Origin of the sequence: Shewanella fodinae (assembly GCF_014651955.1) — a bacterium.
GTDB lineage: Bacteria > Pseudomonadota > Gammaproteobacteria > Enterobacterales > Shewanellaceae > Shewanella > Shewanella fodinae.
On record NZ_BMXW01000026.1, the window covers coordinates 1 to 42,962 of the forward strand.

The following is a 42,962-nucleotide window of genomic DNA, read 5'->3' on the forward strand; positions in this document are numbered from 1 at the left end:
GGCTAGGGTTAGTGCCTCATCAACATTCCACCGGAGGAAAACCCCGATTACTCGGGATAAGTAAGCGAGGCAACAAGCATCTACGCACGTTATTCATTCACGGTGCGCGGGCGATTTTAGCGAGACCCGAGAAGACGGGGCGGTGTTTGGCGAATGGCTGATAAAGCTCAGAGCAACCAAGCCATTCAATGTGGCGTGTGTGGCGTTGGCAAACAAGCTTGCGAGAATCGTGTGGTCAGTGTTGAGAACGAAAGAACAATTTAACGCAGCAAAGCTGCAACCAGCGTTTGCATGAATAGAGTGAAGATGACGAAAACGGTAGTACCACCGGAGTAAAACCTGATAATAAAAACAGCAGTCAAATGCTTTGGGCTTTTTGAGGATATTCCGGCGCGGAACTCATCGTGGAGCGGTAGGCGAGAGCCTCNGAATATACGAATGTAACATGCGCTTGGTGGCGCCCAATCGATATTCCCAATACCTCTGCAATCCAAACTCGGCATTAACGTTTATTTTTGCAACATTGGTGCAAACCAATCATTTTGCCGCCGTTGTGGCAAAAAGCCGCTATTGCTAGCAGATTTAACCTGTGCCATATAAAACTGCTGGCGCTTTTACATGATTAAATGTAACAATACGGATTAGAAAAACTAATTATAAAATTGGAATGGATGCTCATGTCTAAGCGACTTCCTCCGCTCAATGCGGTAAAAGCGTTTGAAGCGGCTGCTCGCCACCTCAGTTTTACCCGAGCCGCAGAAGAGCTGTTTGTGACACAAGCGGCGGTTAGTCATCAGATCAAAGCGCTGGAAGACTTTCTCGGCTTGAAACTTTTTCGGCGTAAGAACCGCTCGTTGCTGCTGACCGAAGAGGGGCAGAGTTATTTTCTTGAAATAAAAGATATTTTTGGACAGCTAGCCGATGCAACTGACCGGCTACTGGCCCGTAGTGCCATCGGTTCACTTACCGTTAGCATGCCTCCTAGTTTCGCTATTCAGTGGCTGGTGCCGCGTTTAGCCAAATTCAGCGAGAAGAATCCTGACATTGATGTGCGTATCAAAGCGGTTGATAGTTCTACCGACTCGCTGTCGGATGATGTTGATGTCGCTATTTATTACGGCCAAGGTAACTGGCCTGGTTTGCGGGCCGATAAGCTGCGTAATGAAGTATTAATTCCTGTGTGTTCACCTCTATTGTTGAAAGGTCCCAAGCCGCTGGAAAAACCGGCTGATCTCAAGTTTCATACCTTGCTGCATGATATGAGCCGTCATGACTGGCAGGCATGGTTTCGCCAATGCGGTGTCACCGATATCAATGTTAATCAGGGGCCGATATTCAGTCATTCCTCGTTAGTGTTGCAAGCGGCGGCTCACGGTCAAGGGGTGGCGCTGGGATATAGCGTACTAGCGCGCCCTGATATTCTCGCTGGACGGCTGGTTTGTCCGTTTCAGGAAGTCCTCGTCAGCAAAGATGCCTATTATCTGGTGTGTCAGCAAAAACATGCGGAGTTAGGCAAGATTGTGGCCTTCCGCGAATGGATGCTGGACATGTTTGCTGAGGAATCCCGTAGTGAGTTGTTACCCGGATAACTGGTGCGTTGATAAAAGCCGCATTGCGAGTAACACCTTGGTGTTGTTTGCCCATGGTGCCGGTGCCAACATGCAGCATGCGTTCATGGCGACCATTGCCCAAGGGATGGCTGTTGGCGGCGTTGATGTTGTGCGTTTTAACTTTCCTTATATGCAACAACGGCAACTGCATGGTACTCGCCGTCCGCCGAATCGCGCGCCAGAATTGCTAGCAGATTTTCAGCAACAACTGCAACTGGCAATCGAACTATTGCAACCTGCTCACATCATACTGATGGGAAAGTCGATGGGCGGCCGCATCGCTACCATGCTGGCTGCAGATATTTTGCCCGAAATCGTCCGTGGTATTGTCTGTCTTGGCTACCCGTTTCTACCCAAAGGAAAGACTGCGCCGCGATTGGCCGCATTACAGGCTTGTCGTTTGCCAGTGATGATTTACCAAGGTGAACGCGACAGCTTTGGTGATCGGCGGCAACTGCAACAGTGGTCTCTCCCGGCATCGGTGCAACTGCAATGGGTTAGCGATGGCGACCACAGTTTTCAGCCAAGGAAAAGTGCTAGCGTGACGCTTGAAGAAAATTTTACTTCAGTGATCAGTAGATCACTGTCATATATCAGGAGTTTGGTATGAAAAAAGGCCTGTTTATGTTAGCCGCTATCAGTGGTTTTCTAGCTGTGGCACTGGGGGCTTTTGCCGCACACGGCTTGAAAGCGGTCACTACCCCAGAATTGATAAAAATTTTTGACGTGGGGGTTGAGTATCAGTTTTACCATACCTTTGCGCTCATTGCCGTAGCGTTGGCCGGGCATTGGGTTAAATCCCCTTTGCTGAACTGGGCGGCGTGGCTGTTTATCGCTGGTATCATTCTGTTCTCCGGTTCGCTTTATTTGTACGCCTTTTCCGGCGTGAAGATGCTGGGGATGATCACGCCGTTTGGTGGTTTCTGTTTCTTACTTGGGTGGGCTCTGTTGGCCTCCTCTATGTGGCGTCATCGTACCGACGATCTGTAACGCCAAGTTCTGGTATACTTGGCGCCTTTGCTGAAAGGCTGGTTACAGGATTATCAATGAACAATCTGTTTTTGTTCTGTCGTGCGGGTTATGAGAAAGAGTGTGCTGCAGAAATTCAGGATCGCGCTGCTGAGGTAGGCGTGGCAGGTTTTGTAAAAGCAGCGGCAAATGATGCCTATGTAGTATTCCAGTGTTTTACCGAAGGTGATGCCGATCGATTGGCGCGTGAACTGCCGCTAGATACCTTGATTTTTGCCCGGCAGATGTTTGTTTGCAGCGAGCTGTTAAGTGATTTACCCGTTGATGATCGGGTTACACCGCTGATTAATGCCTTGTCTTCTCTGGAAAACGGCGGCGAGCTGCGGGTCGAAACCCCCGATACCAATGAAGCCAAGGAATTGCTAACCTTTTGCCGCAAATTTACGGTGCCGTTGCGGGCTGCACTGAAGCAGCATGGGGTGTTACTGGCGAATGAGAATGCGCGGCGTCCTATTGTGCATGTGTGCTTTCTGGGCGGTACTAAAGCCTATGCCGGTTATTCTTACAGTAACAACAACTCACCATTTTTTATGGGCATTCCGCGGCTGAAGTTTCCATCAGCAGCTCCGAGTCGCTCCACCCTTAAGCTGGATGAAGCCTTTAATCACTTTATCGCGCCACACGAACAGGAAACTCGCTTACACAGTGGCATGAATGCGGTAGATCTGGGGGCTTGTCCCGGCGGTTGGACATATCAACTCGTACGCCGTGGCATGTTCGTGGCGGCGGTAGACAATGGCCCAATGGCCGATAGCTTGATGCAAAGCGGACAGGTGACGCATTATCGGGAAGATGGGTTTCGCTTTGAACCTAAGCGCAAAAATATTTACTGGTTGGTGTGCGATATGGTGGAAAAACCATCCCGAGTTGCCGAATTGATAGAGCAATGGGCCATCAATGGCTGGTTTCATGAAGCTATTTTCAACCTGAAATTGCCCATGAAAAGCCGCTATAAAGAAGTGACCACCATTCTTAGGCGGATGGCGGATGTCCTGCAGCAGAATGGTTTGCACCAATTTCAGTTACGTTGTAAACACCTTTACCATGATCGCGATGAAGTGACGGTACATCTGTGTTTACGTCCAGGCAGCCATCTTTGAGATTTCTGCAGCAGGCGGGCTAACGGTAATGCCACTCCTGCTGCAGATACTCTAGCTGGTTGGCCGGTGCTAGATTCTTGAGTACGGCCTGTGGCAACGGATATTGCTGGCAGATCCATTCCAGATTGCAATCGACAAACCCTAGAAATTCGCGGGTGACCATCAACGCATAGACAGCTTCTGTGAGTTGCTGGATATGCCACTCCTCGATATGACGGCGGAATTGACTGGTTTTATCCGCCTCGTAAGCCTCTAACGCTGCTTTTAAACGGCGACCTGCTTTGCCCAGTGCGGTTGATTGCTCCTTGGCAATTTCCTTTTCAAGCACCGTTTGTTTGCTGCCTCTAAGATTGGCAAGACTGGCTTTAAACACGTTGCCCTCCAGCATTGATATCTGCTGTATTTATCTTGAGCGTCTATGCCTGCGAGATCAAGTTGCTGGCGATATTCCATAAAAAAGGGACCTGTGATGGTCCCTTCTTAAATGTTGTTTGAGTCTTACAGGCGATCCAGCACCGCTTGAGTAAAGTCGGTGGTGCCGTGGCTACCGCCTAAATCGTGAGTAGTTCGGTCACCTTCGGCAATCACTGCGGCAACGGCATTGCGGATTTTGGCGGCTTTATCTGACATTCCCAAATATTCTAACATCTGCACCGATGCTAGGATGACTGAGGTTGGGTTTGCCAGATTCTTACCAGCAATATCTGGGGCACTCCCGTGTACCGCTTCAAAAATAGCCGCATTTTTACCAATATTGGCACCAGGAGCCATCCCTAATCCACCCACCAAGCCTGCACACAGGTCCGACAGAATGTCACCAAACAGGTTGGTGGTGACAATGACATCGAAGTTTTCTGGATTCATCACCAGCTTCATGCAGGTGGCATCCACAATCATCTCTTCCGTGATGATATCTGGATAACGCTGGCTGACTTCACGGGCGGTTTTTAAAAACAGGCCAGATGTGGATTTCATGATATTGGCTTTATGCACAATCGTCACTTTTTTGCGGCCTTCTTTACGCGCCAATTCATAAGCAAAAGTGGTGATCTGTTCAGCGCCTTGACGGGTAATAATACTGGTCGCTTCGGCGGTGCTGCCATCTTCAGAGACTTTCTGGCCGTAACCGGAGTACATCCCTTCGGTATTTTCACGCACGGTAATGATATCGATATTCTGATAACGCGCCTTTGTGCCTTTGAATGAAAGGACGGGACGCACATTAGCATAGAGGCTGAATTTCTTACGCAGGGTGACATTGATGGAGGTGAAACCTTCGCCGACAGGTGTGGTTAACGGGCCTTTGAGGGTGATGCGGTTTTTTTCGATAAGATCTAAAGTTCGCTGTGGTAACAACTCACCTTGTTTTTCCAGTGCCGTTAAACCTGCATCGGCAAATTCATATTCAAAATCACATCCCGCTTTATCTAAAATCTGTAGTGCTGATTCAATAATACTTGGACCGATCCCGTCGCCGGGGATCACGGTAATGGTTCTTTTTGACATGGAGAATCCTTCCACGGGTTAGCATTTAGGCGAATAAACAACCGTGTGGTGAACACGGTTAGTGTCAGAAAATTATGTGATATAGATCTCCTTTATTCTAAACACTTTTAAACACTTTTCACAGGAAATTAGTGAGCAAACCTAGGCCTTTTTATGTAGGCTAAACATTACAAAATTTTCACAAGGCGATATCTCATGAGTGGACACCATTGAGACCTGTTGCCATTTCAAGAATGAGGATTACCTTGAAATTTTCGACTTTTGCTTCGTTGCTGCTGGTAGCAATGCTGCCGGGAGCCCTACAGGCGCAACCCCAAAAGACACTTTCGCTGGAAAATATTATGCATTTCCAGTCGATTACTGAACAAGTGCTAGACCCGCAGGGCCAGATTTTGGCCTACAGTACGGCGCCTGATCGTGGTGATAGTCAGGGCTTTGTAAAACGTCTGAGTGACGGGCAGCAGTTTAGCGCTGCTGGTGGCTCAGATCCTATCATCAGTCATGATGGTCGCTTCACCCTGTTTACTGTCAAGCCAGCATTGCTTGCTGTGGAAAAATCCACCGCCAAAGCGCGTAAGAAGCTGAAGTCTGGTGTGTTGCTACTGGATAATCAAACTGGCGCAGTGCAGCACTTTGAGCGGGTAAAAGCGCAGGTGTTTTCTGAGGACGGCAAGTTTCTGGCATTGTGGTTTGATAAAGACGAGGCTCAAGACGATAAGGCCGACCAACATAGTGACGACAATGCGGCGGAAACTGCCAGCACAAAAGTCAGCAAGAAAACGGCGAAGGAAGACGCTGGCAGTCCGTTTACAGTCGTGAATCTGACCACTGGCAAGTCGCAGCATTTTGCAGATATTACCGATTGGACATTCTCATATGACAGTCGTTACCTGACGTTGGCACAGAATGACACTGCCAATGAGTTGCATAAATTAATATTGCTGCGATTGGACAGTTTCAAACAGGCGGAGCTAGTCGACAACAAATCTGAGCAGGTTGGCGCAGTGGCACTTAGCCGTGACGCCTCGCATTTGGCATACACCGCCGGAAATGCGGCGATAGTGGCCGCTGAGCGCCCGTACCGTTTAGCGCTTTATAGTCTGGAAACCGGAAAATTTTCAGCAATTCAGAATGCTGAAAAAAGCGCCGATGGCTGGTGGTTGAATCACTACAGTAAACTGAATTTCTCAGCGGATGGTCAGCGGTTGTTTTTCGGACGAGTGCCGCAGATCAGCCAGCAGTTTCATGTGCCTAAGGTAACTCAGGAAGCGGATCTTTACAGTGAGCAGGTCATTACGGGGCAGCGTGGCTTGAATATATGGCATGGTGATGATCCGCTGATTAAGCCCAATGAAATCAAACAATACGCTAAAGAGCAGCAGCGGACATATCTGGCGGTGTTGCACTTATCATCGGGCAGTGTGGTGCAGTTAGCTGATACTCAGGTGCCGGATGTGCAACTGACGGAGCATAAGCGTTTCTTGCTCGCGAGCTCAGACATTCCCTATCGCAAAATGATTACCTGGGCCGGTTTCTTCCGAGATTTCTATCTGGTGGATATCAATACCGGCCATAAGACCCAGGTACTGGCGCAACAGCCGAGCGACAGTGAGCCGACTTATTCGCCCTCCGGTAAATATCTGGCGTGGTATCAGCGTGGGCAAATTTATCTGTATGACATTGCCGATGGCCGGAAATCACTGTTGAGTGGCAATATTAAAACGCCGTTTGCGAATGAAGATCATGACTATCCTTCGGCGGCCCCCGGTTACGGTTTCGGCCCTTGGTTGGCCGATGACTCGGCGATTTTGGTGTATGACAAATATGATATCTGGCAATTTGATACCACCAGCCACCACGGCTTCATGTTGACGGCCGGGGAGGGGCGCAAGCAGCGACGGAGTTTTCGCATTGAAGCACTGGCACAGCCTGATGCCGCATTCTTACCCACGGTAACAGATGGTGAGTCAGTGTTGTTGCAAGGATACAGTGAGCGGACAAAAGCCGACGCTTTTTACCGGGCAGAAATCGGTAAGGCCGGTGTAAAAGTACTATTGGACGCGCCAGTAAAGCTTGAGGTATTAGCGCGAGCTAATAATACGAATACCTTCGTTTTCAGCCAACAGCGTTATGATTTGTACCCCGATCTTTATACGGCGGAAGTGCTGCATCCCGAGCGTGCTAAACAACAGACCACACTGGATAAGCAACGGCAACAACTGCCTTGGGGTAAGGCGGAACTGGTGCATTGGCGAGATGGTGATGGCCGGGAGATGGACGGCGTGGTGATAAAACCACCCCATTATCAGCCTGGCAAACGCTATCCGGTGCTGGTTTATTACTATCGTTTTATGAGTGACCGACTGTTTGCATTCCCGGATATGAAGATCAATCACCGCCCCAATTTTGCTTGGTATGCGGCAGATGATTACGTGATATTTCTGCCGGATATCCGTTTTGAGGTGGGTTATCCCGGTATTAGCTCGGTAAAAGCATTGACTGCAGGAGTACAAAAGCTGATTGAACTGGGCATTGCTGATCCTGATGCTATCGGTTTACAAGGGCATTCCTGGAGCGGTTACCAGACAGCATTTGATATTACCCAGACCAATATCTTTAAAGCTGCCGTTGCCGGGGCACCGGTGAGCAACATGACCAGTGCTTACAGTGGTATCCGTCTGGGGACTGGGTTGGCGCGTCAGTTCCAGTATGAAACTGGGCAAAGCCGTATCGGCGAGAGTCTGATGCAGGCTCCACAAAAGTATATCGAAAATTCGCCGGTATTTTACGTTGAACGTATTCATACGCCGTTGCTGATCATGTTTGGTGATCGTGACGATGCGGTACCGTGGGAGCAGGGCATTGAACTCTATATGGCGATGCGGCGAGCTGGTAAGGATGTGATTATGTTGCAATATGAGGACGAGCCACATCATCTGAAAAAGTATCCCAATAAGCTGGATTACACGATCAGAATGAAACAGTTCTTTGATCACTACTTAAAAGGCCGTCAAGCACCGCCGTGGATGATCTCTGGAGAAGCTTACCGCGAGCCAGCATCAGAAGATTAAGGTGAGATGAGTAAAGGGGCGCGATTGGCCCCTTTTTGCTGGTTTGGCTATAACGCGTAAGACTAGTGGCTGTCTACTGGCTTAGTCGCCGTTGCGGCAGTATCCCTGACGGGTTGAGGTTCGGTGTCTGTCACTTGCTGCAGATATTGCTGATAGGTGTCATCGCCCCAAGCGATGAGTTGATCATTGCGAAATAGCAGCGGCGTACATTCATCTTTGGTGGTGACGCCATCAGACTTTGTCTGATGAGTGCGATAAAACAAGACGTTTAGCGTTTGTCCCTGGCTGAGCTTGGCTTCACTAAAATCGGGATGACCGAGCATTTCCACTACGCTTTCCCCGCTCTGTCCGAGTTTAAGCTCTGTCAGCTTCCCTTGATTATATGCTTGGCGATCTTCCCAACTCATATCTTCCGGGTTGGGTTTGTAGACTAAGACCACCACTGCCACAAAAGCGATATAAGCCAGAAACAAGGTGCCGATGACCACCGGGATTTTGCTTTTCATTTGCCTTCCTTAAATGCTTTTACATAACAGCTTTATCATCAAACACCGCAAGTTCTCACAAGTAACTCGTCGATTTGTAAGTCATTATTTATCGCAACTGCTATTGTGGCTGCCAGCGATAATCACTGAGATTGATGTGTAAATCCAAATCTGTGCGCAGCTTGGCTAGGCGATAACTGAGCCGTGCCATTTCGTAACCGTTGCGCAGTTTCTCAGCTTGCTTGCTACCCAGTTTATCAAGTGCATTATAGATGTTGGCCAGCGAACGGAAACTTTTCAACAATTCCGCAGCAGATTTCGGCCCGATCCCCGGGATCCCTGGAATACGATTGCCACTGTCACCACTAAGCGCCATAAAATCCAGTAACTGGCGGCGGTTGATCCCAAGTTTTTGCTCTATTGCTGCGATATCCAGCCAGGCATTACTGAAATGATCCCACTGTTGCAACCCTTTAAACTGTAGCTGGCTGAAGCCTTTATCGGTTGAGACAATCACGGCTTCGCCGCCATGCTGACAGACTTTACTGGCAAGCGTGGCTATCACGTCATCGGCTTCCGATGCAGCGTTGACGGATGCCATGCCTTCGGCGGCCAATAGTTGCTTTAATTGTGGCATGTAGTCAGCAAGCAGTTGCGGCATGGGTTTGCGGCCTTTCTTGTAATCTGGATACAACTGTTTACGCCAGGATTCTTGGTCACCATCCCAGACAATGACCAGATGGGTAGGTTGGTGATGCAGGCATAATTTGCGACAGGCACTGATACTGCGTTGTGCCAGCCCGGCCAGATCCTGTTCATCTGGTTGCGCCGCATACAAGCGGCGCACTAGATTCATACCGTCAATGATCAACAATCGATTCATTGACAAACCCGATAACAGGGAACATAGGTACTGCCGGGTAACTTCATTCTGCCTTGCCTTACAAAGGCGTTGAGCAACTTGTCTATCATCGACATCAGCTTAGCATCGCCACTGAGGGAAAACGGGCCATGTTGTTCAATGTTGAGAATGGTGTCCTTTTTGACATTACCGGCCACAATGCCAGAAAAAGCCTTACGCAGGTTGGCCGCCAGCCGGGCTTTATCTTGCTGGAAATGCAGGTCGAGGTTTTCCATCGCTTCATGGGTGGGGACAAAGGGCAGTTGAAAGTCTGCGTCGATTTTCAGACCCCATTGATACTGATAAGCATCACCGGTGAGCTTGCGATGGGCTTTGACCTTCTCCATCCCCAAACGCATTACCCGTGCGGTTTCCTCTGGATCATCAATAATGATGCGGTAACGACTTTGTGCTTCCTGTCCAAGCGAGGCACCGATAAAGGCATCAAGCTCAGCAAAATATTCGGCACTGCCTGCTGGGCCTGTCAGCACCAGTGGAAACGGAATATCCTTGTTTTGCTCATTTAGCAGAATACCCAGCAGATACAGCAGCTCTTCCGCTGTACCCGGGCCTCCTGGGAAGATAACGATGCCGTGCCCCATGCGCACAAAGGCTTCCAGCCGTTTTTCGATATCCGGCATAATCACCAGTTCATTAACAATCTGGTTTGGCGGCTCAGCCGCAATGATCCCAGGTTCAGTGAGCCCAATATAACGCGCATCATGGATACGCTGTTTTGCATGACCGATAGCCGCACCTTTCATTGGCCCTTTCATGGCACCTGGACCACAGCCAGTGCAGATGTCCAGCTTGCGCAGCCCCAACTGATAACCAACTTCTTTGGTGTATTTGTATTCGTATTCACTGATGCTGTGCCCACCCCAACACACCACCACGTTAGGTTCTTGCATGGGCGAAATTACCCGCGCATTGCGCAGAATGTCAAAGACCACATTAGTGATATGGTTGGGATTATTGAAATCCAAATGAGTCACATGGCTGTATTTGTTGCTGACATAAATGATATCGCGCAGTACCGCAAACAGGTGTTCCTGAATGCCGACGATAATCTGGTCATCAACAAACGCGCAGGCGGGGGGGTTATGGAGTTCCAGTTTTACTCCGCGTTCACGGCGGACGACGTTAATGTCAAAATCGTCAAACTGTTTGAAGAGGGCGCGGGCATCGTCGGTTTCTGAGCCTGAGGCCAACACAGCCAAAGAACAGTTGCGATAGAGCTGGTAAAGTTCACTTTGGGCACTTTGCTTGAGAAAATCGACTTCCAGTTGCGACAGTTGATCCATACTGCCCCTGGGATTTACTTTGACAATCATCATGACTCCTGTGCCGGACTGGCCTCATGAAGATTAGTCGATAATGACCCGGTCTCGGCTTTCGTGTTTGGCTTTATAGAGTGCGGCATCAGCACGCTCAAAGGTGTCCAGAATATGCTCGCCATTGAGTACTTGTGCTGCACCGATAGATAATGTAACCGTAATCCGCTGATTTTTAAATTTAAACGGAATATTTTTAATTTTTTCACGGACCCGGTTTAATAATTGGGTGATGTCTTTGGTTGAAACATCCGGGATCAGCAGTACAAACTCTTCACCACCATAACGGGCCACAAATTCAGTATCACGCAAAGAGTTTTTCAGTGCCATGGCAATAACCTGCAGGGTTTTGTCGCCGGTACTGTGACCAAAACTATCGTTGATTGACTTGAAATGGTCGATGTCAGCTATCGCTATCCACAGTGCACTTTCATTGTGTTGAATTCGACGGAACTCCTGTTCCATGCGTTCATCCAGCGCGGCCCGATTGGGGAGTTGAGTCAGGCTATCAAGCTGATTGATTTTTTGCTGCTCAAACAAACGCTCTTTATAAGATAGGGTTTCCGCTGACAACTCCGCCAACTCTTTACGCAGTGTGTTGACAGATTTCTGCAGTAAGGCCACTTCCCGCTGCTCAAGAGCTTCCTTACGGGCAAGGCTGTTCTGAAGTGCACTCATGTGCTCGGTGATTTTTTGCTTAAGCTGTAACAGCTCATCAATTTCGTCAATGCTGCCAAGCACGTTGTCAACTTGGCTATTTATCTCTAGATTCAGCTGTTGTTTTAACTGCTGGCTTTGCTGGGTTTGGCTGAATGATTCGCTGACGATGTCTCTCACCGAGGTGAGTGCGTCATTCAGTGTTTGCAGAAACTCCTGCGATGCGGATTTTTCGCGCGCAATGTTTTCCAACAGCAGCCGGAGGATGGTCTGATAGGTACCCAGCAACTCTTCAACCTGCAGTGTTTCGCTGGAAAGTCTCTCTTTGAGCAGCAGTACCTGTTCACGTTGCGACTTGGGAAATTCAATATCAGAAATTAACTGTGCCAGTTCTTGGGAGAGCTGCCGATGGATGGGCAGGATCTCTAGCGCTTCCCCTTGTTGCCTCTTTAGTAGTACCTGTTCGTAGTAACCAATGAGTTGTTCAACTCTAGGAATGTATTCCCAGATACTGTGAAACGGTTTGCTCAGTTCTTGACGGAAGATACTGATCTCCCGTGAGAGCTTTTCTGGAAGATTATTAACGCGCAGTAATTCCCGACTAAAATTTGTCAGGCCAGTGCGTCCCTGTTCCAGTTTAGTGGTGATTATATGATACTGACTTTTCAACAAGCGCTCGATTTCTGGCAACTCAGGCAGTACTTCATCCAGATGCTCAAAATTGCCTATGTTGACGCGCAGCTTGGCAAGCTTATTGTCTAGTTCGAGATTATGACCCTTGCAGGCTAGGCTCATCTGGGTAATGAACTGCGACAGCGCCATCAGCTTGCTGTTACGGTCTTCGTTTATCTCTTCCAATGCCGTTTTAGTGGCCTGTAATTTCTGCTTCAACAGACCAATTTGTGACACGGTCGAACTGTCATCATTCATTCCTGTTGAGTTCCCCAGGCATTGGAAATACGGCTTGTTCTGCTAGCACTGTGCTACAGCGCTTTGTTCTTTGCTAATGTTATCGCAAACCATTGCGTCTGCAAATGATCTAATATACCTACAGCTTTAGTTTTGACAGGTTGATCAAATAACATCACGATACTCTGATACGATGCTCATTACGGGGATTGGCCATTGGATCTCACTCTTGTTTGCGTTGGTTTCCACCCGAATAAAACCACGTTCGATGCTTTTTTCCAATTGCAGATACAAGGGATTAGTAAAGATCCCAGAAGGCGTGAAATCCAACACTGACAATGCCACGTAATGACTTTCGTCTGAGGTCAGGCTCAAACTGGCGGCCAATGCCAGTTGCAGGGTCTCATATAAAATTTCTGCTGGCAGTTGTACATCGGTATCGGCTAGCAAGGGTTGCGGGATAAAGCCAAAATCGGTCAGTACCGGTTGTTTATCTAACGTCAGTTCACCGAGTCGTTGTTGTAGTTCCTTGGCATTAATCTGTTCATTAAATATCAGTCCATAGAGCCCTGGACGGATACTGTACACTTGTGCTTTTGTTAGGTGGTGTAGCTTATGCTGTAGGATTTGCTGCTGGCGGCTTGTCTGATAATGTCCGCGCATAAGGTCTGCATTCAAGTCATGTCTTACCGCCAGTAATGCCAGGGCGGAGCTATGGTGGTGCATCTTTGAACAGAAATCGCGAAAACCCGGCAATGAGGTCAGTGGGTCAGTGCTATTGAGTTGTTGCGCTATTTCAAGCTGACGTTTTCGCTGGTTTTTAGCGTGCAATAGATACAAGCAATAACTGCCGATAAGCACGGATAACAGCAGTGTCGCCGCGACAAAGTAATCGCGAGTATTGAGCATCTCTTGTTGGCGACGGTTTTGTTGCTGTAACTGTGTCACTTTAAGCGTCAGTTGTTGCACGTTAATTTCACCACTGTTGTGGCCCTGTTGCTGCGTTTGTCGCTGTTCTATTTGGGACTGCTTAAGTGCTAATAGTCTGTCTTGCAAGGCTACCACGGCTTTATCGTCGCCTTTGGCTTTATAGGCGTTAATCTGGTAACCGAGTGCTTCAGCAAGTTCAGCATCAAGTTTCAGTTGCTGTGCCAACGCTTCGGCTTTTTGTGCATGATCCAACACCAACTCCCATGTGTGATTGGCATTTGCTACTTGGGCGATCAGCAGTTCGTTATAAACAAGATAATGATTACTGTGGCGTTCACGAAATATCTTGTTGGCCTGATGCAGATAATCTAAGGCATTCTCGGTGTTACCCAGTTTGAAGTAGGCTTCACCGAGGTTGTGAAAATTCAACCCTTGTGCAGTAAAGTTTTGCTGTCGGGCATCTATTTGCTGGGCGTTGAGGTAATAATCAATGGCCTTATTCCACTGTCCTTGTTTTGCATACACAGTGGCAATCACCGTCATGCTGCTGGACAGATAAGCATCAAAATTCAGCTTTTTAAAGGAATCGATGGCCTGCTGAGTATAGTTCAGGGCGTCGTCCCACTGTTCAAGATCCCGATAGAGCTTGGCCAAATTGAGTTGCAATATTGCCTTCTGATAGGGTTTATTGGTTTTGGATGCCAGTCGATAGGCTTCGGTGTAATGCTGCAAGGCTTGGTTCAGTTTATCCTGCGCGCGAAAAAATTTACCCAGCTTGGTTTCGGCTTCGGCTAACAGGTAATCACTGCGCAGCCGATAAGCCACTTCCCGCAGTTGCGTCAGATTATTGAGCGCGGCCTGGCTTTTCTTGGTCATCAGATTGACGGTCCCCAGATCTTCATAAATCACAAATTTGAGGATTAAGGCGCGCGGGTCATTATTATCCTGCAGCAGCGACAATGCTTGATTATCCAATGCAATCGTGGTGTTGTAGTCCTGTTTAACCCGTCCCTGGTAGCGTCCTTCAAGGTTCAGTAACGCTGCCTTTTCGTAATCGCTTTGTACCACAAGTTGCAACTGGTCAAGTAACTGCCGCGCGGTTGTCTGTTTGTGAGTCTTTTTAACCTGAATGTCCAGGTTCAAGCGCACTAACAACATCATGTTGTCGATGAGTTGTTGTGGATCCAGTCGCAATGCCTTGGCTTGTTGCTGTAATTGCGCCTGTGAACTGAACTGCAAATCTTCCGGATAGTTCGCGATGGTGCGTTCGTAGAGCGCCTGGGGTGTTTCCCGCAGGGCTATCTCTGTTGCATCGGCATCTTCAGCTGATACTGGCGGTATCCAGCTCACCATAAAAAGCAGCAAAGCTGCGGTCCAAAAACGCATGTCACCGGCCTCTAAACGTAAAGGGCATTTTAATTGTTAGCTTTTATGTGGAACTGCTGAGTCAGCCACCATCCCTTGATATACTCGGCAGCTTGGATAGTATCAGTAAATTGGGATGGAATTACGAGTGAAAATCAGCAGTTTGTCAATGCTGTCGTTAACCTCGTTGCTGGCATTGGGAAGCGTGTCTCAGGCCGCAGCAGAGGTGCAGTATCAGATAGATATATCTTCTCCAGAACATCATACGGCCAATGTGCGGGCATTATTTCCGGCGACGGAAGGTAACGTGCTGCAACTGAATTTACCTATCTGGCGTACCGGTCGTTATCAAGTATTACCTCTAGCGGACGGGGTGCGGCATTTTGAAGCGCGAGATGCTGCCGGTAAAGCGCTATCCTGGCAGCGAACTGACGTTGGCGAATGGCAGATAAATCTCGAACAGCCGACCGCTGTCACCATCTCTTATCAGCTGTATGCCAATGAACTTGGGCAGCGCGTGCGACATATCGATGCAACCCATGCATTTTTGGATGCCAGTGGCACCTTGATGTACAGTCCAAATTTGCGTCAAGAATCGGTACAGGTGGCATTGACTGTGCCTGCAGGTTGGCAGAGCTTTTCCGGTATGACGCGTCTGGGACCACAACAGTTTAGCGCTGCAAACTATGATGTGCTGGTGGACTCTCCTATTGAAACCGGCATCAGCCAGCAACGCAGCTTTGACGCTGATGGCAAGCGTTATCAATTGGTGGTATGGGGAACAGGAAACTACAACCTAGAGCAGATAGTGGGTGACTTAAAAAAGGTCACAGCGGCCTCACAGGCGATTTGGGATGGCTATCCTTTCGATAACTACGTGTTTATGGTGCATGCCACCAATGGTGCTCGTGGCGCCACTGAGCATATCAACTCGACGGTTATTCAGTTGCCGCGGTTTAATTTTCGCGAGCGCAACGATTACCTGCGTTTTGTCAGCACGGCGGCACATGAGTTTATTCATACCTGGAATGTTAAAGCTTACCGCCCTGATGCGATGGTGCCCTATCGCTATCAGCAGGAAAACATGACGCCGTTATTGTGGATTGCTGAAGGTTCTACCAGTTATTTCCAGAACCAGTTGTTGCTGCGTGCAGGCGTGATAACACCTAAAGAGTTTTTGGACGATCTGGCAAAACGCATAGATGCCAATCAGCACACACCTGGCCGCGAGGTGCAGTCTGTGGCAGCCGCCAGCCTGAATCAGTGGACCAGTCGTGGTGGTGATTATGCCGTCAATAATAGCGTGAATATCTATTCGGAAGGTTATATGGCGTCGCTGGCGCTGGATTTTTCGCTATTGCATGACACCGAGCTTAAAGCTTCTTATCGGGATGTGCATCGGCGGTTATATCGAGATTATCGCGTACCCAAAGGCTACGATGTTGCAGACGTACAGCAGATCCTGCAGCAACTGACTGGCCGTGACTATCATGATTGGTGGCAGCAGCATATCGACGCACCATTGAGCCTAGATTTTGCCGCATTACTGGCGCAGGCCGGATTGCAACTGAGTTATGGCAATGACAGCAAAATGCAGCCCTATATCGGCGTTACTTTAGGTGACAGCCTAACGCTGAGCCGGGTTGCGCGTAATAGTCCCGCTTGGCAAGCAGGGCTTGATGCGGGTGATGAACTGCTGGCGTTGAACGGGATCAAGCTGACGGCGGAAGGTTTTAGTAAGCGACTAAATGATTTTCAGGCAGGAGAGACAATAACCCTGACGCTGTTCAGCAATGACACGTTGGTAACCCGTCAGGTGGTGCTGGGACAACAAGCGTCAGGAAAGCTGCAATTGCAGCCCGTAAAAGGGGCCTCTGGACGTCAAAAAGCTTTTTTCAAGGCCTGGTTGGGAATCGATTGGCCATTTGATAATAAAGGCAACTTCAAGAACTGATTGCTGATTCGCCGTCCAAGAAAAAGGCGCTCAAGGCGCCTTTTTTGTGGATGACTACTTACAGTGCTGCATCGTCCAAGCCACCGAGGGCATTGACTAACCCTAGCACGAGCGCTAACAGTTCATTACTCATCAGCGCAAAGTCGGCATCGGCTTTAGCGGCGGGATCTTCTCCCGCGACATCATCGGTTTGTGCACGGAACTCTTCCGCAAATTTTAGACGTTTTACGCTGGCATCAGACTGTAATACAAACGCAATTGATTGCTCAAAATGTAGTGCCAGTTTGTGCACCTGTTTCCCGGTTTCGAGGTGCGCCAGCACTTCTTCTTCGGCAAGATCTTGTTGCTTGAATCTGACGATGCCACCTTCATCACTGGCAGACTTCAGCTCTGCTTCATCCTGAATTTCAAAAGGTGCCGGAGCATGACCTTGTTTCAGCCATTCTGTCAGTTGTACTTCAATTGGGGTTTTGACACTCACAGGGACTACTGGCAGTGAGCCTACCGCTTTGCGTAACAGTGCTAGCAACTCTTCTGCTTTATTGGCACTGGAACTGTCTACCAGTAACAATTGCTGTTCCGGCAACAGCAGCGCATGGATCTGGCTGCGGCGCGAGAAGGCTCTGGGCAATAAAGTGCTGGTAATATCTTCTTTTAGCGACTCTTTTTCTTTTTTGGTAATCTTGCGCTGTTCCTGATCTTCTAACTTGGCTACTTGCTCGTCCAGCGCTTCGCGGATCACTTGTGACGGCAGAATCTTTTCTTCTTTGGTGGCGCAGATTAGATAACTGTTATTAGCCGCATGCACCAACGTTTGCCCTAGCTTGCCCAGTGCGTTGCTAAAACCAAATTTGCTAATGTCTTGGCTGGAACATGGCGAAAACGGGTAACCGGCAAGCGCTTGCTCCAATGCTTCGACGGTGATGGCGAACGGTTTGTTGAAACGATACAGGGTGAGATTTTTAAACCACATAACCACGGCTCTAATAAAAATAAAGCCGCAGTGTAAGCCATCCTGACCAGAGGGTAAACCATAGCAGTAGCACAGAGTTCCTCAGGCAAAACAGATTTAACCAAATTGTCATAAAGCTCGGATAATCCTGACAAACCCCGCCGTTAAAGGATTTTTAGGCGCGCCAACTATGTTGCCAAATCGTTGTCACACAGCCGCGAAAAAAATGAAATAAAACTGCAACAAGCTCATTGCACACTTGCGCTCGTTCCAAACCAATAACCAAGACGAGAGAACGTCGAAAGGAAACAATGATGAACGCATTTTGCAAAACCCTACTCGCTTCTGCCATCGCTGCTGCCTCTGTTGCCTCTGCACATGCGGCTGATCCGTTGACCGTTTACGGTAAACTGAACGTGACTGTTCAGAACAACGACGAGAACGGTAAAGACTCTGTGACTTCGGTACAGAGCAACGCCTCTCGCTTTGGCGTTAAAGGTGATTATGACCTCGGTAATTCACTGTCAGCTTTCTACACCGTTGAGTATGAAGTTGCCACAGATAGTAGCAGCAGCAACAACTTTAACGCACGTAATCAGTTTGTCGGTTTGAAAGGCAACTTTGGTGCTATCTCTGTTGGTCGTAACGATACCATGCTGAAGAACTCTCAGGGTGGTGTGGATCAGTTCAACGATTTGTCCGGTGACCTGAAATCCCTGTTCAAGGGTGACAACCGTATGGCACAGACTGTGACTTATCTGAGTCCGTCAATGGGCGATTTCCGCTTTGGCGCGACTTATGCGGCTGATGCTGATAGCGCTCAGGCTGGCGACAATGGCTTCTCTTCTGCTTTGATGTATGGCGATGCCAGCCTCAAGAAAACACCGATATATGCAGCCATTGCTTATGACTCTAAAGTCAAGGGCTATGATGTTTTGCGTGCGTCTGTTCAGGCAAAACTGGGGGATTTCAAACTGGGCGGTATGTACCAGACTCAGGAAAAATCTGAAGGTGACAACGACAGCACCAATGGTTATTTGGTAAGTGCGGCGTACGATATCAAGGAAGTGACCTTAAAAGCACAGTATCAGGATATGGAAGATACTGGCGATTCCTGGTCAGTAGGCGCTGACTACAAGCTGGCTAAACCAACTAAGCTGTTTGCTTTCTACACCAGCCGCTCAATGGATAACGAAGCGGATGATGATAAATACTTCGGCGTTGGTCTGGAACACAAGTTCTAAGATTAACGATCGTGCATGAGCCAGTCATAAGACTGGCTTTTTTTTGCCAATGTTATTGTGACATTTTGACGATATTAATGACGGCTTTTAGCCATGATGTTATGGCATTTTTCACTAAGACCATCTTTATTTCGGTTTTTTATGACACAATAATGGCAAATAACCGGGCTGTGTGACACTGTTTCATAATTTTGTCACAAATCTGACCAATAATAGCAGCGTGTTAATTCACTGACAGAAACGCTTATGACCGCAAGGATTTTGATTGTCGAAGATGAGCTCGCGATCCGCGAGATGCTTACCTTTGTAATGGAACAACATGGCTTTGCTGCCAGCGGCGCCGAGGACTTTGATTCAGCCATGGCACTGTTGAAGGAACCCTATCCAGACCTTATCTTGCTGGACTGGATGTTCCCAGGTGGCAGTGGCATTCAGTTTGCGAAGTCGCTAAAGCAGGATGAATTCACCCGCAAAATTCCTATCATCATGCTGACCGCCAGAGGTGAAGAGGAAGATAAGGTCAAAGGACTGGAAGTCGGTGCCGATGACTACATTACTAAGCCTTTTTCGCCGAAAGAGCTGGTGGCGCGTATCAAGGCTGTATTGCGCCGGGCTGCGCCAACTCGCTTGGAAGACACCATTGAAGTGCAGGGGTTGATATTGGATCCTGTCAGCCATCGGGTCTCTGTGGGAGAGTCGGTGCTGGACATGGGGCCAACAGAGTTCCGCTTGCTACATTTCTTTATGACACATCCTGAACGGGTGTATAGCCGCGAACAGTTACTGGACAATGTCTGGGGCACCAACGTTTATGTGGAAGACCGTACCGTTGATGTACATATTCGTCGCCTGCGCAAAGCCATTGAACCCTCCGGTCACGACGGTTTGATCCAGACTGTGCGTGGTGCAGGTTATCGCTTCTCCACTCGTAGCTGAATATTCCGGGATGGGCACATCGCTGTTTTTGCGCTATCTTGTGCCCCATCTGCCTGAATTCAGGGCCTTCTTTTATGTTTGACGCATACTCCGGCTATCGGCTGTTCTCCAGACTGGTACTGTATCTGTTGAGCTGCCTGTTATTAGGGCTGGTGTTTGGTCACGTGCTGCTGGTGTTGTGTATTGGCGCCTTTCTGATGCTGGCGTGGCATTATCGGCAACTGATGCGGCTTAATTACTGGTTATGGAAAGATCGGCGCCTGACCCCACCACAGGGCAGTGGTAGTTGGGAAGGGGTGTTTAACGGTATTTATCGTCTCCAGGGAAAAAATCGTAAACGTATCAGTCAATTGGCCGGATTGTTAGGCCGTTTCCGTCAAGGTGCAGAAGCGCTGCCAGATGCGGCTGTAGTGCTTGATTCCAGTCTGAATATTCTATGGTGCAATAAGTTAGCGCAACTGATGCTGGGGTTGGTATGGCCTCAAGATAATGGGCAGCGCGTTGACAACCTCATTCGTCATCCGGATTTTTCCGCGTATCTGAAAAAAGGCCGTTTTCAGGAACCGTTAGAGCTGTCCTCGCCGGTGTCAGAAAAACGCTTGCTGGAAGTGCGCTTAATGGCCTACGGCGATCGCCAATTGCTGCTAATTGCTCGCGATATTACCCGCGTAAGGCAGTTGGAAGGGATGCGCAAAGAATTTGTAGCGAACGTTTCCCATGAACTGAAGACGCCACTGACAGTGTTGCAAGGCTATCTGGAAATGATGGAAAGCATGGCCGATGCCAAAGATCCTAACCGCAAAGCATTGCAACTGATGCAACAGCAGACCGGGCGGATGCAGTCAATGGTCGAACAGTTACTGATGTTATCAAGGATTGAGGATTCGGCAGAGATCAATCTAGAGAACGTGGTTGATATGAACAAAATGCTGGCGGTGCTGCGCACTGAGGCAGAAGCCTTGTCGCGCGAGCGTTATCAACTGACGTTCGACTTTGATACCAAACTGCATGTGCATGGTAATGAACTGCAGTTACGCAGCGCTTGTTCCAATCTGATATCCAACGCAATTCGCTATACTGACCCCGGTGGCACCATAGAGATTAGTTGGAAAAAAGTGGCAACTGGTGCCATGTTCAGTGTTCGTGATAGCGGTATTGGTATTCCGCCGCAGCATATTACCCGTCTGACGGAACGATTTTACCGCGTTGATAATGCCCGGTCGCGGCAAACGGGGGGCTCTGGGCTTGGTCTCGCCATTGTGAAGCACGCGTTGAACCATCATCACAGTGAGTTAGTGGTGATGAGTGAACCGGGGAAGGGCAGTACTTTTAGCTTTGTGATCCCGCAACATTTGCTGGCACAGTAGCGACGGTAATGACCTCATAATGGTCATTAGTGTCGGTAAAATTATTTGCTGTTGATTTTATTGATTATTTAGCTTTCATTTAACTCGGTCTATGTCATGTAACTGTCATCAAATGATCATAGAATCTTCACGGTATTGACCAATACTGACGGCAGATAACTATGGCGTCACTTTACTGGAGCAAATCATGAAACTGAAACAGCTTGTAGGCGCGATGACCCTGACCGCCGGTTTATTCTCTGCAACTGCAATGGCTGCAGTCGACCCCGCGTTGCCTGACTACGAAAAAACCAGCGGTGTTTCCGGTAATTTCTCATCGGTTGGCTCCGATACTCTGGCGAACATGATGACGCTGTGGGCCGAAGGGTTCAAGCAGATGTATCCTAACGTCAATGTGCAAATCCAAGCGGCGGGTTCATCTACTGCCCCTCCAGCATTGACCGAAGGGACTTCTCAGTTTGGCCCCATGAGCCGCGCAATGAAGCCCAATGAAGAAGAAGCTTTCGAAAAGCACTATGGCTACAAGCCCACTCGTATCCGTGTCGCTATCGATGCTTTGGCGGTATTTGTTCATAAAGACAATCCGATTAAAGGGTTAAGTCTGGAACAGGTAGATGGTATTTTTTCCTCAACGCACAAATGCGGTTCCGCTGATTTGACTCGCTGGGGAGATGTGGGGTTGCAAGGAAATTGGGCGACCAAGGATATTCAGCTATATGGCCGTAACTCAGTGTCCGGGACCTATGGCTTCTTTAAAGAGCACGCGCTGTGCAAAGGTGATTTTAAGCCCAGTGTCAACGAGCAACCAGGCAGCGCCTCTGTTGTGCAGTCGGTGTCGCAGTCGCTTAACGCCGTGGGGTATTCCGGTATTGGTTACAAAACTGCCGGTGTGAAAGCTGTTGCCATCTCGAAAAAGGGTGAGGAATATATTCCTGCTACTGCCGAAAACGCAGCAACCGGCACCTACCCGTTGTCACGTTATCTGTATGTTTATGTGAATAAACATCCTAATCAGGAACTACCACCAATGCAGCGTGAATTCCTGCGTTATATCCTGTCGAAACAAGGGCAGCAGATAGTGGAAAAAGACGGCTACGTGCCACTGCCAGGGACTGTGATAGCGAAAGATCTCGCCAAGGCCGGTATCAAGTTGTAAATCGCTATCGCTGCTACTGCGATAGCCTGTAAATAAAAACCGTCAGTTACGACGGGTTTTATGTTTTGATACTCAGTCTTTCATCGAAAACAGTTTGTCGGCTCTGGATTGCATAAATTCAATAAATAGTCGGACTTTTAGCGGTTGTTGACTGCGCTGATGATACAACAACGAAATACGCCGCTTTTCACAACGCCATTCTGGCAGCAGAATTTGCAGTTTGCCTTCACGTAACTGCTGTTTTACAAACAGCTCTGGGCCGTAGAGGATCCCTCCGCTAAGTTCCGCCGCGCGAATGGCGCCATTGAGATCGGTCAGCGTCAGATTGGCCGGTCCATCGTAATAAAATGCATCACCATTGGCATGCCGCAGCGTCCAGTTGAAAAAGGGCCAGGCTTTAATGATCTTATGTCGATGTAACTGCTGTGGATGCTGTAATGCCGGAGCATGGCGCAGATAATCTGGTGATGCCACCATCCGATAGTCCAATACTCCCAGAGAGCAGGCGATCCAAGAGGAATCAGGTTGGGTGCCGCCAACAATGGCTACGTCAATGGCTTTATCAACTAGATCAAACTCTTCATTGCTTTGCGCTATATGCAATTGGATATCTGGGTACAGTTCGCAAAACTCCGAGAGACAACCAATAAGCAGATTAGCAATGATGGAAATCGGCGCTGCCAGTCTTAAGGTTCCTTCCGGTCTTTCCGGACTACCGCTGTGGCTGAGCGCATCAAATTGCGCGACCACTTCTTGGTACTTCTGATATAACGCCAGTCCTTCTTCAGTAAGGCGCAGTTTACGGGTGCTGCGCATCAGTAACTGCTGATCAAGTTGTTCTTCCAGTCGTGCAAGTTTGCGGCTGACAGTCGCTATTGGCATCTGCAACTGACGCGCCGCCGCAGAAAAACTTCCGGCATTTACCAGGTGGACAAACAGGTAGATGAGCTGGAGTTCCAGAGATGACTGCATAGTATTAAGGACTCAAACTAGGCGCTAAGACAGAGCCCCATAATAGCGGATTGCTTGAACAGTTTGATAGCGTGATAGTGAGTCGACTGTAATATTCACTGAACTTCCTAGACCAGCATAAATAATGTGCGGCTATTTACTGTATAAAAAATCAGTATATACTGTTCATTAATACAGTGCTTTGGGGATATTTTATGCTTTGCCAACTCAGCATCAACAATTTTGCCATTGTGCGTTTTTTGGAACTGGATTTTCGCGCTGGCATGACCAGCATTACCGGTGAAACTGGTGCCGGTAAATCAATCGCCATCGACGCGTTGGGGCTATGTTTGGGTAACCGGGCTGATGCCAGCAGCGTGCGGCCCGGTGCCGACAAAGCCGAAGTCAGTGCCCGTTTTTCGCTAACCGATGTACCGCAGGCTAAACGCTGGCTGGAAGATAATGATCTGGAGCTGGAAGACGAATGTATCCTGCGCCGGACCATTGGCAATGATGGCCGCTCACGCGCGTATATCAACGGTAATCCTGTCCCCTTGGCTCAGCTTAAGGCCTTGGGGCCATTACTGGTGGGTATTCATGGGCAGCACGCTCACCACGCTTTGCTGAAGAGTGAGCAACAGTTATTGCTGTTGGATAGCTATGCCAATCACCGGTTATTGCTGGATGCCGTCAACAGTGCCTATCAGCGTTTTCGTCATACCGAACAACAACTACAAGAGTTACAACGTTCGCAGCAAGAGCGGATATCTCGCAAACAACTGCTGAGTTATCAAGTGGAGGAACTCAACGAGTTCGGCCTAGGGGAACAGGAATTTGCTGAGCTGGAGCAAGAGCATAAAAAGCTGGCTAATGGTACAGCGTTGATGGAAGCCTGCCAGCAGGGGATTTACCTGCTCAGTGAAGGTGACGAGATGAATATCGAGTCATTGCTGAATAAAGCGGTACATATTGCGGCAGAACTGGAAGGCTTTGATCCGAAGTTAGCATCGGTTGGTCACATGTTGAATGAAGCACTGATCCAAGTGCAAGAGAGTGGCAGTGAGTTGCAGCGTTACCTAGAACGGTTGGAGATGGATCCTGAGGTTTTTGCTCAGATTGAAGCACGATTATCAAAAGCGATGCAATTGAGCCGCAAACACCATGTGCCGCCTGTAGAGTTATACCAGCATCATCAGTCATTGTTGGCGGAATTGAGCACTCTGGATGCCGATGAGTCAAGACTGGAGGAAGTGGAACTGCAGTTAGCCGCGAGTCGAGAAAACTACTTTGTGCAGGCCCAGAAATTAAGCCAAAGTCGGCTGCGTTATGCCAAAGAGTTGGAAAAATTAGTCACTGATTCAGTGCGCGAGCTGAATATGCCAAAAGCCAAGTTTGTGGTGTCCGTGCAATTTAACGAACAACAGATGTCGCTGCATGGCTGTGATGATGTGGAGTTCCGAGTCAGCACCAACCCGGGACAACCCTTGGAGAGCATGGCTAAAGTTGCTTCTGGTGGTGAGCTGTCGCGCATCGGTTTAGGGATCCAGGTGATTACTGCGCGCAAAGTGGCAACACCAACACTGATCTTTGATGAAGTGGATGTAGGGATTTCTGGACCCACCGCCGCGGTTGTGGGCCGCATGCTGCGTTCGTTGGGGGAATCGACTCAGGTTTTATGTGTGACTCACCTGCCCCAGGTCGCTGGTAATGGTCATCAACATATGTATGTCGCCAAACAGAGTAAAGGTGGCATGACTGAGACTTCTATGGTGTCATTAAATCGTGAGCAGAGAGTACAGGAGCTGGCGCGGTTACTGGGTGGTGATATTATTACTGACAATACGCTCGCCAATGCGCGCGAGTTGTTGAATGCCTGAGTTGTTGGGGCCTAAGCGGTGAAAAGGCCGGGAATCCCGGCCTTATTACATTTAGTGTATGGCTAATGGCGTATCGTAGGGAAAAGTCTGCCCCGTCAGTTCAGTGAAATACCAATATTAGATACCCCGTTAGCAACAATCTCTTTACGCAACTCTTTAATAAATACTGCATCTGGCTGCGGTTGTTCTTCAACGATGGTCAATAGCGATTCCTGCAGTTGCCGCTCTTCTTGCATCACCTCATGATCGAACACAAAATCTTCCAGTTGTTGTTCTGTCATCTCGTCAGGCGCAATGGCTTCAATGTAATTGGCGACGGTGGCTGAAGATAGTTTGGAAATATTGATAATGTCATCTTCGACTTTGCTCTCCAATGCGCCGAGTAAAGAGGACAGTGCGACCACTGCGTCCAGTGCTGGATAGACACCATAAACGTCAAAATTCTCCGGCTCTGGGGTATTTTCTTCCAGCTTGGCTAACTGCAATTCAATATTCAGTTTGAGTTTGTTGTCATAAAGCGACTGCCACAACAGTTGCAGTAAGGTTTCCAAAACTGCCGGATTTCCAAAATGACACACTTCAGCAAACAGCTGATAGTTAGGTAGCATGCGTTGACACAGTGCTACGGCAAACAGTTTTTTCTGCGGCAGGCTTAGTGCTTTAAGCCGTTTAAAAAATCCCGCTTTTACATTCATGGGTTCAGTCCGTTACGAATGAGGAGAGTAACTTTTGGGCCGCTGATTCTACCTTAGCCAGTTCATCAAGCAACTCCAGAATTTCCGGCTCGACATCGAGCAGTTGTGCGCCGGTTTTTAAGGCCGATTCTATTATCTGGCATAACTGCTGTAATGTCGGCACCCCAGAGTAGCAGCAAGCACCGTGAAGTTTATGGATAACCGCCAATAATTGCGGTAATTGTTGCTGCTTTAATGCAGTTTCAATGTTTTCCTGGGTTTCTGGAATCGAATTAACCAGCATCTGCAACATCTCCTGCGCCAGCGAGGCTTTGTTGTTGGCTTGTGCTAGACACAGTTCCCAATTGACGATGCGTGGATCGTGCCGTTCAACTTCAATCCCATGATGCCAACGGTTTAATATGGCTTTTAGTGCGATTTCGTCAATGGGCTTAGGCAGATAACCGTCCATACCGCTGTTAAGTATGCGTTCGCGTTCTTCATTAATTGCGTGCGCTGTCACTGCGATGATAGGGGTATTACGATTAAGACTGTCGGCACGAATGGCTGCGGTGGCTTTGATGCCATCCGTACCTGGCATTTGAATATCCATAAAAATCAGATCGAATGCAGTAGCTTTGGCCTGTGTTATTGCCTGTTCGCCATTCGTTGCAGTGTGGACGTCGCTCACCAGTTCACGCAACAAGGTATCAATCAATTTTAGATTTGCCGGATTGTCATCCACCGCCAGTACCGTCATGGTAAGCTTAGGTGCGGTTGGCTGTGCGGGTGGTGCAATAATCACCGGTGCTGGGGCTATCTGCAACTCCAGCATATTCCTCGCAAGTGTGTATTCTCCGACCGGATTGGTCAGCACCAAATCGGTCTGTGGCCGGATAACATTATTCAGCAATTGCTGATCATGACTATCAGTGAGCGCTATCAGTACTTGGGTACAGCGACGCGCTGCATTTAATGTTTTGCTTAATGCGGGAATATCATCATAGTCGTGGCAGGATAACAGCATAAAATCATAAGAAGGGTTTCCCGCTAGCAAGGCATTAAGGGCGGCGGTGCTGCTGACGGTTTCAACCCGCATTTGCCAGTATTGCAGTCGCCTTTGCAATACGGCTGCCGACAGGGATTTTGTTTCAAACAGCAGTGTGCGTTTCCCCGAAAGTTGCTGCAACGGTAGGTGATCCCCCAATGGATAGGGGCTTTGCGCCAAGGGTAGGGTAAACCAGAAGGTCGAGCCTTTCCCTAGCCGCGAAGTGAAGCCTATCTGTCCGCCCATTTGGTTGATCAGGCGTTTGGTAATGATAAGTCCAAGGCCAGTGCCGCCAAAGCGTCTGGAAATAGACGAGTCCGCCTGGCCGAATGCCTGAAATAGCAGTTGTTGCTGTTCTTCTTCGATACCAATACCGGTGTCAGAAACTTCACAATGCAGCTCGACTTGGTCTTCCTGTAGCCCGTTGACATCCACCTTTAGTAACACACTGCCTTTGTCGGTGAATTTGATGGCATTGCCGACAAGATTGGTGATGATCTGGCTGACGCGTATTGCATCGCCGCTGACAGCATCAGGTACATCTGGCATCACATCAACTACCAGTTCCAGTTGTTTATCGTGTGCCTGGGCTGACAATAGCATTACGGTTTCATCAAGGTTTTCACGTAATGAAAATGGCATGTTTTCCAGTACCATTTTGCCCGCTTCCAGTTTAGAAAAATCAAGAATATCGTTGATAATACTGAGCAAATTACTGGCGCTACGTTCGATGGTACGGATGTAATCCAACTGGCTGGCATGCAAAGGGGTTTTTAATAACTGACGAGCGAAACCTATGACACCATTCAATGGGGTGCGCAATTCATGGGACATGTTGGCAAGAAACTCAGACTTAATCCGACTCGCCTCCTGTGCCCGTTTTTTGGCCATGTCGAGTTCAACGTTCTGGATCTCAATCTGTTCCAGTGTCTCTCGTAAGTCAGAGGTGGCTTGATCGATATTCTGCTGCATCTCATCATGGTATTCCGACAATGAACTCGCCATGGCATTGATGCCACGTTTCAGCAAATCGAGTTCGCCGATGAGGTTGCCATTGACACGGGTATCGAGTTTACCTTCACGAATTTTGGCCACTACCCGTACCATTTCGGTGATAGGCTGGGTGACATTTTTCACCAAACGGAAAGTGAACAACAAGTTCAGCTGTACCCCAATTAGCACTATGATGAAAGCCGCTAACGCTGCCCGATGTTGTTCTAACAGCGCCCGTTCTTTATTCAGCAACATCGCTACATAGCCGACAGGTTTGTCGGCTTGGGCTACCCCTGGTACATCATCCAGTGTCAGAAGATTCCCGGTCGCATAGATGGGCGTACGCACAATTAGGCTGTCACCGACCTGTTCAAACTGTGTTTGATTCAGACTGGCGATATCCTGCTGATAACGCATCAGCTCAAAATCTTTATGATAATGGGATGTCACGAACAGCTGGTTATCAGCGTCAAAGATGGCGATGGATTTCACCAATGTGGATTTGTTCAATTGTGCTGCGGCGAGCAATCTTTTTGCGGCTTCGCGGTTATTGCTCATCAGACTTGCTTCACCCGCAATCGCCAACGGCTCAATGATATTGCTACCTTGATCCCGCAGCGTATCTTCCAGTTCATAAAAGCGATTTATGGTAAAATAGGCGCCTAGCAGAATACCCACCAGAATTGTCGGTGCCAACGCCAGCACCAGCACCCATGAGCGCAGGCTGTATTTGGTCATGTAGTTGGTGTTGTTCATCGACAAAGGCTATTCCACAATAGAGTTAAACGATACTAGACTGCCAGAGTTGGCGTCACTTTTACCAGTATTTTTATTGCCCAAGAGAGCTGCATGGCACAATTTTTTAAAGCAAAACCAAAAACATCGGTAATGAATCAGCAAAAGATCCAAGTGACGGCCAATACGTTGGATCACTTGGGTGCTGGGGTTGCACAGTTTAACGGTAAAGTACTATTTGTTCCGGGACTATTACCGGGCGAAACTGCTGACGTAAAACTGACTGAAGATAAGAAACAATATGCTAGGGCGCAACTGCTTAAATTACAGCAAGCATCTACACATAGATGTGAACCCGTATGCGCTTATTATGGCAGTTGCGGTGGCTGTGATTTGCAGCACTTGCAGATAGCGGAGCAGCGTCAATACAAGCAACAGGTGCTACGAGAACTGTTCAGTAAATTCTCCAGTATCGATGAGTTACCGCCGATCGAGGTGTTAAGTGACGCTCCGCTTGCATATCGGCGCAAGGCGCGCTTGGCTACTTGGTATGATAAAGCCAACAAGCGCTTTTTCTTGGGCTTTCGCGCTAAAGAAAGCACTAAAGTGGTTGCGATAACAGAATGTCCGGTGTTGCTGCCAGCATTATCTGCACTGATAAAACCGTTGGCTGCAGCACTGGCGCAGTTGCAGAGTGTTGCCAGCCTAGGCCATGTCGAATTAATCGCTGCCGATAGCGGCGTGCTGGTGGTGTTGCGTATTACCAAAGCCTTGTCAGATAAAGACCGGCAGCGCTTACTAACATTGGCTGAAAATCTTGACTGTCAGCTCGTATTACAAAGTGCTGAAGATGAATATGAGTATCTTCGCGGCACCCAGCCTTTCTATCAATTTACACAGCAAAATTCTTCGCTGACGTTGCACTTTAACCCTGGTAACTTCATTCAGGTCAATGGCGCTGTCAATCGCTTGATGCTAGCTAAAGCCCTGGAATGGCTAGACCCTAAAGCTGACGAACTCATTCTGGATCTGTTTTGTGGTATGGGAAATTTCAGCCTGCCACTGGCAACATCGGGAGCCCGTGTTACTGGCGTTGAGGGCGTACAACAATTAGTGCAGCAAGCCCGCAGTAACGCTGTGGCCGCAGGGATGGACAACTGTGAATTTTTCTGTGCCGATCTCAACGGTGACCTGAGCGGTCAACCATGGTTACAGCAGGTGGATAAGTTGCTGTTGGATCCTAGTCGTGCGGGGGCTTGGGAACTGCTGTCACAACTTCCGTTGTTGGCTCCGCGTTCGTTGGTTTATGTGTCCTGTAATCCGGCCAATTTAGCACGTGATAGTGCAAAGCTGGTGGCTCAAGGGTATCAATTGAGCAAATTGGCACTGTTGGACATGTTCCCGCAGACTCATCACATGGAAGCTATCGCTTTGTTTACGCACAAATAAACAGCAACTTTACAGCGAGTTTGCCCAAAAGCGGCATAAGGGATTTGACTTCCTGGAAGCAATACCCAAGATAGAGAGTCTTGACGCGTCTGTTTGTCAGACCAACAAAAGGAAGCAAAGATGGTATCTGTTCGCGAAGCGCATTTTCAGGATCCGGACTTTACGTTGGACGATTGGGTTAAACGCCATGTCGCTCAGCCCGAGGATGCTCAAAAACTGCTGGTGTTATTCCAGCAGCTAGAGAGTTTACCACTCGGTAAGTGCCGTATTCCGTTAGCCGAGCTGCAGGCCAAGTCGCGGGAGCTAATAGAGATCCTGGCACCGCTGAATATGGATATTGATACCTTGTTGGCATCTGTGCTGTTTGTCTACTTTGAGACTGGTTTACTCGATGACCTCTATTTGCAAGAGCATTGCTCTGCGGCACTGGCAGCGTTGGTTCGCAGTGTAAAAACCATGGATGCCATCGGCTATCTGCAACTTAACCATGACAGCCGGACTGCGGAATCGCAGATCGATAACATCCGCAAAATGCTGCTGGCCATGGTCGAAGACGTACGGGCGGTGGTGATCAAGCTAGCTGAACGCGTGTATTTGCTGCGGCAGGTGAAAGGCGAAGACGAAGAAACGCGGGTGCTGCTGGCGCGAGAGATCGCTGATATCTATGCACCATTGGCGAATCGCTTAGGGATAGGTCAACTGAAATGGGAACTGGAAGATCTATCGTTTCGTTATCTGCATCCCGATACCTACAAAGAGATTGCTCGGCAGCTCGATGGTAAGCGGTTAGACCGCGAAGTCTATATTGATAATTTTGTTGAGCAGTTACAGCAGAAACTGGATGCAGAACAGATCCGCGCCAAAGTCTATGGCCGGCCGAAACATATCTATTCTATCTGGCGCAAAATGCGTGGAAAGCATCTGAAATTTGATGAATTGTTTGATGTGCGTGCCGTACGGGTCGTCACCGAACGATTACAGGACTGTTATGGTGCGCTCGGTGTGGTGCATACCCTGTGGCATCACATTCCACGTGAATTTGACGATTACATTGCCAACCCAAAACCTAACGGTTATCAGTCAATTCACACTGTGGTTGTAGGCCCCGAAGGTAAAACTGTGGAGATCCAGATCCGCACTCAGCAGATGCACGAAGATGCTGAACTGGGGGTGGCCGCTCACTGGAAATATAAAGAAGGCACAGCCGGTAAGCAGACCGGTTACGAGGAAAAAATCAACTGGCTGCGTAAGATCCTGCAGTGGCAGGAAGATGTGGCGGAAAGTGGCAACCTCGTTGAAGAGATCCGTTCTCAGGTATTTGAAGACCGAGTGTACGTGTTTACGCCCACTGGTGAAGTGGTGGATTTGCCCGGTGGTTCAACGGTGCTCGACTTTGCTTATTATATCCACTCGCAAATTGGCCATCGCTGCATTGGTGCCAAAGTCGATGGCCGTATCGTGCCATTTACCTATCAGGTTCAGACGGGTGAACGGGTAGAGATTATCACCTCAAAAACGCCTAATCCTAAACGTGACTGGCTCAATCCCAACCTTGGCTATATCAAGACGTCGCGCGCCAGAAGTAAAATTTTGCACTGGTTGAAGCAACAAGATCGTGATAAAAATCTGGCCGCTGGCCGCGAAATGTTGGAAGCGGAGCTGGCGCGTATTGGACTCGGTCTCAAAGATGCCCATGTCGCCGTTGAGCGTTTTAATCTGGGCAATATGGATGATTTACTGGCGGCGATTGGCGGCGGTGATGTCCGGCTGAATCAGGTCGTAAACTATATTCAGGGGCAGTTCCGGCAAGAGGTGCCCTCGGCCGAGGATGCCATCGAAGATTTGGTCAAAAAAGGCGGCCAGAAAGTTGCTGCTGGCGGTAAAGACCGAATTGAAGTTAATGGCGTCGGTAATCTGATGAGCCATCTGGCGCGTTGCTGCCAACCAGTGCCGGGGGATGAGATTTTTGGTTTCATTACCAAAGGCCGCGGTATCTCGGTGCATCGAGCTGACTGTGAGCAGGTAAAAGAACTGATGCGGGCACACCCTGAGCGAGTGGTCGATGTCGTATGGGGTGAGAATTACTCTGGCGGTTACAAGGTGCGGCTGCGGGTTTTGGCTAATGATCGTACCGGGCTACTGCGTGACCTGACATCAGTGTTGGCCGCTGAAAAGTCCAATGTGCTGGCCATGAATACGTCATCGGATGTGAAAACCCAAACCGCCACCATTGAATTGGAAATGGAACTCTACAATGTCGAAGGATTGTCGCGGGTGATTTCAAAACTCAATCAAGTCGATGGTGTATTGGAAGCGCGTCGTCTGTAAGTGTTAGTAAGATGATGACATAAATTTGAGGTAGTAACAGTTGTGAGTAAGCCTGATATTGAACGCCTGCTAGAAATTATGGCGCAACTGCGCGATCCCGAGCGCGGTTGTCCCTGGGACAAGGCTCAAACCTTTACCTCTATTATTCCGTTCACGTTGGAGGAAGCCTATGAAGTCGCTGATGCCATTGAACGTGAAGATTGGCAGGAACTGCCCAGCGAATTGGGCGACTTGTTGTTCCAGATAGTGTTTTATGCACAATTGGGCAAAGAGCAACAGCAGTTTGATTTCTCGACTGTGGTTGAACGGATCTGCGACAAATTGCTGCAGAGACATCCCCATGTGTTTGCCAATGCGGCGATTGAGGATCTGCACGAAAATTGGGAAAACCTCAAAGCAGGCGAACGGCAAGCGCGGCAGTTGCATTCCATTTTGGATGATATTCCTAATGCACTACCGGCATTAACACGTGCGGCGAAAATCCAAAAGCGAGTTGCGCGAGTGGGCTTTGACTGGGGCGAACTGCCACCTGTTGTTGGTAAAGTACAGGAAGAGTTGGCCGAGGTGTTGGAAGAGGCCCAGTTATCACCGCAAAATCCGGCAAGATTACAAGAAGAAATGGGCGATTTGCTATTTGCAACGGTTAATCTGGCACGCCATCTGGGCGTAAATCCAGAAGAAGCCTTGCGGCAGGCCAACCATAAGTTTGAACGGCGTTTCCGCGGCGTAGAACAATGTGTGCAAGCGTCCGGCAAAGCCTTTGAGGAGCATACTTTGACCTCGTTGGATCAGTTTTGGGAACAGGTGAAACAGCAAGAACGGCACTGAGTCCACTTCAATTAATCTCATAATCAGGCAAATTTCTACCTCTAGCGGTTTGGTAAATCAGGCTGCCTTTGATATACTGTCGCCCCATCCCAGCGCTTAATCCCGAGCGTTGAATTCTTACTCTTTTTCTCAGGTTCAGCAATGACTACAAGGTATATCTTCGTAACCGGTGGTGTGGTTTCATCACTAGGCAAAGGCATTGCGGCAGCATCATTAGCCGCAATATTGGAGGCACGGGGCCTCAATGTGACCATCATGAAGCTGGATCCTTATATCAACGTTGATCCGGGCACTATGAGCCCAATCCAGCATGGCGAAGTGTTTGTCACTGAAGACGGTGCTGAAACTGACCTCGACCTAGGTCATTACGAACGTTTCATTCGTACTAAAATGGGGCGGCGCAACAACTTCACGACTGGCCGTATCTATGAAGAGGTGCTGCGCAAGGAGCGCCGTGGTGATTATCTCGGAGCCACCATTCAGGTGATCCCGCACATCACCAATGCCATCAAGGAAAAAGTGCTAGAAGGCGGTGAAGGCCATGATGTTGCCATCGTTGAAATTGGTGGTACCGTCGGTGATATTGAGTCCCTGCCATTTCTCGAGTCTATTCGTCAGTTAGGGGTTGAACTGGGCCGTGAGCGCAGCATGTTCATGCACCTGACTTTGGTGCCGTTTATCGGCCCCGCGCAGGAAGTGAAAACTAAACCCACCCAACATTCTGTGAAAGAACTGCGCTCTATTGGGATTGCACCAGATATTCTGGTGTGTCGTGGTGACCGGGCAATTCCCGCCACTGAACGGGCGAAAATCTCACTGTTTTGTAACGTCGAAGAAAAAGCCGTTATCTCCTTGCGCGATGTCGATTCCATCTACAAGATTCCGGCGTTACTGCGCTCTCAAGGGCTGGATGAACTCGTTGTTAAACGTTTTGGCTTGCAATGTCCGGAAGCGGATCTGTCTGAATGGGAAAATGTGATTTACCAAGAAGCCAATCCCAATGGTGAAGTCACTATCGGCATGGTCGGTAAATATACCGAACTGCCTGATGCCTACAAATCGGTTAACGAAGCGTTGAAACATGCCGGCATTAAAACGCGTGTTTCAGTGCATATCAAATATATTGACTCTCAGACTGTTGAAGCTAAAGGCGTAGAAGTGCTCGACGGCCTTGACGGTATTCTGGTGCCTGGCGGCTTCGGTTCTCGTGGCATCGAAGGCAAAATTATGGCGGCACAATATGCCCGTGAACATAAATTGCCTTATTTCGGTATTTGTTTGGGACTGCAGGTGGCGCTGATCGAGTTTGCCCGTCATGTGGCGGGCATGGACGGTGCGCACTCTACTGAGTTTAATCCGGAAACCCCTTATCCTGTAGTGGGTTTGATCACTGAATGGATTGATGAAGCGGGGCACGTAGAACACCGTGATGAAGCCTCAGATCTTGGTGGCACCATGCGCTTAGGTGCACAGCTATGCCATTTGTTGCCAGGCACCAAAGCCGCCGCCGCATATGGTCACGAAACCTGTGTTGAACGCCATCGCCATCGTTACGAAGTTAATAACACCTTTGTGCCGAAACTGGAGCAGGCTGGGTTGGTGTTCAGTGGCTTGTCTTCTGACCGCAAGTTGGTCGAGATGATTGAACTGCCGGATCATCCTTGGTTTGTCGCCGGTCAGTTTCACCCGGAATTTACTTCTACACCGCGCGATGGGCATCCACTGTTTGAAGGGTTTGTATCTGCCGCCAGCGCATATCAGAAGAGTAAGTTAGGCTAATACGGCAAGAAGCCGGTGCATTCATTTTTGTACCGGCTTTTTGATTAATGTCGGCAGTGGTTCATCAACGCTTGGATAATGTCGTATGATGGGGCATCGTTGCACTCTCAAGAACCCTGTACCCATGTCATGGGGATGCTATATGGGTACGGGTTTTTCTTTTAATTTTATCTTTGAACTGAGGATATTATGGCTAAGATCGTGAAAGTCTTTGGCCGCGAAATCATGGATTCGCGCGGTAACCCCACTGTAGAAGCTGAAGTGCATCTAGAAGGTGGATTTATCGGTATGGCTGCGGCCCCTTCTGGCGCCTCTACTGGCAGCCGTGAAGCACTGGAACTACGCGATGGTGACAAGAGTCGCTATCTGGGCAAAGGCGTACTGCACGCTGTGGCTAATATCAATGGTCCTATCAGTGCCGCGTTAGTGGGCAAAGATGCTACGGCTCAAGCTGAACTTGATAGCATCATGATTGCACTTGATGGCACTGAAAACAAAGATAAGCTCGGCGCCAATGCCATCTTGGCGGTATCGCTGGCTGCAGCAAAGGCCGCCGCCGCATTTAAAGGAATACCGTTATACGCACATATTGCTGAATTGAACGGTACTCCAGGGCAATACAGTATGCCAGTGCCGATGATGAATATCCTTAACGGTGGTGAACATGCCGATAATAACGTCGATATTCAGGAGTTTATGGTTCAGCCAGTCGGTGCTAAGAATTTCCGCGAAGCGCTGCGTATGGGCGCCGAGATTTTCCATAATCTGAAAAAAGTGTTGAAGGCCAAAGGGCTTAATACGGCAGTAGGTGACGAAGGGGGTTTTGCGCCTAACCTAGCATCTAATGCCGATGCGTTAGCCGTAATCAAAGAAGCCATCGCTGCTGCTGGTTATGCCTTAGGAACCGACGTGACTCTAGCGCTAGATTGTGCAGCATCTGAGTTCTACAAAGACGGCAAATATGATCTTGCGGGTGAAGGTAAAGTATTTACCTCTCATCAGTTCTCCGATTTTCTGAAGTCACTGACGGAACAGTACCCCATTGTGTCTATCGAAGATGGATTGGATGAATCTGACTGGGAAGGCTGGGCTTATCTGACTAAGATCCTCGGTGATAAGATCCAGTTGGTCGGCGACGATCTATTTGTCACCAATACCAAAATTCTGGCGCGTGGTATCGAACAAGGCATCGGTAATTCAATTTTAATTAAATTCAACCAGATTGGTTCGCTGACAGAAACGCTAGCGGCTATCCGTATGGCAAAAGATGCGGGCTATACCGCTGTTATTTCACATCGTAGCGGTGAAACCGAAGATGCCACGATTGCCGATCTAGCGGTTGGTACTGCGGCTGGGCAGATTAAAACCGGTTCGCTATGCCGTTCAGATCGTATTGCTAAATATAACCAGTTGCTACGGATTGAAGAACAGTTGGGTGAAAAGGCCCCTTACCACGGTCTATCGGCAATCAAAGGGCAGGCGTAAGTCTCTTTTTTAGCAAGTTGGATACAATCAGACGTAAAAAGGCCGCCACTTGGTGGCCTTTTTTGTTGTACTATCTGTCGCAGAACATTTTGCCTAAAATGGTGACCCGCTGCCTATGAAACCTTTGCTCTTGTTAGGATGCCTGTTGCTTGGTCTGATGCAGTATCGGTTGTGGTGGGGTGATAATAGCCTCACAGAATATTTCCACCTAGAACATCAGATTGCTGAACAGCAACAAAATAATAATGAACTCGATGCCCGCAACCAGGCATTGAAAGAGGAAATCCTTGATTTGCGTAGCGGTAAGGAAGCGATTGAAGAGCGGGCCCGAAATGAGCTGGGATTCATTAAAAAGGGTGAAACTTTTTATCGGGTTGTGGGCGGTGAGCAGCGTTCGATGACCGTTTCTAATAATTGAGAGCACTTTTCCTTTAATATTTAACGCAGGACACCATGAATCAATCTGAATTATCGGTTGACCGTATGCCGCATGCGTCTCAGACCGTGGTTGCTATTGTCCCCGCCGCTGGTGTTGGCAGTCGTATGGGCGCGGATTGTCCCAAACAGTATCTGCCATTGCTGAATGGCTGTATTCTCGGTTACACACTACAGCTATTACTCAATCATCCTGCGATATCTCAGGTTGTCGTAGCGCTGCATCCACAAGATCGCTATTTCAGCCAGTTACCACAAGCTAGTCATCCTAAAATATTAACCGTTGTTGGCGGTTCTCAACGGGCGGATTCCGTGCTGGCAGCCTTGAAACAACTGTCTCAGCCTGATGTCTGGGCCTTGGTGCATGATGCTGCCAGACCGTGCCTCACCCATGCCGATATCGATAAGTTATTGGCATCAAGGCAACAATTCCCGCAAGGCGCTATTCTGGCGGCACCAGTGCGTGACACCATGAAACGGGCGGCCGTTGATGGCAGTATCAGTGAAACCGTATCCCGTGATGCTTTGTGGCATGCGTTGACCCCGCAATTATTTCCCGCACAGTTGTTGCAACATAACTTGTCACAGGCAATTGCGGCAGGGGTACAGATAACCGATGAAGCGTCGGCAATGGAGTGGGCTGGCGTGCGTCCGGGCTTGGTGGCCGGACGCAGTGATAACATTAAGGTGACACATCCAGAAGATTTGCCGTTGGCCGCTTTATTTCTGCAGCATCAGCAGCGTTCGTAAAGCGGGCAGCACACTTGGAGACATTGATGAAAATACGTATCGGACATGGGTTTGATGTCCATAAATTTGGTGCCGAGCAACCGTTGATCCTCGGGGGCGTTGTTGTGCCTCACGAGATTGGGCTGATTGCGCATTCTGATGGTGATGTGGTGTTACATGCGGTGGCCGATGCCTTACTGGGCGCGATGGCGCTGGGCGATATCGGCAAGCACTTTCCCGACACCGATCCCCTGTTTAAAGGGGCTGATAGCCGGGTATTGTTACGTCACTGTTTTGAGTTGGTGAAACAGCGTGGTTATGCCTTAGGTAATCTGGATGTAACTATCATTGCACAAGCCCCGAAGATGGCACCACATGTCCAGGCAATGCGCGAAGTTTTGGCAAGTGACTTACAGGCCGAGTTAGATGCCGTTAACGTGAAAGCAACGACGACAGAGAAACTTGGATTCGCTGGACGAAAAGAAGGAATAGCGGTCGAAGCAGTGGTGTTACTGCAGGCGTATAGTGAGGAGCAGGTTGCGTGGTAGAACTGCATTATCTTTATGGAAAACCGGCTAGTCGTGGCAATTTGCGTACGGTTAACGAAGACTTTCTGGTACAGGAATTACTGCCATTTACCCCGACAGGCGAAGGTGAACACCATCTGTTACATATCCGCAAGCGTGGTCTTAATACTGTAGCGGTGGCGGAATTGTTGGCAAAATTTGCGGGTGTGCACCCCAAAGAGGTGACGTTCGCCGGACAAAAAGACAAAAACGCTGTTACTGAACAGTGGTTTGGTGTGCGCATCCCCGGGAAGGAAACACCTGATTGGCAACAGTTAAACAGTGATAATCTGCAGATACTCTCCAGTCAGCGGCACAGCAAAAAGTTGCGGATAGGGGCGCTCACAGGTAACCGCTTTACGCTCATTCTGCGAGATGTTACCGATGTTGAAGAGGTGCAGCAGCGATTAGAACAGATCCGAGAGCGGGGCGTCCCCAACTATTTTGGTGAGCAGCGATTTGGCCATCATGGTGGCAATATCGCCAAAGCCCGGGAGATGTTAGCGGGTAAAAAAGTGAAGGATCGCAACAAACGCTCTTTATATCTCTCTGCGTTACGGTCCATGTTATTTAACGCGGTGGTTGCGGCAAGATTACAGCAATATCCGGGAACGCTGTTGCCGGGTGATTGTGTCATGCTGGCGGGTAGCAATAGCTTTTTTGTTGCTGAGCAATGGGACGAAGTGCTTAAAAACCGATTAGCCGCGCAGGATATTCAGTTATCTGCGCCTTTGTGGGGCCGTGGTCGAGCGTTGGCGACCGGCGAGGCGTTGCTCTTTGAGTCCGCCGTATTGGCAGATTATGCGGCCGATCTTGATGCGCTGGAGCATGCCGGATTGTCACAGGAACGGCGGCCACTGATGTTGTGTCCGCAAGCGATGAGCTGGGCGGTAATTCCAGAAGGTTTGCGGTTGAGTTTTGTGTTGCCTGCGGGCGCCTACGCTACCTCCGTCCTCCGGGAAGTGCTGGATTATACCGATGTAGCAGACGTTCGTTGGCAACAAGCCGTGGCCGCAAGAGAAGCGCAACAGGACAGGTAAGCGACAATGAAAATTCTGGTCAGTAATGATGATGGCGTGACCGCGCCGGGGATTAAGGTGCTGACAGAGACGCTGTCGCAATTGGCAAACGTATTGACGGTGGCACCCGATCGCAACTGTTCTGGTGCAAGTAACTCATTAACCTTGACTAATCCTTTAAGGATTAATAAGTTAGATAACGGCTACATTGCAGTTAATGGCACCCCAACAGATTGTGTGCATCTGGCTATCCGTGAACTCTGTGATGGTGAGCCGGACATGGTGGTATCAGGCATTAACGCCGGTGCCAATATGGGCGACGATACCCTATATTCAGGGACGGTTGCAGCGGCGATGGAAGGCCGTTTTTTGGGGTTACCAGCGGTTGCTGTGTCCTTGGCTGGGCGCGCATTAACGCACTATGGCACGGCTGCCGCCTATACGTTGAAGATTATTGAAGGGTTGAAGCGATATCCTATCGCATCTGATCAGATCCTTAATATCAATGTGCCAGACTTACCCATGGATCAAATTCAAGGGATTCGCGTGACCCGGTTAGGAACCCGACATAAAGCCGAAGATATGGTTCGTACCACCGACCCACATGGTCGCGAGATCTTCTGGCTTGGTCCTCCGGGAATTGAACTTGATGTTGGTGATGATACGGATTTTTACGCGGTGGCTCAGGGTTATGTGTCTATTACGCCGTTAACTGTAGATCTGACCGCTTATCGACAGTTATCAAAATTGCAACAGTGGATTGAGAAATTATGAGTCGCGTGGCTTCAGCATCAGCGGCATTACAGTTAACCCGTAAGCTCAGCGAGGCTGGGATCTCTCATCCTGGCGTGTTACAGGCGTTGGCCGCTACGCCTAGGGAACTGTTTGTCGATGGTGCTTTGGCACACAAAGCTTATGAAAACACGGCGTTACCTATTGGTTCCGGGCAAACTATTTCGCAGCCTTATATCGTGGGACGCATGACGGAACTGGTGCTGACCGTTAATCCGGCTAAGGTACTGGAAATTGGTACTGGCTCTGGTTATCAGGCCGCAATTTTGGCGCAACTGGTGCCCCAGTTATATACCGTAGAACGGATCAAAAGCCTACAAATCCAGGCGAGGCAACGACTCAAGCGTCTAGATTTGCACAATGTGTCATTCAAGTATGGAGACGGTTGGCAGGGATGGGAAAATCGAGCCCCGTTTGATGCTATTGTGGTTACTGCCGCAGCAGCAGAAATCCCAGAGGCGTTGTTGCAGCAATTGGCAGATGGCGGTGTGCTGGTGGTACCCGTTGGCGAGAATAACCAGCAACTGCTGCGGATTGTCAGGGACGGGGAGCGATATAGTTCTAGCGTTATTGAAGCTGTCAGATTTGTGCCTTTGGTCAGTGGCGCTTTGGCCTGAACAGCTGTTGCCATCAAACAGAGAGGAATGGCGTGTCTCAGGGAACATATTACAGGGTTGTTCGTTTGCTGCCCCATTGGATTTGCCAATGCGTGCTGCTGTGCGCAACCTTGCTGATGGTTTCTGCCTGTAGTTTCCAATCCCATCGTCCTGCTCCAGTGTATTCTGTTAATGGCTCCCGGCCCATCTTTGATAAGGGATACCTTAATTCCGCCAGAACTTACAAAGTCAATAAAGGCGATACCCTTTATTCCATTGCTTGGGCCGCAGATAAAGATTACCGCGATCTGGCAAAACTGAATCAGCTCGATGCAGCCTATACCATATACCCAGGACAGGTTCTATATCTGATACCTACAACCTCATCTCAACGCCTCCATAAATCGAGCAATTACTCCAAACAGAGTAGTAAAAAACAAGAGAATAAAATTAAAGAAAAACAATTAGATAATAAAAAAACTGGTGCGGTTAAATCTGTACCATCTCCTGTACAAAAAACACTTGATTCCGCTCAAAACTCTGCGTACTCTGTAACCACTGGTAAACAGGTTGTTAACGAAATTGTCCACAGTTCAGGCGTGGTTTTACCTGATAATGTCAGTCAGTGGTTATGGCCTGCTAATGGCGCCCTGATAGCAACCTTTTCCAGTACAGAACAAGGCAATAGAGGAATTAAGATTGCTGGTAATCGCGGCGATATTATAAAAGCTGCAGCAGATGGTCGGGTTGTATATGCGGGTAATGCTTTGCGAGGATATGGGAATCTCGTCATTATCAAGCATAGTGATGATTATCTGAGTGCATACGCTCACGCCGATAAGATCTTAGTGAAGGAACAACAGAATGTGTCCGCAGGACAAACTATTGCCAAGATGGGTAGCACAGGTACTGATCGGGTAATGTTACATTTTGAAATTCGTTACCATGGTCAGTCTGTTGACCCGTTGAATTATTTACCCAAACGTTGATGGTTTGGTGCCACTTTGGCATTGGAGGAAAGCGCCAGATGTAGATTGTTGTCGAAATTTTTGGGAGAGCACATTATGAGCCGAAATAATACCAACGCTTCCGTGCAAGAAGATGCAGATTTTTCAATTGAGATGGATTTGCAACAGGTTGACGCTCTTGCTGAGCGAGTGCAGGATGACCTGCAGAAAAACCTTGATGCCACTCAGTTGTATCTAAGCGAAATCGGTTTTTCCCCCTTGTTAACAGCCGAGGAGGAAGTTTTCTTTTCACGTAAAGCTCTCCGTGGTTGCGAAAAATCGCGTAACCGAATGATTGAAAGCAATCTCAGATTAGTTGTTAAAATTGCCCGCCGTTATAACAATCGTGGCTTGGCGCTGCTAGATCTTATTGAAGAAGGCAACTTAGGATTGATACGGGCAGTTGAAAAGTTCGATCCAGAACGTGGCTTCCGTTTTTCTACCTATGCAACTTGGTGGATCCGTCAGACCATTGAACGGGCCATCATGAATCAAACTCGTACCATTCGTTTGCCGATCCATGTAGTAAAAGAACTCAATGTCTATCTGCGTACTGCCCGCGAGTTGGCACATAAGCTGGATCATGAACCAACAGCAGAAGAGATTGCTGAAAGACTTGATTTGCCCAGTGCTGACGTTAGTCGCATGTTGAAGTTGAACGAAAAAATCACCTCAGTAGATACCCCCATTGGCGGTGACAACGAGAAAGCTTTATTAGATGTGTTGCCCGATGATGATAGCTATACCCCAGATGCTCAAGTTCAGGAAGAGGATATCTCCAAGTCTGTGGTGAAATGGCTTAATGAGCTGAATATTAAGCAGCGGGAAGTATTAGCACGTCGTTTCGGCTTGTTGGGTTATGAGCCCGCCACCTTGGAAGATGTGGGAACTGAGATAGGTCTTACCCGTGAGCGCGTCAGACAGATCCAAGTAGAAGCATTGAAACGTTTACGGGATATGATTTCCGCTCAGGGCTTATCGGTAGAAGCTTTGTTTAAGATGTAATTTGTAGCGATTGCAAAAAAAGCGCACATAAATGTTAACGCCACTCGCTTAAGAGCGAGTGGCGTTCTTATCTCTAGAGCGTGAAGGATATTTCGCCGCTTTTTTCAATACAGCTCTTGGGTAAGGCTGTCTTTTCCTTTTCTCTGGCAGAATTAGCCGC

Annotated in this window: 35 protein-coding genes and 1 pseudogene; 25 read left to right on the forward strand and 11 right to left on the reverse strand. The window is 48.7% G+C overall.

Annotated features, from left to right (window positions below; genetic code table 11):
• The 5 genes and pseudogenes from IE064_RS18190 to rlmM form a co-directional block, all read left to right on the forward strand.
• Positions 1 to 295: pseudogene (locus tag IE064_RS18190) on the forward strand (transposase); the annotation flags it as partial.
• Between the two features lie 382 nt (positions 296 to 677).
• Positions 678 to 1,589: a transcriptional regulator GcvA gene (locus tag IE064_RS16610; protein WP_133038130.1), complete on the forward strand. Its 912-nt coding sequence runs from the start codon at positions 678 to 680 to the stop codon at positions 1,587 to 1,589.
• On the forward strand, positions 1,570 to 2,220 hold the full coding sequence (locus tag IE064_RS16615) for an alpha/beta fold hydrolase (protein WP_189618819.1): 651 nt from the start codon (positions 1,570 to 1,572) through the stop codon (positions 2,218 to 2,220). The genes IE064_RS16610 and IE064_RS16615 overlap by 20 nt, the downstream gene beginning before the upstream one ends.
• On the forward strand, positions 2,217 to 2,600 hold the full coding sequence (locus IE064_RS16620; protein ID WP_189618820.1) for a DUF423 domain-containing protein: 384 nt from the start codon (positions 2,217 to 2,219) through the stop codon (positions 2,598 to 2,600). Before IE064_RS16615 ends, IE064_RS16620 begins: the two co-directional genes overlap by 4 nt.
• Positions 2,601 to 2,656: 56 nt before the next feature.
• Positions 2,657 to 3,739, forward strand: a complete 1,083-nt coding sequence (gene rlmM, locus IE064_RS16625) for a 23S rRNA (cytidine(2498)-2'-O)-methyltransferase RlmM (protein ID WP_189618821.1) — start codon at positions 2,657 to 2,659, stop codon at positions 3,737 to 3,739.
• A 19-nt stretch (positions 3,740 to 3,758) separates the two neighbouring features.
• On the opposite strand, the gene IE064_RS16630 is transcribed toward rlmM, so the two are convergent.
• Both IE064_RS16630 and IE064_RS16635 read right to left on the reverse strand, forming a co-directional pair.
• Positions 3,759 to 4,127, reverse strand: a complete 369-nt coding sequence (locus tag IE064_RS16630; protein ID WP_189618822.1) for a hypothetical protein — start codon at positions 4,125 to 4,127, stop codon at positions 3,759 to 3,761.
• A 110-nt stretch (positions 4,128 to 4,237) separates the two neighbouring features.
• Positions 4,238 to 5,245, reverse strand: coding sequence for an isocitrate dehydrogenase (locus tag IE064_RS16635; RefSeq protein WP_189618823.1), 1,008 nt, complete (start codon positions 5,243 to 5,245; stop codon positions 4,238 to 4,240).
• A 245-nt stretch (positions 5,246 to 5,490) separates the two neighbouring features.
• On the opposite strand from IE064_RS16635, the gene IE064_RS16640 reads away from it, so the two are divergent.
• Positions 5,491 to 8,316, forward strand: coding sequence for a S9 family peptidase (locus tag IE064_RS16640; RefSeq protein WP_373295289.1), 2,826 nt, complete (start codon positions 5,491 to 5,493; stop codon positions 8,314 to 8,316).
• Between the two features lie 62 nt (positions 8,317 to 8,378).
• Here the strand turns inward: IE064_RS16640 and IE064_RS16645 are convergent, their stop codons facing one another.
• The 5 genes from IE064_RS16645 to IE064_RS16665 all read right to left on the reverse strand — a co-directional run bounded on the left by IE064_RS16645 (position 8,379) and on the right by IE064_RS16665 (position 14,918).
• Positions 8,379 to 8,822: a DUF3192 domain-containing protein gene (locus IE064_RS16645; RefSeq protein ID WP_189618825.1), complete on the reverse strand. Its 444-nt coding sequence runs from the start codon at positions 8,820 to 8,822 to the stop codon at positions 8,379 to 8,381.
• A gap of 100 nt (positions 8,823 to 8,922) precedes the next feature.
• Positions 8,923 to 9,684, reverse strand: coding sequence for a flap endonuclease Xni (gene xni, locus IE064_RS16650; protein WP_189618826.1), 762 nt, complete (start codon positions 9,682 to 9,684; stop codon positions 8,923 to 8,925).
• Positions 9,681 to 11,036 (reverse strand): nucleotide 5'-monophosphate nucleosidase PpnN, encoded by a 1,356-nt coding sequence (gene ppnN, locus IE064_RS16655; RefSeq protein WP_189618827.1) that lies wholly within the window; start codon positions 11,034 to 11,036, stop codon positions 9,681 to 9,683. The genes xni and ppnN overlap by 4 nt, the downstream gene beginning before the upstream one ends.
• 33 nt (positions 11,037 to 11,069) lie before the next feature.
• Positions 11,070 to 12,623, reverse strand: a complete 1,554-nt coding sequence (locus tag IE064_RS16660; RefSeq protein WP_189618828.1) for a GGDEF domain-containing protein — start codon at positions 12,621 to 12,623, stop codon at positions 11,070 to 11,072.
• A 144-nt stretch (positions 12,624 to 12,767) separates the two neighbouring features.
• Complete coding sequence (locus IE064_RS16665) at positions 12,768 to 14,918, reverse strand: tetratricopeptide repeat protein (RefSeq protein WP_189618829.1); 2,151 nt, start codon at positions 14,916 to 14,918, stop codon at positions 12,768 to 12,770.
• A gap of 127 nt (positions 14,919 to 15,045) precedes the next feature.
• Here IE064_RS16665 and IE064_RS16670 point away from each other — a divergent pair, with 127 nt between their 5' ends.
• Complete coding sequence (locus IE064_RS16670) at positions 15,046 to 16,851, forward strand: M61 family metallopeptidase (protein WP_189618830.1); 1,806 nt, start codon at positions 15,046 to 15,048, stop codon at positions 16,849 to 16,851.
• A 58-nt stretch (positions 16,852 to 16,909) separates the two neighbouring features.
• On the opposite strand, the gene rdgC is transcribed toward IE064_RS16670, so the two are convergent.
• The gene (gene rdgC / locus IE064_RS16675) at positions 16,910 to 17,824 is read right to left on the reverse strand and encodes a recombination-associated protein RdgC (protein WP_189618831.1); all 915 of its coding nucleotides are present in this window, start codon (positions 17,822 to 17,824) and stop codon (positions 16,910 to 16,912) included.
• A gap of 290 nt (positions 17,825 to 18,114) precedes the next feature.
• On the opposite strand from rdgC, the gene IE064_RS16680 reads away from it, so the two are divergent.
• From IE064_RS16680 to IE064_RS16695, 4 genes are all read left to right on the forward strand, one after another.
• Positions 18,115 to 19,047, forward strand: a complete 933-nt coding sequence (locus IE064_RS16680; protein WP_189618832.1) for a porin — start codon at positions 18,115 to 18,117, stop codon at positions 19,045 to 19,047.
• A gap of 246 nt (positions 19,048 to 19,293) precedes the next feature.
• On the forward strand, positions 19,294 to 19,983 hold the full coding sequence (phoB, locus tag IE064_RS16685; RefSeq protein WP_133038144.1) for a phosphate regulon transcriptional regulator PhoB: 690 nt from the start codon (positions 19,294 to 19,296) through the stop codon (positions 19,981 to 19,983).
• Positions 19,984 to 20,057: 74 nt separating this feature from the next.
• A complete protein-coding gene (gene phoR / locus IE064_RS16690; protein WP_189618833.1) occupies positions 20,058 to 21,350 on the forward strand; it encodes a phosphate regulon sensor histidine kinase PhoR in 1,293 nt (430 codons plus the stop codon).
• 187 nt (positions 21,351 to 21,537) lie between these two features.
• Positions 21,538 to 22,506: a PstS family phosphate ABC transporter substrate-binding protein gene (locus IE064_RS16695; RefSeq protein ID WP_133038146.1), complete on the forward strand. Its 969-nt coding sequence runs from the start codon at positions 21,538 to 21,540 to the stop codon at positions 22,504 to 22,506.
• Between the two features lie 72 nt (positions 22,507 to 22,578).
• Here IE064_RS16695 and IE064_RS16700 read toward each other — a convergent pair whose 3' ends face one another.
• On the reverse strand, positions 22,579 to 23,478 hold the full coding sequence (locus IE064_RS16700; RefSeq protein ID WP_189618834.1) for a LysR family transcriptional regulator: 900 nt from the start codon (positions 23,476 to 23,478) through the stop codon (positions 22,579 to 22,581).
• Between the two features lie 194 nt (positions 23,479 to 23,672).
• On the opposite strand from IE064_RS16700, the gene recN reads away from it, so the two are divergent.
• Positions 23,673 to 25,334, forward strand: a complete 1,662-nt coding sequence (recN, locus tag IE064_RS16705) for a DNA repair protein RecN (RefSeq protein WP_189618835.1) — start codon at positions 23,673 to 23,675, stop codon at positions 25,332 to 25,334.
• A gap of 95 nt (positions 25,335 to 25,429) precedes the next feature.
• Here recN and IE064_RS16710 read toward each other — a convergent pair whose 3' ends face one another.
• On the reverse strand, positions 25,430 to 26,029 hold the full coding sequence (locus IE064_RS16710; protein ID WP_133038149.1) for a YjaG family protein: 600 nt from the start codon (positions 26,027 to 26,029) through the stop codon (positions 25,430 to 25,432).
• Between the two features lie 4 nt (positions 26,030 to 26,033).
• Complete coding sequence (barA, locus tag IE064_RS16715) at positions 26,034 to 28,805, reverse strand: two-component sensor histidine kinase BarA (protein ID WP_189618836.1); 2,772 nt, start codon at positions 28,803 to 28,805, stop codon at positions 26,034 to 26,036.
• A 93-nt stretch (positions 28,806 to 28,898) separates the two neighbouring features.
• Between barA and rlmD the strand changes: the two genes are divergently transcribed.
• From rlmD to rpoS, 13 genes are all read left to right on the forward strand, one after another.
• Complete coding sequence (rlmD, locus tag IE064_RS16720; protein ID WP_189618837.1) at positions 28,899 to 30,233, forward strand: 23S rRNA (uracil(1939)-C(5))-methyltransferase RlmD; 1,335 nt, start codon at positions 28,899 to 28,901, stop codon at positions 30,231 to 30,233.
• 120 nt (positions 30,234 to 30,353) lie between these two features.
• On the forward strand, positions 30,354 to 32,561 hold the full coding sequence (relA, locus tag IE064_RS16725) for a GTP diphosphokinase (RefSeq protein ID WP_189618838.1): 2,208 nt from the start codon (positions 30,354 to 30,356) through the stop codon (positions 32,559 to 32,561).
• Positions 32,562 to 32,603: 42 nt separating this feature from the next.
• Positions 32,604 to 33,389 (forward strand): nucleoside triphosphate pyrophosphohydrolase, encoded by a 786-nt coding sequence (mazG, locus tag IE064_RS16730; protein ID WP_268244787.1) that lies wholly within the window; start codon positions 32,604 to 32,606, stop codon positions 33,387 to 33,389.
• A gap of 141 nt (positions 33,390 to 33,530) precedes the next feature.
• Positions 33,531 to 35,168, forward strand: coding sequence for a CTP synthase (gene pyrG, locus IE064_RS16735; protein WP_189618839.1), 1,638 nt, complete (start codon positions 33,531 to 33,533; stop codon positions 35,166 to 35,168).
• Positions 35,169 to 35,357: 189 nt separating this feature from the next.
• Positions 35,358 to 36,653, forward strand: a complete 1,296-nt coding sequence (gene eno / locus IE064_RS16740) for a phosphopyruvate hydratase (protein ID WP_189618840.1) — start codon at positions 35,358 to 35,360, stop codon at positions 36,651 to 36,653.
• Between the two features lie 115 nt (positions 36,654 to 36,768).
• A complete protein-coding gene (gene ftsB, locus IE064_RS16745) occupies positions 36,769 to 37,071 on the forward strand; it encodes a cell division protein FtsB (RefSeq protein WP_133038155.1) in 303 nt (100 codons plus the stop codon).
• A 35-nt stretch (positions 37,072 to 37,106) separates the two neighbouring features.
• Positions 37,107 to 37,838, forward strand: coding sequence for a 2-C-methyl-D-erythritol 4-phosphate cytidylyltransferase (ispD, locus tag IE064_RS16750; RefSeq protein WP_229800119.1), 732 nt, complete (start codon positions 37,107 to 37,109; stop codon positions 37,836 to 37,838).
• Positions 37,839 to 37,864: 26 nt separating this feature from the next.
• Positions 37,865 to 38,365, forward strand: a complete 501-nt coding sequence (gene ispF / locus IE064_RS16755) for a 2-C-methyl-D-erythritol 2,4-cyclodiphosphate synthase (RefSeq protein WP_189618841.1) — start codon at positions 37,865 to 37,867, stop codon at positions 38,363 to 38,365.
• Positions 38,359 to 39,423 (forward strand): tRNA pseudouridine(13) synthase TruD, encoded by a 1,065-nt coding sequence (gene truD, locus IE064_RS16760; RefSeq protein ID WP_189618842.1) that lies wholly within the window; start codon positions 38,359 to 38,361, stop codon positions 39,421 to 39,423. The genes ispF and truD overlap by 7 nt, the downstream gene beginning before the upstream one ends.
• Positions 39,424 to 39,429: 6 nt before the next feature.
• Complete coding sequence (gene surE / locus IE064_RS16765) at positions 39,430 to 40,176, forward strand: 5'/3'-nucleotidase SurE (protein ID WP_189618843.1); 747 nt, start codon at positions 39,430 to 39,432, stop codon at positions 40,174 to 40,176.
• Positions 40,173 to 40,811 carry a protein-L-isoaspartate(D-aspartate) O-methyltransferase gene (locus IE064_RS16770; protein ID WP_189618844.1) on the forward strand — a complete coding sequence of 213 codons (639 nt, stop codon included), beginning with the start codon at positions 40,173 to 40,175 and terminating at the stop codon, positions 40,809 to 40,811. The genes surE and IE064_RS16770 overlap by 4 nt, the downstream gene beginning before the upstream one ends.
• Before the next feature lie 116 nt (positions 40,812 to 40,927).
• The gene (locus IE064_RS16775; RefSeq protein WP_189618848.1) at positions 40,928 to 41,779 is read left to right on the forward strand and encodes a peptidoglycan DD-metalloendopeptidase family protein; all 852 of its coding nucleotides are present in this window, start codon (positions 40,928 to 40,930) and stop codon (positions 41,777 to 41,779) included.
• A 75-nt stretch (positions 41,780 to 41,854) separates the two neighbouring features.
• Positions 41,855 to 42,802, forward strand: a complete 948-nt coding sequence (rpoS, locus tag IE064_RS16780; protein ID WP_189618845.1) for an RNA polymerase sigma factor RpoS — start codon at positions 41,855 to 41,857, stop codon at positions 42,800 to 42,802.
• Positions 42,803 to 42,962 lie beyond the last annotated feature (160 nt).

Bases quoted from the DNA above. Each gene is read 5' to 3' on its own strand.
- IE064_RS16630 (WP_189618822.1), bottom strand. From the start codon at position 4,127: ATGCTGGAGGGCAACGTGTTTAAAGCCAGTCTTGCCAATCTTAGAGGC.
- ppnN (WP_189618827.1), bottom strand. From the start codon at position 11,036: ATGATTGTCAAAGTAAATCCCAGGGGCAGTATGGATCAACTGTCGCAA.
- IE064_RS16660 (WP_189618828.1), bottom strand. From the start codon at position 12,623: ATGAATGATGACAGTTCGACCGTGTCACAAATTGGTCTGTTGAAGCAG.
- IE064_RS16770 (WP_189618844.1), top strand. From the start codon at position 40,173: ATGAGTCGCGTGGCTTCAGCATCAGCGGCATTACAGTTAACCCGTAAG.
- IE064_RS16665 (WP_189618829.1), bottom strand. From the start codon at position 14,918: ATGCGTTTTTGGACCGCAGCTTTGCTGCTTTTTATGGTGAGCTGGATA.
- xni (WP_189618826.1), bottom strand. From the start codon at position 9,684: ATGAATCGATTGTTGATCATTGACGGTATGAATCTAGTGCGCCGCTTG.
- IE064_RS16610 (WP_133038130.1), top strand. From the start codon at position 678: ATGTCTAAGCGACTTCCTCCGCTCAATGCGGTAAAAGCGTTTGAAGCG.
- IE064_RS16635 (WP_189618823.1), bottom strand. From the start codon at position 5,245: ATGTCAAAAAGAACCATTACCGTGATCCCCGGCGACGGGATCGGTCCA.
- IE064_RS16775 (WP_189618848.1), top strand. From the start codon at position 40,928: ATGGTTTCTGCCTGTAGTTTCCAATCCCATCGTCCTGCTCCAGTGTAT.
- phoB (WP_133038144.1), top strand. From the start codon at position 19,294: ATGACCGCAAGGATTTTGATTGTCGAAGATGAGCTCGCGATCCGCGAG.
- rlmD (WP_189618837.1), top strand. From the start codon at position 28,899: ATGGCACAATTTTTTAAAGCAAAACCAAAAACATCGGTAATGAATCAG.
- IE064_RS16620 (WP_189618820.1), top strand. From the start codon at position 2,217: ATGAAAAAAGGCCTGTTTATGTTAGCCGCTATCAGTGGTTTTCTAGCT.
- IE064_RS16645 (WP_189618825.1), bottom strand. From the start codon at position 8,822: ATGAAAAGCAAAATCCCGGTGGTCATCGGCACCTTGTTTCTGGCTTAT.
- relA (WP_189618838.1), top strand. From the start codon at position 30,354: ATGGTATCTGTTCGCGAAGCGCATTTTCAGGATCCGGACTTTACGTTG.
- ispD (WP_229800119.1), top strand. From the start codon at position 37,107: ATGAATCAATCTGAATTATCGGTTGACCGTATGCCGCATGCGTCTCAG.
- rpoS (WP_189618845.1), top strand. From the start codon at position 41,855: ATGAGCCGAAATAATACCAACGCTTCCGTGCAAGAAGATGCAGATTTT.
- IE064_RS16700 (WP_189618834.1), bottom strand. From the start codon at position 23,478: ATGCAGTCATCTCTGGAACTCCAGCTCATCTACCTGTTTGTCCACCTG.
- recN (WP_189618835.1), top strand. From the start codon at position 23,673: ATGCTTTGCCAACTCAGCATCAACAATTTTGCCATTGTGCGTTTTTTG.
- IE064_RS16695 (WP_133038146.1), top strand. From the start codon at position 21,538: ATGAAACTGAAACAGCTTGTAGGCGCGATGACCCTGACCGCCGGTTTA.
- rdgC (WP_189618831.1), bottom strand. From the start codon at position 17,824: ATGTGGTTTAAAAATCTCACCCTGTATCGTTTCAACAAACCGTTCGCC.
- IE064_RS16680 (WP_189618832.1), top strand. From the start codon at position 18,115: ATGATGAACGCATTTTGCAAAACCCTACTCGCTTCTGCCATCGCTGCT.
- ftsB (WP_133038155.1), top strand. From the start codon at position 36,769: ATGAAACCTTTGCTCTTGTTAGGATGCCTGTTGCTTGGTCTGATGCAG.
- rlmM (WP_189618821.1), top strand. From the start codon at position 2,657: ATGAACAATCTGTTTTTGTTCTGTCGTGCGGGTTATGAGAAAGAGTGT.
- phoR (WP_189618833.1), top strand. From the start codon at position 20,058: ATGTTTGACGCATACTCCGGCTATCGGCTGTTCTCCAGACTGGTACTG.
- ispF (WP_189618841.1), top strand. From the start codon at position 37,865: ATGAAAATACGTATCGGACATGGGTTTGATGTCCATAAATTTGGTGCC.
- surE (WP_189618843.1), top strand. From the start codon at position 39,430: ATGAAAATTCTGGTCAGTAATGATGATGGCGTGACCGCGCCGGGGATT.
- eno (WP_189618840.1), top strand. From the start codon at position 35,358: ATGGCTAAGATCGTGAAAGTCTTTGGCCGCGAAATCATGGATTCGCGC.
- IE064_RS16710 (WP_133038149.1), bottom strand. From the start codon at position 26,029: ATGAATGTAAAAGCGGGATTTTTTAAACGGCTTAAAGCACTAAGCCTG.
- barA (WP_189618836.1), bottom strand. From the start codon at position 28,805: ATGAACAACACCAACTACATGACCAAATACAGCCTGCGCTCATGGGTG.
- pyrG (WP_189618839.1), top strand. From the start codon at position 33,531: ATGACTACAAGGTATATCTTCGTAACCGGTGGTGTGGTTTCATCACTA.